The organism is Nonomuraea glycinis, from assembly GCF_014646515.1.
In the GTDB taxonomy this organism is placed as follows: Bacteria; Actinomycetota; Actinomycetes; order Streptosporangiales; family Streptosporangiaceae; genus Nonomuraea; species Nonomuraea glycinis.
Genome location: NZ_BMNK01000002.1, coordinates 207,988 through 265,658, shown reverse-complemented (window position 1 = coordinate 265,658; position 57,671 = coordinate 207,988). Strand labels below are relative to the sequence as shown.

The 57,671-nt window shown below is 68.3% G+C and carries 53 protein-coding genes and 1 tRNA gene; 25 read left to right on the top strand and 29 right to left on the bottom strand.

Translation table 11 applies throughout. The features are described from left to right. Positions 1-130: 130 nt before the first annotated feature. The 9 genes from IEY87_RS06450 to dnaA all read right to left on the bottom strand — a co-directional run bounded on the left by IEY87_RS06450 (position 131) and on the right by dnaA (position 11,907). Positions 131-204: transfer RNA gene (locus IEY87_RS06450), tRNA-Ile, on the bottom strand. A 134-nt stretch (positions 205-338) separates the two neighbouring features. Beyond that, complete coding sequence (locus tag IEY87_RS06445) at positions 339-1,043, bottom strand: DUF3566 domain-containing protein (protein WP_225277140.1); 705 nt, start codon at positions 1,041-1,043, stop codon at positions 339-341. A gap of 3 nt (positions 1,044-1,046) precedes the next feature. After that, complete coding sequence (gene gyrA / locus IEY87_RS06440; RefSeq protein WP_189137559.1) at positions 1,047-3,548, bottom strand: DNA gyrase subunit A; 2,502 nt, start codon at positions 3,546-3,548, stop codon at positions 1,047-1,049. Between the two features lie 83 nt (positions 3,549-3,631). Next, positions 3,632-5,575: a DNA topoisomerase (ATP-hydrolyzing) subunit B gene (gyrB, locus tag IEY87_RS06435; RefSeq protein ID WP_189137558.1), complete on the bottom strand. Its 1,944-nt coding sequence runs from the start codon at positions 5,573-5,575 to the stop codon at positions 3,632-3,634. Positions 5,576-5,878: 303 nt separating this feature from the next. Beyond that, positions 5,879-6,379 (bottom strand): DciA family protein, encoded by a 501-nt coding sequence (locus IEY87_RS06430; RefSeq protein ID WP_225277141.1) that lies wholly within the window; start codon positions 6,377-6,379, stop codon positions 5,879-5,881. Beyond that, positions 6,369-7,601: a DNA replication/repair protein RecF gene (recF, locus tag IEY87_RS06425; protein WP_189137557.1), complete on the bottom strand. Its 1,233-nt coding sequence runs from the start codon at positions 7,599-7,601 to the stop codon at positions 6,369-6,371. The genes IEY87_RS06430 and recF overlap by 11 nt, the downstream gene beginning before the upstream one ends. Positions 7,602-7,668: 67 nt before the next feature. After that, on the bottom strand, positions 7,669-8,619 hold the full coding sequence (gene gnd / locus IEY87_RS06420) for a phosphogluconate dehydrogenase (NAD(+)-dependent, decarboxylating) (RefSeq protein ID WP_263651751.1): 951 nt from the start codon (positions 8,617-8,619) through the stop codon (positions 7,669-7,671). Between the two features lie 37 nt (positions 8,620-8,656). After that, on the bottom strand, positions 8,657-9,796 hold the full coding sequence (gene dnaN, locus IEY87_RS06415) for a DNA polymerase III subunit beta (protein WP_189138145.1): 1,140 nt from the start codon (positions 9,794-9,796) through the stop codon (positions 8,657-8,659). 521 nt (positions 9,797-10,317) lie between these two features. Beyond that, entirely contained in the window at positions 10,318-11,907 is a 1,590-nt protein-coding gene (dnaA, locus tag IEY87_RS06410) for a chromosomal replication initiator protein DnaA (RefSeq protein WP_189137556.1), read from the bottom strand. A gap of 446 nt (positions 11,908-12,353) precedes the next feature. Here dnaA and rpmH point away from each other — a divergent pair, with 446 nt between their 5' ends. The 8 genes from rpmH (at position 12,354) to IEY87_RS06370 (ending at position 18,163) form a co-directional block, all read left to right on the top strand. After that, positions 12,354-12,491, top strand: a complete 138-nt coding sequence (rpmH, locus tag IEY87_RS06405) for a 50S ribosomal protein L34 (RefSeq protein WP_043614899.1) — start codon at positions 12,354-12,356, stop codon at positions 12,489-12,491. 62 nt (positions 12,492-12,553) lie between these two features. Continuing rightward, complete coding sequence (gene rnpA / locus IEY87_RS06400) at positions 12,554-12,919, top strand: ribonuclease P protein component (protein ID WP_225277142.1); 366 nt, start codon at positions 12,554-12,556, stop codon at positions 12,917-12,919. Next, positions 12,916-13,194: a membrane protein insertion efficiency factor YidD gene (gene yidD, locus IEY87_RS06395; protein ID WP_189137555.1), complete on the top strand. Its 279-nt coding sequence runs from the start codon at positions 12,916-12,918 to the stop codon at positions 13,192-13,194. The genes rnpA and yidD overlap by 4 nt, the downstream gene beginning before the upstream one ends. A 4-nt stretch (positions 13,195-13,198) precedes the next feature. After that, positions 13,199-14,152, top strand: coding sequence for a membrane protein insertase YidC (gene yidC / locus IEY87_RS06390; protein ID WP_189137554.1), 954 nt, complete (start codon positions 13,199-13,201; stop codon positions 14,150-14,152). A 20-nt stretch (positions 14,153-14,172) separates the two neighbouring features. After that, complete coding sequence (locus IEY87_RS06385) at positions 14,173-14,661, top strand: Jag family protein (protein ID WP_189137553.1); 489 nt, start codon at positions 14,173-14,175, stop codon at positions 14,659-14,661. Positions 14,662-15,020: 359 nt separating this feature from the next. Next, the gene (gene rsmG / locus IEY87_RS06380; protein ID WP_189137552.1) at positions 15,021-15,692 is read left to right on the top strand and encodes a 16S rRNA (guanine(527)-N(7))-methyltransferase RsmG; all 672 of its coding nucleotides are present in this window, start codon (positions 15,021-15,023) and stop codon (positions 15,690-15,692) included. Positions 15,693-15,811: 119 nt separating this feature from the next. Then, positions 15,812-16,762, top strand: a complete 951-nt coding sequence (locus IEY87_RS06375; protein WP_195826251.1) for a ParA family protein — start codon at positions 15,812-15,814, stop codon at positions 16,760-16,762. Between the two features lie 441 nt (positions 16,763-17,203). Continuing rightward, the gene (locus IEY87_RS06370) at positions 17,204-18,163 is read left to right on the top strand and encodes a ParB/RepB/Spo0J family partition protein (protein WP_189137550.1); all 960 of its coding nucleotides are present in this window, start codon (positions 17,204-17,206) and stop codon (positions 18,161-18,163) included. A 1,679-nt stretch (positions 18,164-19,842) separates the two neighbouring features. Here the strand turns inward: IEY87_RS06370 and IEY87_RS06365 are convergent. The 3 genes from IEY87_RS06365 to IEY87_RS06355 form a co-directional block, all read right to left on the bottom strand. After that, positions 19,843-20,880 (bottom strand): threonine aldolase family protein, encoded by a 1,038-nt coding sequence (locus IEY87_RS06365; RefSeq protein ID WP_189137549.1) that lies wholly within the window; start codon positions 20,878-20,880, stop codon positions 19,843-19,845. A gap of 286 nt (positions 20,881-21,166) precedes the next feature. Continuing rightward, positions 21,167-22,123, bottom strand: a complete 957-nt coding sequence (locus tag IEY87_RS06360; RefSeq protein WP_189137548.1) for a D-alanine--D-alanine ligase family protein — start codon at positions 22,121-22,123, stop codon at positions 21,167-21,169. 172 nt (positions 22,124-22,295) lie between these two features. Continuing rightward, positions 22,296-23,528 carry an aminotransferase-like domain-containing protein gene (locus IEY87_RS06355; protein ID WP_225277196.1) on the bottom strand — a complete coding sequence of 411 codons (1,233 nt, stop codon included), beginning with the start codon at positions 23,526-23,528 and terminating at the stop codon, positions 22,296-22,298. 376 nt (positions 23,529-23,904) lie between these two features. Here IEY87_RS06355 and IEY87_RS06350 point away from each other — a divergent pair, with 376 nt between their 5' ends. Further along, positions 23,905-24,414: a GNAT family N-acetyltransferase gene (locus IEY87_RS06350; protein WP_225277144.1), complete on the top strand. Its 510-nt coding sequence runs from the start codon at positions 23,905-23,907 to the stop codon at positions 24,412-24,414. Positions 24,415-24,498: 84 nt separating this feature from the next. Here IEY87_RS06350 and trxA read toward each other — a convergent pair whose 3' ends face one another. The 8 genes from trxA to IEY87_RS06310 all read right to left on the bottom strand — a co-directional run bounded on the left by trxA (position 24,499) and on the right by IEY87_RS06310 (position 33,383). Next, positions 24,499-24,813, bottom strand: a complete 315-nt coding sequence (gene trxA / locus IEY87_RS06345; RefSeq protein ID WP_189137545.1) for a thioredoxin — start codon at positions 24,811-24,813, stop codon at positions 24,499-24,501. 11 nt (positions 24,814-24,824) lie between these two features. Then, complete coding sequence (gene trxB, locus IEY87_RS06340) at positions 24,825-25,757, bottom strand: thioredoxin-disulfide reductase (RefSeq protein ID WP_189137544.1); 933 nt, start codon at positions 25,755-25,757, stop codon at positions 24,825-24,827. A gap of 123 nt (positions 25,758-25,880) precedes the next feature. After that, the gene (locus IEY87_RS06335; RefSeq protein WP_189137543.1) at positions 25,881-26,762 is read right to left on the bottom strand and encodes a zf-HC2 domain-containing protein; all 882 of its coding nucleotides are present in this window, start codon (positions 26,760-26,762) and stop codon (positions 25,881-25,883) included. Next, on the bottom strand, positions 26,759-27,385 hold the full coding sequence (gene sigM / locus IEY87_RS06330; RefSeq protein WP_189137542.1) for an RNA polymerase sigma factor SigM: 627 nt from the start codon (positions 27,383-27,385) through the stop codon (positions 26,759-26,761). The genes IEY87_RS06335 and sigM overlap by 4 nt, the downstream gene beginning before the upstream one ends. Positions 27,386-27,400: 15 nt before the next feature. After that, a complete protein-coding gene (locus tag IEY87_RS06325) occupies positions 27,401-28,924 on the bottom strand; it encodes a protein kinase family protein (protein WP_189137541.1) in 1,524 nt (507 codons plus the stop codon). A 168-nt stretch (positions 28,925-29,092) separates the two neighbouring features. Continuing rightward, positions 29,093-30,700, bottom strand: a complete 1,608-nt coding sequence (gene murJ, locus IEY87_RS06320) for a murein biosynthesis integral membrane protein MurJ (RefSeq protein WP_225277145.1) — start codon at positions 30,698-30,700, stop codon at positions 29,093-29,095. Further along, positions 30,697-32,811, bottom strand: a complete 2,115-nt coding sequence (locus tag IEY87_RS06315; RefSeq protein ID WP_189137540.1) for a DUF6049 family protein — start codon at positions 32,809-32,811, stop codon at positions 30,697-30,699. The genes murJ and IEY87_RS06315 overlap by 4 nt, the downstream gene beginning before the upstream one ends. Before the next feature lie 47 nt (positions 32,812-32,858). Next, positions 32,859-33,383: an aminoacyl-tRNA deacylase gene (locus tag IEY87_RS06310; protein WP_189137539.1), complete on the bottom strand. Its 525-nt coding sequence runs from the start codon at positions 33,381-33,383 to the stop codon at positions 32,859-32,861. Positions 33,384-33,529: 146 nt separating this feature from the next. Between IEY87_RS06310 and IEY87_RS06305 the strand changes: the two genes are divergently transcribed. After that, positions 33,530-34,936 carry a CCA tRNA nucleotidyltransferase gene (locus tag IEY87_RS06305; RefSeq protein WP_189138142.1) on the top strand — a complete coding sequence of 469 codons (1,407 nt, stop codon included), beginning with the start codon at positions 33,530-33,532 and terminating at the stop codon, positions 34,934-34,936. On the opposite strand, the gene IEY87_RS06300 is transcribed toward IEY87_RS06305, so the two are convergent. Further along, positions 34,926-36,212 (bottom strand): MFS transporter, encoded by a 1,287-nt coding sequence (locus IEY87_RS06300; RefSeq protein ID WP_189137538.1) that lies wholly within the window; start codon positions 36,210-36,212, stop codon positions 34,926-34,928. The two genes, IEY87_RS06305 and IEY87_RS06300, sit on opposite strands and share 11 nt — an antisense overlap. A 108-nt stretch (positions 36,213-36,320) precedes the next feature. Between IEY87_RS06300 and idi the strand changes: the two genes are divergently transcribed. Further along, positions 36,321-36,914 carry an isopentenyl-diphosphate Delta-isomerase gene (idi, locus tag IEY87_RS06295; RefSeq protein ID WP_225277146.1) on the top strand — a complete coding sequence of 198 codons (594 nt, stop codon included), beginning with the start codon at positions 36,321-36,323 and terminating at the stop codon, positions 36,912-36,914. A 40-nt stretch (positions 36,915-36,954) separates the two neighbouring features. Here idi and IEY87_RS06290 read toward each other — a convergent pair whose 3' ends face one another. Then, a complete protein-coding gene (locus IEY87_RS06290; RefSeq protein ID WP_189137537.1) occupies positions 36,955-38,034 on the bottom strand; it encodes an inositol-3-phosphate synthase in 1,080 nt (359 codons plus the stop codon). Between the two features lie 13 nt (positions 38,035-38,047). Continuing rightward, complete coding sequence (locus IEY87_RS06285; RefSeq protein ID WP_189137536.1) at positions 38,048-38,632, bottom strand: PadR family transcriptional regulator; 585 nt, start codon at positions 38,630-38,632, stop codon at positions 38,048-38,050. 132 nt (positions 38,633-38,764) lie between these two features. Here IEY87_RS06285 and IEY87_RS06280 point away from each other — a divergent pair, with 132 nt between their 5' ends. The 4 genes from IEY87_RS06280 to IEY87_RS06265 all read left to right on the top strand — a co-directional run bounded on the left by IEY87_RS06280 (position 38,765) and on the right by IEY87_RS06265 (position 44,343). Continuing rightward, on the top strand, positions 38,765-39,139 hold the full coding sequence (locus IEY87_RS06280; RefSeq protein WP_189137535.1) for a DUF5318 family protein: 375 nt from the start codon (positions 38,765-38,767) through the stop codon (positions 39,137-39,139). Positions 39,140-39,289: 150 nt separating this feature from the next. Continuing rightward, entirely contained in the window at positions 39,290-41,947 is a 2,658-nt protein-coding gene (locus IEY87_RS06275; RefSeq protein ID WP_189137534.1) for a transglycosylase domain-containing protein, read from the top strand. 2 nt (positions 41,948-41,949) lie between these two features. After that, on the top strand, positions 41,950-43,266 hold the full coding sequence (locus tag IEY87_RS06270) for a glycosyltransferase family 87 protein (protein WP_189137533.1): 1,317 nt from the start codon (positions 41,950-41,952) through the stop codon (positions 43,264-43,266). Between the two features lie 12 nt (positions 43,267-43,278). Beyond that, positions 43,279-44,343: a mannosyltransferase family protein gene (locus IEY87_RS06265; RefSeq protein WP_189137532.1), complete on the top strand. Its 1,065-nt coding sequence runs from the start codon at positions 43,279-43,281 to the stop codon at positions 44,341-44,343. 63 nt (positions 44,344-44,406) lie between these two features. Here IEY87_RS06265 and IEY87_RS06260 read toward each other — a convergent pair whose 3' ends face one another. Continuing rightward, positions 44,407-45,150 carry a deoxyribonuclease IV gene (locus IEY87_RS06260; protein ID WP_189137531.1) on the bottom strand — a complete coding sequence of 248 codons (744 nt, stop codon included), beginning with the start codon at positions 45,148-45,150 and terminating at the stop codon, positions 44,407-44,409. A 72-nt stretch (positions 45,151-45,222) separates the two neighbouring features. On the opposite strand from IEY87_RS06260, the gene IEY87_RS06255 reads away from it, so the two are divergent. Continuing rightward, positions 45,223-45,402, top strand: a complete 180-nt coding sequence (locus IEY87_RS06255) for a hypothetical protein (protein WP_189137530.1) — start codon at positions 45,223-45,225, stop codon at positions 45,400-45,402. A 58-nt stretch (positions 45,403-45,460) separates the two neighbouring features. On the opposite strand, the gene IEY87_RS06250 is transcribed toward IEY87_RS06255, so the two are convergent. Continuing rightward, on the bottom strand, positions 45,461-45,772 hold the full coding sequence (locus tag IEY87_RS06250; protein ID WP_225277147.1) for a hypothetical protein: 312 nt from the start codon (positions 45,770-45,772) through the stop codon (positions 45,461-45,463). A gap of 191 nt (positions 45,773-45,963) precedes the next feature. Between IEY87_RS06250 and rpsF the strand changes: the two genes are divergently transcribed. The 7 genes from rpsF (at position 45,964) to IEY87_RS06215 (ending at position 50,300) form a co-directional block, all read left to right on the top strand. Next, positions 45,964-46,254, top strand: a complete 291-nt coding sequence (gene rpsF, locus IEY87_RS06245; RefSeq protein WP_189137529.1) for a 30S ribosomal protein S6 — start codon at positions 45,964-45,966, stop codon at positions 46,252-46,254. An 88-nt stretch (positions 46,255-46,342) separates the two neighbouring features. After that, positions 46,343-46,921: a single-stranded DNA-binding protein gene (locus tag IEY87_RS06240; RefSeq protein ID WP_189137528.1), complete on the top strand. Its 579-nt coding sequence runs from the start codon at positions 46,343-46,345 to the stop codon at positions 46,919-46,921. 92 nt (positions 46,922-47,013) lie between these two features. Continuing rightward, on the top strand, positions 47,014-47,250 hold the full coding sequence (gene rpsR / locus IEY87_RS06235) for a 30S ribosomal protein S18 (protein ID WP_020543048.1): 237 nt from the start codon (positions 47,014-47,016) through the stop codon (positions 47,248-47,250). Between the two features lie 14 nt (positions 47,251-47,264). Continuing rightward, complete coding sequence (rplI, locus tag IEY87_RS06230; RefSeq protein WP_189137527.1) at positions 47,265-47,711, top strand: 50S ribosomal protein L9; 447 nt, start codon at positions 47,265-47,267, stop codon at positions 47,709-47,711. Between the two features lie 140 nt (positions 47,712-47,851). After that, on the top strand, positions 47,852-48,715 hold the full coding sequence (locus IEY87_RS06225) for an ABC transporter substrate-binding protein (RefSeq protein ID WP_189137526.1): 864 nt from the start codon (positions 47,852-47,854) through the stop codon (positions 48,713-48,715). Beyond that, the gene (locus tag IEY87_RS06220) at positions 48,712-49,560 is read left to right on the top strand and encodes an amino acid ABC transporter permease (RefSeq protein WP_225277148.1); all 849 of its coding nucleotides are present in this window, start codon (positions 48,712-48,714) and stop codon (positions 49,558-49,560) included. Before IEY87_RS06225 ends, IEY87_RS06220 begins: the two co-directional genes overlap by 4 nt. Further along, the gene (locus tag IEY87_RS06215; protein ID WP_189137524.1) at positions 49,557-50,300 is read left to right on the top strand and encodes an amino acid ABC transporter ATP-binding protein; all 744 of its coding nucleotides are present in this window, start codon (positions 49,557-49,559) and stop codon (positions 50,298-50,300) included. Before IEY87_RS06220 ends, IEY87_RS06215 begins: the two co-directional genes overlap by 4 nt. Before the next feature lie 9 nt (positions 50,301-50,309). Here IEY87_RS06215 and IEY87_RS06210 read toward each other — a convergent pair whose 3' ends face one another. After that, positions 50,310-51,803: an APC family permease gene (locus IEY87_RS06210; protein WP_189137523.1), complete on the bottom strand. Its 1,494-nt coding sequence runs from the start codon at positions 51,801-51,803 to the stop codon at positions 50,310-50,312. A 68-nt stretch (positions 51,804-51,871) separates the two neighbouring features. After that, on the bottom strand, positions 51,872-53,173 hold the full coding sequence (locus IEY87_RS06205; protein ID WP_189137522.1) for an MATE family efflux transporter: 1,302 nt from the start codon (positions 53,171-53,173) through the stop codon (positions 51,872-51,874). A gap of 283 nt (positions 53,174-53,456) precedes the next feature. On the opposite strand from IEY87_RS06205, the gene dnaB reads away from it, so the two are divergent. Next, entirely contained in the window at positions 53,457-55,895 is a 2,439-nt protein-coding gene (gene dnaB / locus IEY87_RS06200; protein ID WP_189137521.1) for a replicative DNA helicase, read from the top strand. Between the two features lie 85 nt (positions 55,896-55,980). Then, positions 55,981-56,424 (top strand): universal stress protein, encoded by a 444-nt coding sequence (locus IEY87_RS06195; RefSeq protein WP_189137520.1) that lies wholly within the window; start codon positions 55,981-55,983, stop codon positions 56,422-56,424. Here IEY87_RS06195 and soxR read toward each other — a convergent pair. Next, on the bottom strand, positions 56,421-56,903 hold the full coding sequence (gene soxR / locus IEY87_RS06190) for a redox-sensitive transcriptional activator SoxR (protein ID WP_189137519.1): 483 nt from the start codon (positions 56,901-56,903) through the stop codon (positions 56,421-56,423). The two genes, IEY87_RS06195 and soxR, sit on opposite strands and share 4 nt — an antisense overlap. A 10-nt stretch (positions 56,904-56,913) precedes the next feature. Next, positions 56,914-57,630: a metallophosphoesterase gene (locus IEY87_RS06185; protein ID WP_189137518.1), complete on the bottom strand. Its 717-nt coding sequence runs from the start codon at positions 57,628-57,630 to the stop codon at positions 56,914-56,916. Between the last annotated feature and the right edge of the window lie 41 nt (positions 57,631-57,671).

The following is a 57,671-nucleotide window of genomic DNA, read 5'->3' as shown; positions in this document are numbered from 1 at the left end:
TGCCATCGGACACCTCGCCCCCTGCCCCAGCACGTCCACAGCGCACCGCGCACGGACAAGACGGCCTCGGGAAGCAAAAGAGCCACCCTCCGAAGATCGGAAAGTGGCTATTCCTGCTGGTCAGACTAAGTGGGGCTACCAGGACTTGAACCTGGGACCTCTTCCTTATCAGGGAAGCGCTCTAACCGTCTGAGCTATAGCCCCGCACACACCGAAACGGTATCGCATCCGCAGCGCGGAGGCGAACCAGTTGTTCGGACGGGAAAAGCTTACCGCCTCCGGTGAGCCATTCGCGCCGCACCCGGGCCGACAACCCTGGGTGCGGCGCGACCCGCGAACTACTCCGCCTCGCTGAAGGTCACTTCGACGCCGCCCACGAGGTCGGAGGCGACGTTGTAGATGACCGCCCCGAGCGTCGCCAGGGCGGTGATCAGCACGACGTTCACCGCGCCGATGAGGGCGGTGTAGCCGAGGATGCGGACCGGCTCGAACCACGACGCGATGTCGATGGGGATCGAGCTCTGCCCCTGCTCACCCTTGCCGAGCTGGTTGACCAGGTCCACAAGGGAATCGAACACGCCCAGGGCCGACAGCACGCCGTACAGGACGGCGACCGCTACGAACAGCACCACGAAGCAGACCAGCGACACCACGAAGCTGAACTTCATGGCCGACCACGGCTCGACGCGGCGCAGGACCAGGTGGGCCTTGCGCGGGAGGCGGGACCCCCCGGAGTTCGACGACTTCTTCTTACGCAGCTCGATGGGGGGCGGCGGAGCCTCGGTGGTGAGCGACGAGGCCCGCATGCGTACGGTCTCGCCCCCCTCCTGCTCCGGCTGCCCGGGCGGCTGCCCAGGTGACTGCCCGAGCGGCTGCGGCCGTACGGGCGGAGGCCCGTCAGGCTGCACCGCCGGCTTGGGCGCCGCGGCTCCTCCCTCATCGACTGGCTTGGGGCCCTCGTTGCCTGAGGGCCTCTTCGGCTCCTGTTGCTGGCCGTTCTCCCGGACCGGTTTGGTCCGGGGGCCACCACCTTGGGTGCTCATGACCTACTCTCCACCCCCGTCTTCCTCACTCTCCACCGCAGCCTCCAAGGACTCGGCGTTTCGGGCGAGGGCCACCACGCTGTCGCCTTCGGCGAGGTTCATCAATCGCACTCCCATGGTCTGGCGGCCGGACTGCTTGATCTCACCCGCACTCGTCCGGATCACCCCGCCTGCGGATGTGATCGCGAAGACCTCATCCTCCGGGTTGACCATGACGGCTCCGATCAGCTTGCCACGGGCACTTACGATCTTTGCAGTCAGCACGCCCTTGCCGCCACGTCCTTGCACCGGATATTGCTCCACGGGGGTCCGTTTTGCGTACCCGGCTTCGGTGGCGATAAGCACATCATGGCCGTCGGCCAGACGATTCATGGCGAGAAGTTCGTCGCCATCGAGGAATCTCATGCCGATGACGCCGCTGGTCGCCCGGCCCATGGGGCGTAGCGCGTCGTCGGTGGCGGTGAAGCGGATGGACTGTGCGTTCCTGGACACGAGCAGCAGGTCGTCCTCTTCGGAGACCAGCCGGGCGCCGATGACCTCGTCGTCGTCGCGCAGGTTGATCGCGATGAGGCCGCCGGTCCTGGGGGAGTCGTACTCCGACAGGCGGGTCTTCTTGACCAGGCCGCTGCGGGTGGCCAGCACGAGGTAAGGGGCGACCTCGTAGTCGCGCATGGCGAGGACTTCCATGACCGTCTCGTCCGGCTGCATGGCGAGCAGGTTGGCCAGGTGCATGCCGCGCGCGTCACGCCCGGCGTCCGGCAGCTCGTACGCCTTGACCCGGTAGACGCGGCCCTTGTTGGTGAAGAACAGCAGCCAGTGGTGGGTCGTGGTGACGAAGAAGTGGTCGACGATGTCGTCCTGACGCAGCTGCGCCCCTCGCACCCCCTTGCCGCCACGCTTCTGCGCCCGGTAGAGGTCGGTCTTGGTGCGCTTGGCGTAGCCGCCCCGGGTGATGGTGACGACGACCTCTTCTTCAGCGATGAGGTCCTCGATCGACATGTCGCCGTCGTGCGCGATGATCTCCGTGCGCCGCTCGTCGCCGAACTTGGCGACGATCTCGCCGAGCTCCTCGTTGACGATCTCGCGCTGGCGGGCCTCGCTGGCGAGGATCGCGTTGTACTCGGCGATCTGCGTCATCAGGTGCTCGTACTCGTCCTGGATCGCCTGGCGCTCCAGGGCGGCGAGCTTGCGCAGCTGCATGTCGAGGATGGCCTGCGCCTGGATCTCGTCGATGGTCAGCATCGACATCAGGCCCTGCTGGGCGTGTGAGGCCGACTCCGAGCCCCGGATCAGCGCGATGACGTCGTCGAGCCGGTCGAGCGCCTTGAGCAGCGCACGCAGGATGTGCGCGCGCTCCTCGGCCTTGCGCAGCAGGTAGCGCGTCCGGCGGACGATGACCTCGATCTGGTGGGCCACGTAGTGCCGGATGAACTGGTCGAGCGGGAGCGTACGCGGCACACCGTCGACCAGCGCCAGCATGTTGGCGCCGAAGGTGTCCTGCAGCTGGGTGTGCTTGTAGAGGTTGTTGAGCACGACCTTGGCGACCGCGTCGCGCTTGAGCACGATCACCAGCCGCTGGCCGACCCGGGAGGAGCTCTCGTCGCGTACGTCGGCGATCCCCGAGAGCTTGCCCTCGCGGACCAGCTCGGCGATCTTGAGGGCGAGGTTGTCCGGGTTGACCTGGTACGGCAGCTCGGTGACGACCAGCGCCTGCCGGCCCTTGCCGTCCTCCTCGACCTCGACCACGGCGCGCATGGTGATCGAGCCACGGCCGGTGCGGTAGGCGTCCTCGATCCCCCGGCGTCCGACGATCAGCGCCTTGGTGGGGAAGTCCGGCCCTCTGACCAGCCGCATCGAGGCTTCGAGCAGCTCCTCGTCGTCGGCCTCCGGATTCTCCAGGCACCACTTGACCGCGCCGGCCACCTCGCGCAGGTTGTGCGGCGGGATGTTGGTGGCCATGCCGACCGCGATGCCGCCGGACCCGTTGACGAGCAGCTGCGGGAAGCGGGCCGGCAGCACGTCCGGCTCCTGCGACTTGCCGTCGTAGTTGGGCCGGAAGTTGACGGTGTCCTTGTCGATGTCGCGCAGCATCTCCATGGCGATGGGCGCGAGCTTGCACTCGGTGTAACGCATCGCCGCCGCCGGGTCGTTGCCCGGCGAGCCGAAGTTGCCCTGCCCGTCGACCAGCGGATAACGCAGCGACCAGTGCTGCGCCAGCCGGACGAGCGCGTCGTAGATGGAGGTGTCGCCGTGCGGGTGGTAGGAGCCCATCACGTCACCGACGACGCGGGCGCACTTGAAGTAGCCGCGGTCGGGACGGTAGCCGCCGTCGTACATCGCGTAGAGCACCCGGCGATGCACCGGCTTGAGTCCGTCGCGGACGTCGGGCAGCGCTCTGGACACGATGACCGACATCGCGTAGTCCATGTAGCTGCGCTGCATCTCGGACTGGATGTCCACAGGCTCGATGCGATCAGCCGGGGGAGTGGTGTTCACTTCCGTCACTGGTTGTGGTCCTTCTTCGTGGTACGAGGAGCCGTGTCGAGCGGTCCCCGCGGGTAGCGGAATCCGTACCGACGGCTAGGCCGCTAGACGTCGAGGAAGCGGACGTCGCGTGCGTTGCGGATGATGAAGTCGCGCCGGGCTTCCACGTCTTCGCCCATGAGCACGCTGAACAGGTCGTCGGCCTGTGCGGCGTCGTCGAGCGTGACCAGGCGCAGCAGCCGCGTCTCGGGGTTCATGGTGGTCTCCCAGAGCTGGGAGGCGTTCATCTCGCCCAGACCCTTGAAGCGCTGGATGTTGTCGCGGGCCCTGGGGTCGGGCTTCCCCGCGTCGATGCCGGCCTGGATGACCGCGTCACGCTCGGGGTCGGAGTAGGCGTAGGAGGCGTCGTCGCCCTTACGGTCCCACTTGATCTTGTAGAGGGGAGGGCAGGAGAGGTAGACGTGCCCGGCCTCGATCAGCGGCCGCATGAACCTGAACAGCAGCGTCAGCAGCAGCGTGTTGATGTGCTGGCCGTCGACGTCGGCGTCCGCCATCAGGATGACCTTGTGGTAGCGCAGCTTGGCGATGTCGAACTCGTCGTGCACGCCGGTGCCCAGCGCGGTGATCAGGGCCTGGACCTCGTTGTTCTTCAGGACCTTGTCGATCCGCGCCTTCTCCACGTTGAGGATCTTGCCGCGGATGGGGAGGATCGCCTGGAAGCGCGAGTCGCGGCCGCCCTTGGCGGAGCCGCCGGCCGAGTCACCCTCGACGATGAACAGCTCGCACTTCTCCGGGTCGTTCCACTGGCAGTCGGCCAGCTTGCCGGGCAGGCCGCTGCCCGACTCCAGCAGCGACTTGCGCCTGGTCAGGTCGCGGGCCTGGCGAGCCGCCATGCGGGCGCGGGAAGCCTGCAGCGACTTGTTGATGATGTCCTTGGCCTCGCCGGGGTTGCGCTCGAACCAGTCGCGCAGATGGTCGTTGCAGGCCTTCTGCACGAACGACTTGGCCTCGGTGTTGCCCAGCTTGGTCTTGGTCTGGCCCTCGAACTGGGGGTCCGTCAGCTTGATCGAGATGATCGCGGTCAGGCCCTCGCGGACGTCCTCACCGGAGAGGTTGTCGTCCTTGCCCTCCTTGAGGAACTTCTGCTCGCGCGCGTAGCGGTTGACGATGGTCGTCAGCGCGGCGCGGAAGCCTTCCTCGTGGGTGCCGCCCTCGGCCGTGTTGATGGTGTTGGCGAAGGTGTAGACGGACTCCGAGTAGGAGTGGTTCCACTGCATCGCGATCTCGACCGCGGCGCCCTCGCCCTCCTCCTCGAAGGAGATGATCGACGCGTGCGCCGGCTCCTTCTTGCCGTTGAGGTGCTTGACGAAGTCGGCCAGGCCGCCCTGGTAGCAGTATTCGGCCCGGTGCGCCTCACCGTTGACGTGGTCGGGACGCTCATCCGTGATGGTGATCGTCAGACCCTTGTTGAGGAAGGCCATCTCCTGGAAGCGCCGCGAGAGCGTCTCGTAGTTCCAGGTGGTGGTCTCGAAGATGTCGGGGTCCGGCCAGAAGGTGATGGTCGTGCCGGTCTCGTCGGTCTCCTCGCCCTTGGCCAGGGGGGCCGTCGGCTTGGAGTGGTCGAAGTAGACGCGCCAGTAGTGGCCCCGCTGCTTCACCTCGACGTCCATGCCGGTGGACAGCGCGTTGACGACGGCCGAGCCGACGCCGTGCAGGCCGCCGGAGACCGCGTAGGCCTGGCTGTCGAACTTGCCGCCGGCGTGCAGGGTGGTGAGCACGACCTCGACGGCCGAGCGCTTCTCGACCGGGTGGATGCCCGTCGGGATGCCTCGGCCGTTGTCGATCACGCGCACACCGTTGTCGGCCATGAGTGTGATGTCGATACGGTCGGCGAAGCCGGCGAGCGCCTCGTCCACCGCGTTGTCCACGATTTCGTAGACGAGATGATGGAGGCCGCGCTCACCGGTCGACCCGATATACATACCCGGGCGCTTGCGAACGGCTTCAAGCCCCTCGAGTACGGTGATTGAGCTAGCGTCGTAGGACAACTGCGAAATCCTCCTGCCGCGGACACGCGGCGGGGGAGGCGATTGCTTTCAAAGCTGCCCCTGCCGTGCCCGTCACCGTCGTGAATGCCCCCGATGCGCGGTCACCCAGGGGAGTCGGCTTGGTGCCGGGGTGACACGCAAGCGGACGTGTCCGGAATCCGCTTTCATTCTACCGGCTCTGGAGCCCGAAGGTAGCAATGAACGCGCCTGTGATGCTCCCTAGCTCGTTTTGCCCCCTGGCAAGCATCCCCCCTCTTGGGTCGGGGGTCAACGCGTCTGCGGCTCTCTGATCGCCTGGCGCGCCTAACCGTAGGTGTCGCCGGGGCCACGGCTTCCGGTCACCCGTAATCCACCCGCTGGTCGAGGGGCGTTCTGCGGGCCCCTGACCTTGACCTTCGTCACGGTGTTGTCGCCGAGTTCCTCGTTGAGCCTGCGCACAAGGGTGCGCGCGAGCAGCCGGACCTGGGTCGCCCACGCCGTCGAGTCGGCCACGACGAGCACCTCGCCGTCCTCGAACGACTCCGGCTTGGTGTGCGCCGCCAGATCAGGGCCGACGATGTCGATCCAGCGGCCGAACACGGCGCCGACGGCCGCCGACCGCTCCCAGCCGCGGGCGGCCAGCAGCTCGCTGATCGCCCGGCCGAAGAGCTGCGGGTCCCCGGTGTCCCGGCGCGGGCCCGCGGCCTTGCGCCTGGGCTCGCGCCGCGGCAGCTGCCCCCGCTTGGCGGCGTCGGCCTTGGCCTGGGCCAGCTTCTCCCTGGCCATGGCGGCGCCCCGGGCCGTCGGATCGTCGTCAACGGACACGCGTCACGCTCCCCTCCGCTACGTCGAATCGGGCACCGGCCAGCTCGGCCGGCACGTCGTCGTCCACAGCCGCGGTGATGAGCACCTGCTCGGCGGGGGCGACGATCTCCGCCAGCCGGCGTCGGCGCTGCGTGTCGAGCTCGGCGAAGACGTCGTCGAGGATCAGCACGGGATCGCCGCCGTCGGCGCGCAGCAGGTCGTAGGCGGCCAGCCGCAGCGCGAGCGCGAACGACCAGGACTCGCCGTGACTGGCGTAGCCCCGGGCGGGCAGCTCGCCGAGGCCGAGAACCAGGTCGTCGCGGTGCGGGCCGACGAGCGTCACGCCTCTTTCGATCTCGGCCGAGCGGACCTCCAGTAGCCGCTCGCGCAGCCGCTCTTCAAGGGTTTTCCCCAAGTCTGTGGATAACGTCTGTGCATCGGAAGATCCGCGCTCACCGGGGGATTCGTCCTCAGCACCGTCCTGGCCTGTGGACAACGTGCTGCGATAGGCCAGCGTCGCGGGGGCGCTCGTCGGGGCGAGCGAGGCATAGGCGCCCGCCACCAGCGGGCGCAGCTCGTCGATGAGCTCGAGCCTGGCGCGCAGCAACTCCGCGCCGTGCCGGGCGAGATGGGCGTCCCAGACCTCCAGAGTGCTCAGGACGTCTCCGGCGCCCGCCGCCGCGAACCCGGTGTCCCCCTCGGCCCGTCGGCCGCTCCTGGTGCCTCTGCGGGCCTGGGAGGCCGTACGCAACAGCGCGCCGCGCTGCTTGAGCACCCGGTCGTAATCGGCACGCACCCCGGCGAACCTGGGCGTCCTGGACACCAGCAGCTCGTCGAGGAAGCGGCGGCGCTCCGCCGGGTCGCCCTTGATCAGCGACAGGTCCTCGGGCGCGAACAGCACCGTGCGCAGCAGGCCGATGACGTCCCGGGGCCTGGACACCGCCGAGCGGTTGAGCCGCGCGCGGTTGGCCCGGCCGGGGTTGATCTCCAGCTCCACCAGCGCGCGCCGGTCGTCCCGCTGGACGGCGCAGCGCACGATCGCCCGCGCCGCGCCCTGACGCACCAGCGGCGCGTCGGCGGCCACCCGGTGGCTGGAGTGCGTCGCCACGTAGCCGATGGCCTCGACCAGGTTGGTCTTGCCCTGGCCATTGGGGCCCACGAAGGCCGTGACGCCCGGCTCCAGGCCGAGCTCCACGGATGCGTAGGACCGGAAGTCGGTCAGCGAGAGGTGGGCGACGTGCACCCCACGAAGGTTAGTGCGCCCCGAGCGCCACTGGGGCAACCGGCGCACACCCTGTGGAAAACCCGCGTCACTCCGCTTCGCGCGGTGGACGGACGTCCGCCCCCGGCGCGTCGGCGCCCTTTTCCACAGATCCTTCGGCGGAGGTGGTCGCGTGGCCGCCGAACTGGTTGCGCAGCGCCGCGACCACCTTCATCGCCGGCGGGTCGTCCTGCCGCGAGGCGAACCTGGCGTAGAGGGCGGCGGTGATCACGGGCAGCGGGACGGCGTGATCCACAGCCGCCTGGACCGTCCACCGGCCCTCGCCGGAGTCCTGTGCGTAACCCCGCAGCTCCGCCAGCTTCTCGTCGTCGTCCAGCGCCCGCACCAGCAGGTCGAGCAGCCAGGAGCGGATCACGGTGCCGGTGCGCCAGCTGCTGAACGAGCCCCTGACGTCCTTGACGACGTCGGAGGCCTCCAGCAGCTCCCACCCCTCGGCGAAGGCCTGCATCATGCCGTACTCGATGCCGTTGTGGACCATCTTGGCGAAGTGCCCGGCGCCGACGTCTCCCGCGTGGACGAAGCCGTCCTCGCCCTCCGGCTTGAGCGTTTCGAAGATCGGCATGAGGTGCTGGACGTCGGCCTGCTCGCCGCCGACCATGAGCGCGTAGCCGTTCTCGAGCCCCCAGACGCCGCCGCTGACCCCGCAGTCGACGAACCTGACGCCCTTGCCGGCCAGCTCGGCGGCGTGCTTCTGGTCGTCGACGTAGTGGGAGTTCCCGCCGTCGACGACCACGTCGCCTTCGGACAGCAGCTCGCCCAGCCGGTCGATCGTCTGCTGGGTGGGCTTGCCGGCGGGCACCATCACCCAGACGGCCCGGGGCGCCTGCAGCCGCTCGGCCAGCTCCTTGAGGCTGCCGACGTCGCTGACCTCGGGATCGTGGTCGTAGCCGACCACCTCATGACCGCCGCGGCGCAGCCGCTCGGCCATGTTGCCACCCATTTTGCCCAGTCCGACCATGCCGATCTGCATGTAGTCCAACCCCCTCGTCAGGCCTCCATCATCCCCGATGATGTTCTCAGCTGGACAGGCGGATGGGCATGATCAGGTAACGGTAGTCGGGAGCGCCCACGTCATCCACAGGCTTGCCACCGGTGAGGATGGCGGGCTTGGTGGACGTGGTCATCTGCAGGCGGGCGATGTCGGAGTCGATGGCACCGAGCCCTTCCAGCAGGAACTGGTGATTGAAGGCGATGTTCATCTCGTCGCCCTCGTAGTCCACAGGCAGCGCCTCGACGGCCTGGGCCTCGTCGCCGCTGCCGGCTTCGAGCACCACCTCACCGCTCTTGAACGCCAGTCGCACCGGCGTGTTGCGCTCGGCCACCAGGGCCACGCGCTTGACGGCTTCGACGAACGAGGCTGTGGACAGATCCGCCTTCGCGGAGAACTCGGTGGGCAGCAGCGAGCGGTACTTGGGGAACTCGGGGTCCAGCAGGCGCGTGGTGGTCCGGCGCCCGGCACTGGAGAAGCCGATCATGCCCTCGCCGGTGCCGCCGGCCGCGCTGAGCGCGATCTCCACCTCGGCGCCGCTCCCGCCGAGAGCCTTGGCCGTGTCGGCGAGCGTCTTGCCGGGGATCATCGCGATGGCGGAGAAGTCCGGCTGGTCCGGCTGCCACTTGAGCTCACGCACGGCCAGCCGGTAGCGGTCGGTCGCGGCGAGCGTCACCAGGTCGCCCTCGATCTCCATCCGCACGCCGGTGAGCATGGGCAGCGTGTCGTCCCGCCCGGCGGCGACGGCGACCTGGCCGACGGCGGAGGCGAAGGTGTCGCTGCCGATTCGCCCGGCGGCCGGTGGCATGACCGGGAGCGAGGGGTAGTCCTCCACAGGCATGGTGAGCAGGGTGAAGCGGGCGCTGCCACAGGTCACGACGGCCTTGGCGCCTTCGACGACGAAGTCCACAGGCTGTGCGGGAAGAGCGCGGGTGATCTCGGCGAGCAGCTTGCCCGAGACCAGGACGACCCCCTGCTCACCGGTGTGGAGCTCCAGCGTCACCTCGGCGGAGACCTCGTAGTCGAAGCCGGACAGCTTCAGCCGCTGATCCTCGGTGACCTCGAGGCGCATGCCGGCGAGAACGGGCACCGATGGCCGTGCGGGCAGACTGCGTGCCGTCCATGCCACCGCCTCAGCGAGGACGTCTCGCTCGATTCGGAACATCACGGTCATCAGCCTCCTGGATCGTCGTTGATTCAAGTGTCGCGTCTCCCGCACCCTCGATCCGGGAGAACCCCTCTATGGGTCTTGAGTTTCTTCTTAAGAGATAAGTGAAGTCATCACAGTAGGGGCGGTGGATACTGTGGACAACCCGCGTCTGCCCTGGTCAACGGCCCTGTTTTCATCCACTGCGGTTGTGGGTGACGCCTGGGGGTAACTTCGGCGGCTGGGGACGACGCTTCGTTGCACACAGGCCATCCCCAGATCAGGGGGTGTTCATCCACCGGTCATCCACTGCCTGTCCCCAGGTTGTCCACGGACAAAACGGTCCCGCGAACGGCCTCCAAAAGACTGTGCACAGGCCGTCCCCAAGTCGTCCACCGGTAGTCCCCAGGTTCTCCTCAGGATGTCCCCAGGGTTATCCCCAAGCGCTGTGCGGAATTTTTCCGGGCAATGCGGGGCGTACGGACGGGCCGTTCGCGCGTTTTCCCTGATCCACAGTGTTATCCACAGGCTGTGCATGACGGCTAGGACCCGCGGGACGTCTGTTTGATGCGCATTGTCAGCTCGTTGACCTGGTTGTACATCGACCGTCGCTCCGCGATGAGCGAGCGGATCTTGCGCTCGGCGTGCATGACGGTGGTGTGATCGCGGCCGCCGAACTGCTGGCCGATCTTGGGCAGCGACAGCTCCGTCAGCTCCCGAGCCAGGTACATCGCGATCTGCCTGGCGTTCACCAGGGCCCTGCTGCGCGAGCTGCCGCAGAGGTCGTCGATGCTGATCCCGAAGTATTCGGCGGTCTTGTGCATGATCGTGGCGATCGTTATCTCCGGCCCGGATTCGGAGGTGATCAGATCCTTCAGCACCACCTCGGCCAGCTGGAGATCCACACCCTGGCGATTGAGGCTGGCGAACGCGGTGACCCTGATCAGCGCGCCCTCGAGCTCACGGATGTTGGTGGAGATCCGGCTCGCGATGTACTCCAGCACCTCGGGCGGCGCGGCCAGGCCCTCCTGGATGGCCTTCTTCCGCAGGATGGCGATCCGCGTCTCCAGCTCGGGCGGCTGCACATCGGTGATCAGCCCCCACTCGAACCGGTTGCGCAGCCGGTCCTCCAGCGTGATCAGCTGCTTGGGCGCCCGGTCGCTGGAGATGACGATCTGCTTGTTGGCGTTGTGGAGCGTGTTGAAGGTGTGGAAGAACTCCTCCTGCGTCTGCTCCTTGCCCTCCAGGAACTGGATGTCGTCCACAAGCAGGATGTCGATGGCTCGATAGCGTCCGCGAAAGCCGTCGGCCTTGTGGTCGCGGATGCTGTTGATGAAGTCGTTGGTGAACTCCTCGGAGCTGACGTACCGCACCCGCGCGCCGTCGTACAGGCTCTGCGCGTAGTGCCCGATGGCGTGCAGCAGGTGGGTCTTGCCCAGGCCGGAGTCGCCGTAGATGAACAGCGGGTTGTACGCCTTCGCGGGGGATTCGGCGACGGCCACGGCCGCGGCGTGCGCGAAGCGGTTGCTGGCGCCGATGACGAAGGTCTCAAAGGTGTACTTCTGGTTCAGCCTGGCCGGTTCGCTGGGCTTGTTGCTCTTGGCTTCCCACCTGTTCGGCGCCGGCTCCGGCTCCTTCTGCACAGGCGGTGTGTACGGCTGAGCCTGGTCGAACGAGAACGTCGGCTGTGGATAGTCGGTGGATGACGGCCCCTGGTCAGGCTGTGGAGAATAGAACTGCGGCGGCTCCGAAGCCTGGTAGTGCTGGGGTTGCGCACCGTGTGTATAACGTGGCTGCTGGTCCTGGCTCTGGGGATAACTTTGACCCCCAGGCTGTGGATGATGTTCCTGCATCGATTGCATCGGCTGTTCGGGCGCCGTCGTATCGATCATCACGGCCAGCCGCATGGCCCGGCCGAGCTCCTGGGACAGCGCGTGCGCCACGAGCGGGCGCAGTTTGCGCTCGATGAGGTCCTTGAGGAAGTCGTTCGGCACGCCCAGCACGATCGTGTCGTCCGCCAGGGCGATCGGACGGACCATGGAGAGCCAGGTGCGCTGCTGTGCGGGCACGTTCTCGTTGAGGAAGTTGGTCAGGGCCCTCTTCCATACCGCGCCGAGGTCGACACCGTTCATGGTGTGGCTCCCCCTCCTTCCTGTCGCGGCCCCCCGCGATTGTTATCCACATACGGGGGCCGCCCGCGTAGTGATCAGTCCCCGTCGTCCACAGCATCGCGCCCGGGTCGAATACCCAGCGTCTCCACAGGAGATCCACAAGTTGTGCACAGCCTGATGGCGCGTCTGGAAGGGCCGACAGTATCTATGTGCACAGCTGTGTTCAAGACGTTGTCCACAGCCTAGTGGTACGTGAGTGCACATGCTGTGGACATGAGCCGGGCGGTGGACAAGCCCCCTGTGGATACGTGGATAACCGTTTTCGGTTTGACCTGAGACGCTCTTCACCCGTAACGTACGACGGTCGGCTTGTCACGCGACGGCTATTTCGCGTGCCCTCGCATTTCAGACAGGCCGGCCATGTGTGTTCAGCGCCTCGTGCGCACCTTCAAGCCTGGAGCCCACCCGTGAGCAAGCGTACTTTCCAGCCGAACAACCGTCGCCGCGCGAAGACCCACGGCTTCCGGCTCCGGATGCGCACCCGGGCCGGTCGCGCCATCCTCGCCGCTCGTCGCCGTAAGGGCCGCGAGAAGCTGTCGGCCTGATCGCCCCGAGTCGTCCGATAGTCCGCCCGCCGGTGCAGTCCACCGGCGGGCAATAGGCGTATATGGTGCTAGCCCGTCATTCCCGCATGCGGCGCGGGGACGAGTTCAAGGCCGCGATCAAGCGCGGAAAGCGCGCAGGTCGTCCCACCCTGGTCGTCCATCTCGGTATTTCCGGGGAAGGGACGCCTCTGGTGGGTTTCGTGGTGAGCCGGGCCGTCGGAGGCGCGGTGGTGCGTAACAAGGTCAAGCGGCGGCTCCGACACCTGATGCGGGACCGTCTCGACCGCCTTCCGAGAGGTAGCCTGCTGGTGGTACGCGCCAATCCACCGGCCGCGTCTGCGCGATGCGACCAGCTTGCTGCCGAGCTCGACCTCGCATTGGATCGATTGCTCAGGCGGCGTGAGTCCTCGATGGATGGACAGAGATGACGGAGCAGCCGCACGGGACTCCGAGCCTTGGCGCTCGGGTGCTGATCGTCCCCATCCGGTTCTACCGGGCGTTCATCAGCCCGATGCTCGGTCCGCGCTGCCGTTTCTACCCCTCGTGCAGCGCATACGGTCTTGAGGCGATCTCCGTACACGGAGCATTGCGCGGCACATGGTTGACTGTCCGGCGTATCGGGCGTTGCCACCCATTCCATCCCGGCGGTATAGACCCGGTGCCCCCACGCCCGGTTCGGTCCCACGAAATGCAAGGGAGATAGCTCGGTGGAGCTGTCCTGGCTGAGCTGGCTCTATGAAGCCGTAGCCTTCGTCATCACCTGGATCCATACGGGTTACAGCACAGTCCTTAACCCGGACAGCGGCCTGACATGGATGCTGACCATTGTCACGCTGACCGTGCTCATGCGGATCCTCATCTTCCCCCTCTTCCTCAAGCAGATGAGGTCGTCGAAGAAGATGCAGGAGCTCGCCCCCAAGGTGGCTGAGCTCCGCAAGCGTCACAAGAACGACAAGCAGCGCATGAACCAGGAGGTCATGGCGCTGTACCAGGGGGCGGGCGCCAACCCGCTCGGGGGCTGCCTCCCCGTCGTGGCGCAGTTCCCCATCTTCATCTCGATGTTCACCGTGCTCCAGGCGATGGCCAACGGCCGCGCGGTCTACGGCATGACGGAAGAGCTCGTCAGAAGCGCCCGAGCCGCGCACATCTTCGGTGCGCCGCTGCCCGCGAACTTCTTCATGTCCAGCGAGGACATCGTCGCCCTGAACGCCACGGTCATCCAGACCAAGGTCGTGCTCGGCATCTTCGTGGCGATCAGCTCGCTGACCACGTTCCTCACCGTCCGGCAGAGCGTCACGCGGTCCATCGCCCAGATGCCGGACAACCCGATGGCCCAGCAGCAGAAGATCCTGATGTGGATCTCCCCGCTGTTCGCCTTCTTCAGCCTGAACTTCCCACTCGGCCTGATCATGTACTGGGTGACCACGAACGTGTGGACGCTCGGCCAGCAGCACTGGTTCTACAGCCGCAACCCGATGCCGGAGTTCGACGCCAAGGGCAACGTCGTTCCGGTGAAGCCCAAGCCGAGCCTGCTCGCGAAGATTCGCAAGACGGATGCGGTGGTGGAGGAGGCCCCCCCGCCGCCTCCTGAGCCTAAGATCGTCAGGAACCAGCCGAGCCGCCAGCCACGTAGCAAGCGCACCGGCAGCAAGAAGTCGTGAATACGAAGGAGAGGCCGGCCATGACCGAGGCCGAGCAGGAGAAGGCTCCTGATCTCAGCGTGCTCGAGCAGGAAGGCGAGATCGCGGCGGACTACGTCGAAGGCCTTCTCGACATCGCCGACATCGACGGTGACATCGATATGGACGTCGAAGGCGACCGTGCGCTGGTCTCCGTCGTCGGGCTCAAGGGCAACGAGCTGGTCGGGCCTTCGGGCGAGGTCCTGGAGGCACTTCAGGAGCTGACCCGGCTGGCCGTTCACCGGCAGACGGGGGAGCGGTCCCGGCTGATGCTCGACGTCGCCGGCTACCGCGAGCGCCGCCGCGCGGAGCTCACCAAGCTCGGCACCGAGATCGCCGCCCAGGTCCGGGACCAGGGCGAGCCCAAGGCACTCCAGCCGATGACTCCCTTCGAACGCAAGATCGTGCACGACGCGGTGGCCGCTGCCGGGCTCACCAGCGAGTCGGAGGGCGAGGAGCCCCACCGCTACGTGGTGGTCCTGCCCGCCTGACCCGCACCTCCTCACGACCGGCCGTCAGCCCGCCCTACAGGCAGCTGACGGCCGTTTCCGTCTCAGATGCTTGTACGGCGCGAGCCGTGCATTGTGGACCGGCTTGCGTACCCGCAGTGGACCGCTTGCGTACCCGAAACCTTGTGGACCGGCTTGCGTACCCGACTTGCCCGGTCGAGTTGATGGATTGGGTCACCGTCCGGCTGATCTTCCGCTTTTCCTCATGCCGGAAAAGCGTTCCGACGGTGGTGCACGCGGAGGCTCCGTTCAGGGCGGCCCGCTAGTCTTCAACAGTGATCGCCCGCTTAGCCTTGGGTAGACACCATCACCACTCATCCCTCAGAAAGGGCCACCAAGCAGTGAGCGAAGAGCTACCGCCGCCGCCGGACATCGCGCGAGACGTCTTCGCCGGCGAAGCCTGGGACCGGGCAGAGGCGTTCGCCGAGCTGCTGGCCGGACCCGGAGTGGTGCGCGGGCTGCTGGGCCCGCGCGAGGTGCCGCGCATCTGGGACCGCCACCTGCTCAACTGCGCCGTCGTGGCCGAGGCCATCCCCGAGGGCGTGCGCCTGGTCGACATCGGCTCGGGTGCCGGTCTGCCCGGAATTGTCCTGGCGATCGTCCGGCAGGACATCACGGTCACTCTGCTGGAGCCGTTGCTGCGCCGTACCGTCTTCCTGGAGGAGTGCGTCGAAGCGCTCAAGCTGCAGAACGTCGAGGTGCTGCGCGGGCGGGCGGAGGAGCTCGCGGGCAAGCGGGTGTTCGACGTAGCCAGCGCCCGCGCGGTCGCTCCGCTCGACCGACTCCTGAAGTGGGCGATGCCGCTGCTGCGCGAAGGTGGCGAGCTGATCGCGATGAAGGGGGAGCGAGCGGCGGAAGAACTCGCCGAGGCGGAGCCCCAATTGCGAGCCAGTGGGGCGACAACGGCCGAGCTTGTGACCGTCGGGCACGGTAAGGTCGAGCCGCCTGCAACATTGGTTCGGGTGATATCGGGTCGCGCGCCAGAGCAAGGTAGGCGCCGACGAAGGAGGTGACGGTCGTGCCAGTCGCTTATAGCGGTCTTGGCTGGCCGGGCAGCCATCTGTCCGAAAGTCCCACTGGGGTTGGCTGGCCCGAAAAGGGCGTGTCGCGACAGCAAATTCCCGGCACTGAAATGCCACGGGTTGAAAGGATTACCAACGTGACCCAGACCCCCCTGAACCCAGGTGATTCGCCGTTGGTACGAGAGGCGCTCAACTCAGTGGTTTCACGTGAAACACCCGTCGCGCAGTTGCCGGCGCAGGCGGGTGACGCCCCTGACCGGGCTGACGGCTCATGGCCAAAACCCGCCAGATGCCGGGTGATCGCCGTGGCGAACCAGAAGGGCGGCGTGGGCAAGACCACGACGTCCGTCAACATCGCCGCCGCCCTCTCCATGAACGGCGAACGCGTCCTCGTGGTGGACCTCGACCCGCAGGGCAACGCCTCCACAGCGCTGGCGACCGAGCACCGCGGTGACATCCCTGACGTCTATCAGGTGCTGGTCGACGACCTGCCCTTGGCGGACATCATCAAGCAGGTCCCCGAGATGCCCAACCTCTACTGCGCCCCCGCCACCATCGACCTGGCCGGCGCCGAGATCGAGCTCGTCTCCCTGGTCGCCCGTGAGGCCCGCCTCCGCCGCGCCCTGGCCGCCTACGAGGGCATCGACTTCGACTACATCATCATCGACTGCCCGCCGTCGCTCGGCCTCCTCACGGTCAACGCCCTGGTCGCCGCGGACGAGGTCATGATCCCGATCCAGTGCGAGTACTACGCCCTGGAGGGCCTCGGCCAGCTTCTCCGCAACGTCGACCTCATCAAGGCCCACCTCAACCCCACCCTCCGCCTATCCACCATCGTCCTCACCATGTACGACGGCCGCACCCGGCTCGCTTCACAGGTGGCGGACGAGGTCCGAGCCCACTTCGGCGACACGGTCCTCAGAACGGTGATCCCCCGCAGCGTCCGCCTCTCGGAGGCCCCCAGCTACGGCCAGTCCGTCATGACCTACGACCCCGGCTCCAGCGGAGCCATGGCCTACATGGACGCGGCCCGCGAGATCGCCCACCGAGCAGCGGTCTAGCCGCCCTCACCAGCGCGCCCCTCACGGCCGCACGTTCACGTCTGCGCGTACGGCTTCCGTCCGCTGTGCATACGCTTCCGTCGTCTGCGTGTACGGCTTCCGTACAGCTCAGAGGTGTACGCGTCCACGCGCGCAGAAGAGCCGCTGCTGGTGCGGTGAGCCCCGTCCGTGAGCCCCGTCCGTGAGCCCTGTCCGTGAGCCCTGTCCGTGAGCTACGTGCGTGAGCTACGTGCGTGAGCTCCGTGCGTGAGGCCTGGTGCGCCAGCCGGTCTCCGGTGTAGGGCGTCTCTGCTTCGCCGGGAGCGAAGGCAATGAGGGTGTTCAGGGCATGGTGGTGTAAATCCGGTGGGACGGTGTGTGGCGCGAAGGCGCCGGGTCGGGTTGGCAACGGTAACCTTCCCTGGATAGACCGGAATCAGCCCGGGCGGATGAGGAGACGTAGTGAGCCAGGTGCGGCGGGGATTGGGCAAGGGGCTGGGGGCGCTCATCCCGACCGGTCCCATCGTTGACGGGACGGGGACGGTTGACCCGACCGGGTCGACGAACGAGACCGGTCCGAAGCCGATTGCCGGAGCGTACTTCCGGGAGATAGACCTAGCCGCGATCGTGCCCAACCCGCGTCAGCCGCGCGAGATCTTCGATGGCGAGCGCCTGGATGAGTTGGCGGCCTCCATTCGCGAAGTCGGACTGCTGCAGCCGATCGTCGTGCGCTCGGTCGGGGGTGGCCGCTATGAGCTCATCATGGGGGAGCGTCGCTGGCGCGCCTGCAAGCTGGTGGGCCTGGACCCGGTGCCGGCGATCGTTCGGAACACCCAGGACACCGACCTCCTACGGGATGCCCTGATTGAGAACCTTCAGCGCGAGGAGCTCAACCCGCTGGAGGAGGCGGCCGCCTACCGGCAGCTCCTGGACGACTTCCAAGCAACTCACGACCAGCTCGCCCAGAGGATCGGCCGCTCCCGCTCCCACATCACCAACACCTTGCGCCTGCTCAACTCCCCGCCTGAGGTGCAGCTGAAGGTCGCCGCGAAGACTATTTCCGCCGGCCACGCCCGTGCCCTCCTCGGCCTCGACAGCCCCGAGGAGCAGATCCATCTGGCTTCGCGCATCGTTGCCGAGCTTCTCTCGGTTCGGGCAGTGGAGGAGATCGTCGCCCTGGGCAGCGCTGGAGCCGCACCCCAGAAGCCCGCCCGAGAGCGTCAGCCCGCCAAGCCCGCAGACCCAAGCTTGACGACCCTCGCCGACCGCCTCTCAGACCACTTCGAAACCAAGGTCAAGGTCGACCTCGGCCGCCGCAAGGGCCGCATCGTCGTAGAGTTCGCAACCATCGACGACCTTGAGCGCATCATCGGCACCATGGCCCCAAACGCCGCGAGCGTCATGCGCGAAGCCGAAGATTAACCCCCTTCGTTTCACGTGAAACACCACCCCACCTCGTAGCGGCTCCCAACCCCCCCGCCCGAGGAATCCACCCAGGCCGACGGCGAACCCCTCACCCACCACCCTCACCCCAAACCGCCCCCCAGGCAGCTCCGACGCCACCCCAGCCAAGAAGCCTCCAACCCCCAAACCCCCAGGCGTCCCGAGGCCAACCCTTACCCTGGGCGCCAGCTGCCAGGCACCCAAAGATCCAGACGCGCCGCCACCCTGAAGCCACCCCCTCGTTCCGCGCACCCCGAAGTCACCCCCTCAATCCGCGCACCCTGAAGCGGACTCCTCAATCCGCGCACCCAGGCGCCGAAGCCCCTTACCCGCGTACCCAAAAGGTTCAGGCGATCAGCTGCCCGGGCGGGTTGAGGCCAACGCCTCAACCCGCGCCCACGCGACCAGGGCCATTTATCCAGGCACCGAGACTTTTCAACCGGGACCCCAGGCACCCCGTGGTTGGCCCCCATCCCGAGCCCTTAGCTGCCGGGCGCTCCGTATCGCCCAGTTCCATACGGGCATGCCTCGCTATGGCGTGAGACGTGAGAATCGGTGGCACCCCCATGAAGGCGGACAACAGAGCGAAGGCTCCTACGCGGATGCCGCTTCTCCCTACGGTGAAGCGCCTTACGGCATGGACAGCAGTCAAGGACTCAACAGAAGCGTTCCGACACCCATCGAGTAAGTAGCAACAAGGGCACAACGCGAACCCCGACGCTGGGACGCTGGGACGCTGGGACGCTGGGACGCTGGGACGCTGGGACGCTGGGACGCTGGGACGCTGGGACGCTGGGACGCCGGGACGCCGGGACGCGTTTCACGTGAAACATCGCCGACTGCACGCTGTCAGCAGCGTCGGTCGAGGCATCGACATCTATCGGGCCGGGAGTTGACGGGAGATCCCTCCGCGTCTGGGACGCGTGTACTCGATGACCGCGACGACTACGCCGACCATGGGCGTGGGCGTGGGGACATCCGGGAAGCATGCCCTCTCGGCTTGGCCGGTCGTTCCGATCACCCGACGGTCCCGGGAGGTTCATGACTGCAATTGCCATGTCCAACTCGGTCGGTCTCGGCTCTCCTCGTGGGACTGCTGTGAGGGGCGCCCCTGCTACCGGCGCTTGCGAAGAGGGGCTGGGATGGTTCCCGCGACCCTGGAAGGTTCTGGCGGAGCCGGTTTTGGTTTCACGTGAAACGCGCGTTCAGGGCTGGGGTGCCGAGGGCTGAGAGAGGTGGTCGGGCGGGGGATCAGGCACGAGAAGAGAAACGTGCCCGGCGATGCGTTGGGCGTCGCGGTCACCTCTGCCTGTCTTATGCGGGGTGCGGCAGGGCAGATGGGGCGGGGCGAGATGGAGCAGCGGGAAAGTGTCGTTGGGGCGCAGCGGTTGAGACGCGGGCGCCATCGTTGGTTATCGGGGTGATGGTTCAGGCGTCACGCCGCTCTGTTCAAGGGGAAGACGAAGCGGAGGGCGGGGGTACCCAAGGGTTGTACGTGCGTGGCCCTGTCGTGCGTACGTGTTTCTAGGTGGAAGAAGACGCCGAGCCGTCGCAGTTCCGGCCCGGCGCTCCACCGGCGCTCCACCGGCGCACGACTACCCGCTCTCCCGGCGAGTGGGGGCGAGGGGAGGTTTCACGTGGAACATGGGATCGGGGGGTTAGGGGGTGGCGGCTGTGTGGATGGCGTTGAGGAAGTCGTCTATCTGTTCTGGGGTGGTGTTGAAGGCGGTCATCCAGCGGACTATGCCGGCGGCTTCGTCCCAGTGGTGGAAGAGGTAGCGGCTGCGCAGGGTGGTCGCTACGTGGGCGGGCACGGTGGCGAATACGGCGTTGGATTGGACTGGGTAGGCGAGGGTGATGCCGGGGGCGCTCGATATGCCGTCCGCCAGGCGGGTGGCCATCGCGTTGGCGTGGGCGGCGTTCTGGTGCCACAGGTCGTCTGTCAGGAGAGCTGAGAGCTGGGCTGAGATGAAGCGCATCTTGGAGGCCAGTTGCAGGGACTGACGGCGGAGGTAGGGGATGGACCGGTTCAGGGATGGGTCCAGGACTACTACGGCCTCGGCTGCCAGAGCGCCGTTCTTGGTTCCGCCGAAGCTGAAGACGTCCACGCCGGCCGCTGTGGTGATGGCGTCCAGGCCGCAGTCCAGGTGGGCCGCGGCGTTGGCGAGTCTGGCGCCGTCCATGTGGAGACGCATGCCCACCGCGTGGGCCGCTTCCGACAGCTCGGTGATCTCGGCGGGGGTGTAGCAGGTGCCCAGTTCGGTCACCTGTGAGATGGAGACCGCTCGGGGTTGCGGCTCGTGGTGGCTGCCCAGCTTGTGCGCTTGGCCGGTGATGTCCGCCGGGCGGAGCTTGCCGTCCGGGGTCGGCACCGTGATGAGCTTCACGCCAAGAAGTCGCTCCGCCGCACCTGTTTCGTGCGTGGCGATGTGAGCGGTGTCAGCGCAGATGATGGCGTCGTACCGGCCGAGCATCAGGGGCAAGCCGACCATGTTGGCGCCGGCGCCGTTGAGGACGGCGAATCCTTCGGCCTGAGGCCCGAACGCTTCCTTGATCTGACGCTCGAACGTCGACGTCCAGGCGTCGTCGCCGTAGGCGGGCGCGTCGTCGTGGTTGGCTGCCGCCATGGCTTCGAATATGGCCGGATGCACGCCGGCGTGATTGTCGCTGGCGAAGCTCTTAGGAGAGATCATCATCTGGCCAGGTTAGCTATCGCCGCCGGATGTCGAGGTGGTCGCCACAAGCCGCCGCCCTGTGCGGGCCCTCCGGAGTGGATCATCGTTACGGCCATCGCCCGTCGTTACGGCCATCGCCCGCCGGCATACCCGGCTCTCGAGCGGCTCCCGAGCGGCTCCCGAGCGGCTCTCGAGCGGCTCCCGCGCAGTGGTGGAGCCTCCGCAGCGGTGGAGCCCAGCAGCGATCGAGCCTCGCAGCGATCGAGCCGACCAAGTGGAGCGGTGGCACGAGTGACGAAGGATTGGGTTACGAGCGAGGTCGGGCGGCGGCGATCTGGAGGAGGGTGCGGCAGAGCTCGCCGAGGTCCTGCCCCGCCGCCTCCGCCGCCATCGGCAGCAGCGACGTCTCCGTCATCCCCGGAGCCACGTTCACCTCGAGGAAGTACGGCTGGTCCGAGGCGTCCACGATGAGGTCGGTACGGGAGATGTCGCGCAACCCGAGAGCGGTGTGAGCGGTGACGGCGGCCTCGGCGCAAGCGGCGGCCGCCGCGGCAGACAGGCGGGCCGGGGCGAAGAACTCGGTATGCCCGGCCGTGTAGCGGGCGGCGTAGTCGTACACCCCTTCGTCAGGGACGATTTCCACGGCGGGCAGGGCGATGGGCCCGTCGCCGAGGTCGACGACCGACACGGCCACCTCGATGCCTTCGATGTAGCGCTCGATGAGGGCCGTGTCGCCGTAGGCGAAGCAGCCGACCATGGCGGCCGGGAGCTCCTCCGCGGTGCGGACCATGGAGGCGCCCAGGGCGGAGCCGCCTCGGGCGGGCTTGACGAAGAGGGGGAGGCCGAGTCGCTCCACGATGCGGCCGAGGACAGCTGTGGCGCCGAGGTCGTGGAAGGTCTCCTTGGGAAGCGTGACGGAGGCGGGGGTGCGCAGACCGACCGAGCGTACGACGGCCTTGGCGGTGGGCTTGTCGAAGGCGACCCGGCACGCGTCGGGGTCGGCGCCCACGTACGCGACGTTGAGCAGCTCCAGGATCGAGCGGATCGCGCCGTCCTCGCCCGCGCCTCCGTGCAGCGTGACGAAGACCGCGTCCGGCCGGTCGGCCAGGATGGACGGCACGAGGGAGGCGTCGGTGTCGCGGGCTTCGACGTCGACGCCCGCGGCCCGCAGCACCTCACTCACCCGGCGACCGGAGCGCAGGGACACCTCCCGCTCGTAGGAGAGTCCTCCTGCCAGCACGAGCACGTGGCCCAGATCGCTCATCACTTCTCCTCCGCTGATCGCACGCTGTCCCACCGTACCGGCGTCGGGGGGCGAATCGGGTGCGGCGGGTGCTTTCGCGGCTGCGAGTGGCTCGGCAGCGGGTGGGCACTTCGCCGTGACATGGAGTACGGCCGGCGCCATCCGTGACGCCGGCCGTACTTGTCGCTGAAAGTCAGGCCAGGTCCGGTCCCGGAGTGTCGACGCCGACGTGCCCGCGGGTGGAGCCGGTGCCGAAGGTGTCCCGTAGCTGGATTTCCTGTTCGATGACGCCGGCCAGCCGCCGAACTCCTTCGCGGATGCGGTCGGGCTCGGGGTAGCAGAACGACAGCCGCATGTGCCGCGCCCCGCTGCCGTCGGAGTAGAACCCGGTGCCGGGGACGAATGCGACGCGTTCCGCGACGGCCCTCGGCAGGATGGCCTTGGAGTCGAGGCCTTCGGGCAGTTGCGCCCACACGAAGAACCCGCCGCCGGGTCGCGTCCAGGTGACTTCGGGCGGCATCAGCGCTTCGAGGGCGCCGAGCAGGGCGTCGCGGCGCTCACGGTAGAGCTCCTTGAACGTCTTGATCTGCTCCTGCCATGGCTGGGAGGCCAGATACTCGCCGACGGCGAGCTGGGTGAAGGTGGAGTGCGACAGCACGGCCGATTCCATGGCGAGGACGAGCTTGTCGCGGATGGCGTGCGGGGCCAGCGCCCAGCCGACCCGGAAGCCGGGGGCCAGCGTCTTGGAGAACGATCCGAGGTAGACGACGCCGTCGGCGTTGTCGGCGCGCAGGGCGCGCATGGGCTCGGCGTCGAAGCCGAGCAGTCCGTACGGGTTGTCCTCGACGATGAGGATCCCGGCGCGCTGGCAGATGTCGAGGACCTGCTGCCGCCGGGCCATGTTGAGGGTGACGCCGCTGGGATTCTGGAAGGTGGGGATCGTGTACAGGAACTTGATGGGAGCGCCTGCGGTCTCCAGGGCGTAGATGGTCTGCGCCAGGGATTCGGGCACAATGCCCTGATCATCCATGGCAATATGCACCACTTTGGCCTGGTATGCGGCGAATGTGCCGAGGGCGCCCACGTACGAGGGGCCTTCCGCCAGAACCACGTCACCCGGGTCGATGAAGATCCGGGTGATCAGGTCCAGCGCCTGCTGGGAGCCCACGGTGACGACCACGTCGTCAGCCCCGGCATGGATGCCCTCCAGGCGCATGACGTCGCAGATCTGCTCGCGCAGGTGCGGGTCGCCCTGGCCGGAGCCGTACTGCAACGCGACAGGACCGCGCCTGGTCACCAGGTCGGAGACCAGCTGGCCGACCAGGTCCAGGGGGAGGGCGTTGACGTACGGCATGCCGCCCGCGAGCGAGACCACCTCGGGCCTCGACGCGACGGCGAAAAGAGCTCGAATCTCGGAAGCGACCATCCCGGTAGCTCGTGCGGCGTACCGATCGACGTAGGCGTCGATGCGCGACCCTTGGGTCGCGGGCGTTTGACCGTGATCCTGCTCTGCTGTCACGGCCCACCTCCTAGGTGAATATCGATCCGAGATACCAGATTACGCTAGTCGGACATGTCGCCCGTGACGGGCCTCGACCGTCGTGGTATCCGCTGGCGGCGCCATCACTGGGCTACGATGCCAGGTGGGGACGCGTTTTTCGCGGGTTTTTCCGGGTCAACGATTGGGGCCGTAGTTGTCGCGCCGGTTGGTCAACATAACCCTGGACAACGTAGGAGATCTTCCGCGCCGCTGCAGGCAGTGCGTTTTCTGGGAGCTGGATCCTGTCAGCGGAGAGCGATCGGTGGAGGCAGGGGATCCGAGCCTGGAGAAGGAGGCGTGGATCTCCGGCACACTGCTCGAATGGGGGAGCTGCGGCAAGATCCTCTATGTCGACGGCGTGCCCGCCGGGTTCGTGCTCTACAGCCCGCCTCTGTACAGCCCGCGCTCGGTCGCCTTTCCCACCTCGCCGGTCAGCGCCGACGCCGTGCTGCTGATGACGGCGCACATCATCCCGGAGTTCACCGGCGGCGGACTGGGCCGGATGCTCATTCAGGGCATGGCCAAGGACCTCACGCGCCGCGGGGTGAAAGCCATCGAAGCGTTCGGCGACCTCAAATGGGAAGAGCCCAGCTGCGTGGTTCCTGCGGATTATCTGCTTTCTGTGGGCTTTAAGACTGTACGTCCACATTTGCGCTTTCCGCGGCTCCGCTTGGAGCTCAAGACCGCCGTCTCCTGGCGCGAGGACGTGGAGGTGGCCCTGGAGCGTCTCCTGGGGTCGATGAGCCCAGAGCGTGCCCTGCGACCGGTATAGCCGTTTTCGCCCCGTACAAACCAGTACAGAGCCGCGAAAGCCCCCTGCGTAGGCGCAGGGGGCTTTGCGTTGGGCGCGGGGCGTCTAGATGATGCCCTCAAGCTCGCGCAGCAGCATGGCCTTCGGCTTGGCGCCGATGATCTGCTTGACGAGCTCTCCACCCTTGTAGACGTTCAGCGTCGGGATCTGGAGCACACCGGCGTCGCGCGGAACGTTCGGGTTCTCGTCGATGTTGAGCTTGACGATCTCCAGCTTGTCGCCGTGCTCGTTGGCGATCTCCTGCAGGATGGGAGCGACCTGACGGCACGGGCCGCACCACTCCGCCCAGAAGTCCACCAGCACGGGCTTGTCGCTCTTGAGGACGTCGGCCTCGAACGTGGCGTCGGTTACTGCCTTCACGGTTGGGCTCCTTACTTGTTGTTGCTGGCCAGCCAGCGCTCTGAGTCGAGTGACGCCGCGCAACCGGTGCCGGCCGCGGTGATCGCCTGACGGTAGGTGTGGTCGACGACGTCGCCGGCGGCGAACACACCCTCGATGTTGGTCGCCGTGGTGGGGGCGGCCACCTTGACGTATCCCTCGTCGTCGAGATCGATCTGGCCCTTGACCAGCTCGGTGCGGGGATCGTGGCCGATGGCCAGGAACAGCGCGTCGGTGGCGAGCTCGCACTCCTCGCCGCTCTTGACGTTGCGCACCTTGACGGCCTCGACGCGGCTGTCGCCCAGCACGTCGACGACCTCGCTGTCCCACATGAACCGGATCTTGTCGTTGTTGACCGCCCGATCTTGCATGATCTTGCTGGCGCGCAGCTCGTCACGGCGGTGCACGACGGTCACCATGCGGCCGAACCGGGTCAGGAACGTGGCCTCCTCCATCGCGGTGTCGCCACCGCCCACGACCACGATGTCCTTGTTGCGGAAGAAGAATCCGTCACAGGTGGCACACCAGGACACGCCGCGGCCGGACAGCCGCTTCTCGCTGGGCAGGCCGAGCTCGCGGTAGCCGGAACCCATCGCCAGGATGACCGACTTGGCGTAGTAAATCTTGTCGTGGGTCTTGATGACCTTGGGGTTGGCGTTGAGGTCGACCTCGACGACGTCGTCCGCGATCAGCTCGGCGCCGAACCGCTCGGCCTGCTTGCGGAGATTGTCCATCAGGTCCGGGCCCATGATCCCGTCGGGGAACCCCGGGAAGTTCTCCACGTCGGTGGTGTTCATGAGGGCGCCGCCCGCGGTCACGGATCCCTCGAAGACCAGCGGCTCCAGCTCGGCGCGTGCGGAGTAAACGGCCGCGGTGTAACCAGCGGGACCCGACCCAATAATGATCACGTTACGAACGTCGCTCAACGCTCCCACGCCTCCTCATCTGCTGTTGCCAGTGGCGTCAACAGATCCTAGGCCGCCGTGATTCCCCACCCGGTCCGCAACACGAAAGAGCCCGCCGAAGCGGGCTCTGACATGTGCTTTCGGCTACCAGCGACCGAGGCTGGGCTTACGCAGGTTCTTGCAGTTGAACGGGTCGACGACGTCGATCCTGAGCCTCTTGGTGGCCTTGCTCTTCCAGGACGCCATGATGATGGCCTCCTGGCCGTTGTACTGGCCCTGGTCGACGGCGAAGACGTTGAGCTTGGTGCGACTGGAGACCTTGGTCACACAGGCACCCACCTTGTCGCCCTCGGAGGGATCGCCGGCCACGATGGGAGCGACGCCGAGGAAGGTCCCCAGCGGCTTGTCCAGCTCCTGGTCGCTGTAGTTGTAACCGCTGTCGGTCAGTGCGTAGGGGCGCGTCCTCTCCTGCTGCTTGGACGGCACCTCACTCGCGGCGACCGGGGGGCCGACCGTGCTGCCACCGCCTCCGCCGCCCGCTGCCAGCAGGCCGGTGGAGAGCACCGCCGTGCCGACCACGGCGGCAGCCGCGGCGGCCGCCACGGCAGGCACCGCCCACCGCGCTCGCCGTGCGCTCCGCCGCTGGGCGGGAACGATGGTGCCGTCGGTCGCTACCACCCCAAGGCGGACCGGCTCGGGCGCCTCGACCGGTGGCCGCTGCCGCTCCCATGGGGAGTCACGCATGAGCTCGTCCCAGTCCGGCGCGTCCGCGAGACCCACTCCTCCCCGCCGAGACTCCGCCTCGGCGGCCAGCGCCTGGTCGATGCGCAGTGCGACACCCATCGGCATGGCCGGTGTGGGGGTCGCGGCGAGCACCTCTCGAACCGCCGCAAGGTCTGCCAGACGCTCCCCGCAGGGGTCGCAGATCGCGAGATGCTCGCGCACCTGGCGGGCCGTGCTGACGTCTAGGAGACCCTCGGCCAACCCGGCCAGGATGTCCAGATCGTAGTGCGTATCACCCGTCACGAAGTTCTGTCTCCCTTCGCGGATGAGACGCGACCCGAGTCCGATCGGTTCCGCAGATGCGAAAGAATTGGGGCAAGTTTGGCACGTCCCCGCGCGCACCTGCTCTTCACGGTGCCACTGGGCACACTAAGCACCTGAGCTGCGTCTTCGACGGAATACCCCATCATGTCGACGAGCACGAGAGCGGCTCGTTGGTCGGTAGGAAGCAGTTTCAACGCGGCCGAGACCTCCATCGAGGTCTCGCGTTCGATGGTCTGGTCCGGCAGCGGCGTGTCCCGCTCGGCGGCTTCGATGAGCTCGTCGTCGGCCACGGGACGCACGGACTTGCGGCGCATCCTGTCGAGGCACGCGTTGACGACGATGCGGTGCAGCCAGGTGGTGACGGCGGCCTCGCCGCGGAAGGTGCCGGCCTTGCGGTAGGCGGAGACGAAGGCGTCCTGCACGGCGTCGGCCGCCTCGTCGGGGTCGCCCAGAGTGCGCAGCGCCACCGCCCACATCCGGTCCCGGTGTCTCTTGACGATCTCACTGAAGGCGTGTGGATCCCCGTCGATGTGCGCGGTCAGCAGCTCGGCGTCGCTGACCGCCGGCCGTTCCGCTGAGGGTGTGTCGGGTGGGGAGTTCACAAGAGGGATTCCTGGTTACGCCGATCCTGGAGAGTGCACCACTACTTCATAGATGGTGCCATGAAACTTGCCCGCGTCTGCCGGGAGACGCGTAAACCAGATCAAAACGTACTGGCCACTTGCCGTCTGATCAGGCTTGAAAGTGATCTTTCCTGACGCGCTCTTCGCCTTGGCGACGGTCTTCAGTGACGAAAGATCGGCCTTGTCGCCGACCTTGAGCTCGACGCTGGCGCCGGGCGCCTCGGCCAGAGTAGCGACCACGTCGCTGATCTGCATGGACTTGCCCATATCGAGGAGCAGGCCCACTCCGTCCTTGAGATTGCCCAGGTCGGCGCTGTTGTAGTTGTCGGTCTTCCAGAACGTGCTGGGCTTGCCGTCGATGGTGAGTGCCGCGAGCTCGGCCTTCTCCTCCTTGTCGCCAAGGGGGTCGAAGCCGCTCGCCTCGTCCGGTTTGACCGCCTGGGCCTGCTGCGGCGCCGCGCTGCTGGCGTCCGGCGTGGGCTCGGCCTCGCGGGTGCCCGGGTTGCCGAGGCTGCGGCCGATCGTCCAGGCGCCGACACCGACGGCCACGATCACCAGCAGCACCACGACGGTCATCAGCACCCGGTTGAGCACGCCGCCACCGCCACCGCCGTTGCCGCCGGGCGGCATGGGCCGGTGCACCACGTGGGGGCGCTGCTGGACGGTCGTGGGCCGCTGGGGGGTGTCGAGCCCCTCGGAGTGCGAGGCCGACGTGACCGAGGGCGCCGGGTGGTAGGGCATCGGGATCGGCATCGGCCTGGCCACGCCCGCCAGCGACTCGGCGACCTCGGCGGGGCTGGTCAGCGCGCCATGCCCCTTGCGCGTCTCCGGCAGGCAGGCCCGGATCGTGACGGTGTCGAGGTAACTCGGCACGCCCGCGGTCACCTGGCGCGGCGTGCAGAAGTGCCCGTCGATCATGGGGGCGGCGGGCAGCCCGCCCTCCTCCTCGTCGCCGGGCCAGTGGCCGGTCAGTCCGGCGTAGAGCAGGCGGCCGAGCCCTTCGGCGTCGTCCAGCGCGGGCTGGTCGGTGGTCAGGCCGGACAGGGCGGCGTCGACCGCCACACCCAGCACCTTGACCGTGTTGCCGGTCGTCCACACCAGGTGCTCGGGGCGCAGGCACAGGTGGTGCAGACCGGCCTCCTGGGCGTGGGCCAGCGCCTCGGCCGCCTCGGCGACCAGCCCGGCGGCCCGCTCCGGCTCCAGCGGGCCGGCGGCGAGCAGGTCGACGAGCGTGTCACCGGTCACCCACTCGCTGACCACGTAAGAGCGCCCGTCGTCCTGTGCGGCGTCGAACACCTGGGTCAGGCGTGGGTCGGTGAGTCTGCTCGCGGCCCGGGCGGCCGTGACGACCTCCTGGACGCGGGGAAAGTCGGGGGAGAAGGTCAGTACGCCGACAGGGCGGGCCAGGATCTCGTCGATGGCCTTCCAGTGGGTGGCGCCGTCGGACTCGCTGACCCGGTCCTCCAGACGGAAACGATCGGCTAGGCGAGTGCCGGGTTCGACCGCCGATGTGCTCACTTGCTCGCTCCGCTCGGCAGATCAGTCGTGCGCATGACTCGACCGACCCGCGTGGTGATGTCCCACGAAGGCCTACTATGCCGGGAGGATCCGCCCACGCCCCTCCTGCTTCCATTCGCGCGTGTCGGTCACCATGCTAGTGCCCATCTCTGATGCGGCCCGTGCTCTTTACCGGCGTACCCGCCCGGCGACCATCCCAACGACCGAGTTGACCTCCGGGATCCGCGCCTTGTGGCCGACCCACAGGTAGAGCAGCATGCCCAATCCGCCGCCCGCGGCCAAGATGATCAGCGAGTTGAGGAACTGGAGTCCGCCGAAAGCCTCCTGAACCGCCCAGACCGCCACCAGCGCCACCACCGCGGTGGGCAGGGCCGCCAGATACATCCTGGTCAGCGCCACCCCGATCTGCCAGCCTCCCAGGCCGTTGACCCGGCGGCTGGCCAGCATCCAGGCCCCCGCCGCCCCCAGCGTGTAGGCGACGGCGTAGGCGAAGGCCAGCCCCATCACCGCGTACCGGGCGGGCAGCAGGTTGAAGAACAGCACCATCAGCAGCGCGTTGAGCGCGGTGGCGGCACCCCCCACGAACACCGGCGTACGGGTGTCGCCGAAGCTGTAGAAGACCCGCAGCAACAACTGGAAGAACGCGAACGGCAGCAGCGCCAGCCCGTAGACCTGCAGCACATTGCCGATGTAGACGGCGTCGGCGACGGAGGTGGCGCCATGGGCGTAGATCGGCACGGTGATCGCCGGGCCGAGCACCATGAGCAGCAGCGACACCGGCACCATCACCGCGCTGATGAGCAGCACGCTCGACCTGAACTCACTCCGTACGTCATCGAACCGCCCGTCGGTCACCGCCCGGCTCATCCTGGGCAGCATGGCCGTGATCACCGAGACGCCGATGACGCCGTACGGAAGCTGGAAAAGCTGGAACGCCAGGGTGTACGGCGTGATGCCGTGACCAGGCACCTCGTTGCCCGCCGAGCTGGACAGGTTGGTGGTGAGCATGAACCCGAGCTGGGTGACGACCGCGTAGCCGATCGTCCAGACGCCGGCCTTGGCCATCTCGCCCAGCCGGGCGTTGCGCAGGTCGAACCGGGCGATGAACCGGAACCCGACCCGCCGCAGCGCCAGCACCAGCACGGTCGCCTGGACGATGATGCCGGCCGTGGTGCCCAGGCCGAGCAGGGCGAGCTCGCCGTTGGTGACGGTGTTGACGTCGTCGCCGTTGTTGACCATCAGGTGGTAGGCCACCAGGACGCCGATGACCACCAGGTTGTTGGCCACCGGTGCCCACATCGGGGCGCCGAACCGGTCCCGGGTGTTGAGGATCGCGCCGGCCACCGCGCCGACCCCGAAGAAGGCGAGCTGCGGCAGGATGAACTGGGCCAACCGCACCGCCACCTCGAACTGCCGGCTGCCCCGGTCCCAGTCGGTGTAGAGGTCGATCAGCGTCGGGGCGGCGAGTACGGCCACTCCGGCGACGACGATCAGCACGGCCGTGGCCAGCGTGAGCAGCCGCTGCTCGTAGGCCTGCCCGCCGTCGGGGTCGTGCTGCTGGGCACGGACCACCATCGGCACCACGACGCTGCTCAGCACGCCGAGCAGCAGCAGGTCCAGGATGCTGTAGGGGATGGCGTAGGCGGCGTTGTAGGCGTCGCCCATGGCCGCGGTGCCGATGGCGGTGGCCAGCACCATGGTGCGCACGAACCCGGTGATCCGGGACACCATCGTGCCCGCCGCCATGATGGCGCTGGCCCGCAGCATGCGGCTCATACGGTCTCACTTTCCCGTGCCCTGGCAGCTCGCGCCGTCCGCCGCTGCGATCTGCGTCTGAGCACCCGCGTGACCACCGCCGCGAGCATGACCGTCAGTGCCGCCCCCACGATGACCAGCGCGATCCCGGTGTAGCCGGTGGTGCGCACGATCAGTTTGACGGGTGCGCCGTAGGGCGTGCGATCGGTGGTCAGCAACTGGACGGTCACCGTGGCGTCGCCGCTGGCAGGGCTGGCGGTCATGGGCACCTGCACCGTGCCGCTCTGGCCGGAGCCGATCGGCAGCGGTTCGGGCTGCTGGTAGGCGACCTGCAGCAGCTCGGGGTTGTTGGACTTGACCTCGATGTACAGGGAGATCGGGCCGTCCAGCGAGTTCTTCACGCTGATCGGCACGTCGCCGTCGCGGCCGGCGAGGGTGCGCGGGCGGTCGGGGCCGGCACCCGTGATCGAGACCTTGTTGATCCTGGCCGTGACCGCGTCGTCCACCAGCTTGGCGATGGCACGCCCGGCCCGCTGGCCGCCGCGCCAGGCGGAGGAGCTGAGCCGGAGCACCGCGGCGTCGAACTCCGGCTGGGGCCGGCCCGTGACCAGCCCGGTCAGCCGCGCCTTGGCGGCGGTCTCCTTGACGCGGGCGAGGTATTTGGCGCCGAGCTCCTGCTTGCGGTCCTGGGCGGTGTAGGTGAGTCCCGCCCGCGGCACCTGGGTCGCGCCCGGCTTGATCGAGTCGAGCGGGGTCAGTCTCAGCCACGGCAGCTTGCCGGCCGTCTTGAGCAGCGTCGTCACCAGCGTGGGGCTGGGGTTCCAGCGTCGGGAGGGGGCGATGACGAGTGATCTGGGCCGGATCTGGCCGGGCTCGGCGGAGATCATGGCGGTCTCCGCGATGAACCGCTGCCTGCTGAGCAGCGTCGAGCCGGCGGTGCCCGAGGGCTCCTCCAGCGTGCGACTCAGCTCGGCGTCGGCGGTCAGCGCGGTGATCGGCCCCATGACGGTGTCGATCGTGGTGGCGGCGTCGGGGGTGGTCGTGGCGGGGGTCTGCGGCGGCAGGTTGGCGGCGTCGAGCAGCACCTTGTCGACCTTGGCGACGTTCGGCTTGCCGACGGCGAGCAGGTCCAGCGCGTCGGCGTCGAGCCGCCCGCCCGCCGGCCAGTAGGTGGAGGTCCCCACGTCGGGCTTGACGAGCTGCCTGGCCTTCTGCGCGCCCAGCTCCAGCGCCAGTCCCGTCTGGTCGTCCAGGCCCTGGTGGGCGAGCGCGGTGACGTCAGGGTCGGCGTACGGCGTGGCCATCACGGGGTTGTCGGCCAGTGAGGTGCGCACCGACGTCAGCCACTGGGACGCGGCGTTGTCGGCGGGACGTTTCTGCTTGGCGCCCTTCGTGCTGAGGGTGTGCTCCTTGGCCATCGCGTCCGCGTCGTCGAAGACCGCGGGGTCGATGACCCAGGTGACGCTCGGCGGTGCGGCCTCGGCGATGCGCGCCAGGGTGGCCAGGCGGCCCTTGCCGGTCATGGCGGCGCTGAGCTTGGTGTCGACGAACGTGCCCTCGTCGGCGCGGTGCGGCTGGTCGATGATGGGCAGCACGAAGGCGAGCCGGTTGCGGACGGGCGGCTGCGGGGTCGGGGGGGCGTAGGTGAGGAAGGTCCGCTGTGAGGCGAGCTGCACCGCGTCCCACTGCACCACCTCGACGGCCAGCGGATAGGCGCCGAAGGCGGTGAGGCCGAACTGCGCGGGCGTCATGGTGAGCTCGAACGGCTGGGAGGCGCCCGCGCCCAGCTCGGGCAGGACCATGCTGGACTGGGTCGAGACCTGCCGCGGCTGGGTGAGCGTGGTCTGGTCGGCCTGGAAGGCGCTCATGGCGGCCCGGTCCGCGAAGCGCTGGGAGTCGTAGCGGACCCTGACCCGCAGGCCGGGCAGTGCCGCGGTGCCCGCGTTGTGCACCGTGCCGGTGACCTTGATCTCGGTCCCTCGCTCGGTGGCGTAGTCGGGCGTGATGGTGGCCAGGGTCAGGTTGACCCCCTGCCTGCTGGTGATCGCGGCAGCCTCGCCGGGCGCCGTCGCCACCGTGGGGGCGAACAGCGCGGCTGAGAGTACGGCGAGCAGCGCGGCCTTACGGATCACGCGTCTGCCCGAGCTGGAGTACGACGCACGCCCGCAATGGTACGGGTTCAGTGCCGCGGCGCGACCGCCTCCAGTGGCGCCCTGTGCCCGGGAACCCGTAGATCCACTGTCTTGCCGGTCAGGAGTGCGAGCAGGTCGAAGGCGCGTAGCGCGAGGGCGGTGTGCCGATCGCCGGTCGCGGTGAACATGGGGTCGGGGTCCGGTCTCAGCCGGTTGTCGATCAGCACGGGCAGCTCCCGGGGCAGCAGCAGCGGGCTGACCAGCCCGGCGGCGTAGTCGGTGGCCGTGTTCACCACGTGCGCGGGGGCGTGCCGTGCCTGGCGGACCCCGAACAGGCCGCCGACGACCCCGGGCTGCGGAGGTCTGTCGAGGGTCGAGACCACCGCCACGACGAGCTCGCGTCCCACCCGCGGGGCCACTTCGAACACCGTGACCGTCACGCACCGGGCGGGCGCGGTGGGGATCGTCTCCGGTAATTCGTCCGCACCGGTCATGGGGCGCGGAAGGCGTACGATCTCATGGTGGATCTGGTGTGCGAGGAGCCAGCGGTGGATCGCGAGGGCATCCTTCATCAGACCTCCTTGCCTCATACGATGGCGTCGTCGGTCCCCTGACCGAAGGTAACCCGGACCCGGTGTGGCTCGGGGGATATGTTCCGGAATCGAAGGACCTACCCAGCTTGTCCGACTCAAATCTGACCGAAATCCAGCAGCGCGCCATGGGCGATCTGTTCCGCAAGGTCGCTCCGGTGGCCGACGAGCTCGGCCGGCTGTTCGCCGCCCAGGGCCATGAGCTCGCGCTCGTCGGCGGCCCGGTGCGCGACCTCCTGCTCGGCCGGGTCGGCAACGACCTCGACCTGACCACCGATGCCCGCCCCGAGCGGGTGCTGGAGATCGTGCGCGACTGGGCCGACTCCGTCTGGACCATCGGCATCGACTTCGGCACCGTGGGCCTGCGCAAGGGCGGCTGGCTGATCGAGATCACCACCTACCGCAGCGAGGCGTACGACCCGAAGTCCCGCAAACCCGAGGTGATGTACGGCGAGACGCTGGAGGCCGACCTGGAGCGGCGCGACTTCGCGGTCAACGCGATGGCGGTACGCCTGCCGTCGCACGAGTTCGTCGACCCCTACGGCGGGCTGGCCGACGCGGCGGCCAAGCTGCTGCGCACCCCCGGCACCCCCGAGCGGTCCTTCGACGACGACCCGCTGCGCATGCTGCGCGCCGCCAGATTCGCCTCCCAGCTCGGGTTCCGGGTGGACGAGGCGGCCCTCGCGGCGATGACCGCGATGGCCGAGCGGATCGAGATCGTCTCGGCCGAGCGGATCCGCGACGAGCTCGACAAGCTGATCTGCGGCCGTTACCCGCGCGAGGGCCTGCGCCTCCTCGTGGAGACCGGGCTGGCCGCGCACGTCCTGCCCGAGCTGCCCAAGCTCCGCCTGGAGATCGACGAGCACCACCGGCACAAGGACGTCTACGACCACACGCTGACCGTCCTCGACCAGGCCATCGCCCAGGAGGAGGACGGCAAGCCGGACCGGATCCTGCGCTGGGCCGCGCTCATGCACGACATCGGCAAGCCCAAGACGCGCCGGCACGAGCAGGGCGGCCGGGTCTCCTTCCACCACCACGAGGTGGTGGGCGCCCAGCTGACCAAGAAGCGGATGACCGAGCTCAGGTTCCCCAAGGACGTGGTGGCCGACGTCTCCCGCCTGGTGGAGCTCCACCTGCGTTTCCACGGCTACGGCACCGGCGAGTGGACCGACAGCGCCGTGCGCCGCTATGTCCGCGACGGCAGCCACCTGCTCGACCGGCTGCACAAGCTGACCAGGGCCGACTGCACCACCCGCAACAAACGCAAGGCGGCGGCCCTGTCGCGCACCTACGACCAGCTCGAGGAGCGCATCGCCCGCCTGGCCGAGGAGGAGGAGCTGGCCAAGATCCGGCCCGAGCTCGACGGCAACGAGATCCAGCGGGTGCTGGGCATCGGCCCGGGGCCGATCGTGGGTCAGGCGTACAAGTTCCTGCTGGAGCTGCGGCTGGACAAGGGCATGATCGGCAAGGAGGCGGCCACCGAGGCGCTGCGCGAGTGGGCGCGCGCCGACGGCGGTGTGGTCACGACGTGACCGGCACCCGCTGCTGGGTGATCGCCCGGTAGGCCAGCCCGCTCGCCACATAGCCGGCCGCGATGATCGCGACGGCCAGATAGGACTTGCCGTTCGGCGGCAGGATGGCCGCCGACAGCGCCGCGGCCAGCACGTACATGCCGTTGAACAGCATGTCGTAGAGGGAGAAGGCGCGGCCGAGGTAGGCGTCCTGGACGTCACGCTGCACGGTGGTGTCGGCGCAGATCTTGACGCTCTGCCCGGCGATGCCGAGCACGAAGCCGGCGATCGGCAGCCCCCACGGCTGGAAAGGCAGGACGAGCACCGCCGAGAGCAACCCCGCCACGGTCATCGCGATGGGCACCCAGCGCACGATGGTGAAACGCTCGGTGGCGTACGGGGTGATGATCACGGCGAGGAAGTAGCCGACGCCGGAGGCGGCCACGACCAGGCCGATGCCCTCCAGCGCCGCGTCGGGATCGCCGTCGGTGAAGTAGTAGCGGTAGAGGATGATGCCGAGCGCCGTGGCCATGCCGTAGAAGAAGCGATGGGCCGCCATCGCGCCCATGGTGGCGGCGGCGACGCGGTGGTGGACGAGGTGTCGGGCGCCGTCGGCCAGGCCGGCCACCACGTTGCGCAGGGCCTCGCGCGTCTGCGGCCGGTTGGGGTCGTAGGTCGGGCCGAGCAGTGAGCGCTCCATCGTGCGGGCGATCAGCGCGCTGAGCCCGAACATCAGGCCGGAGATGGCCAGCAGCAGCGCGACGCCGAGATCTCCGCTGCCGACCAGCTCGCGCAGCAGGAAGCCGAACCCCACGCCGACGAAGGTGAGCACGGTGCCGGAGGTCGGCGTGACCGCGTTGGCCGCCATCAGCCGGTCCTGCGGCACCACGTGCGGCAGCGACGCGCCGAGCGCGGCCAGGAAGAACCTGTTGACGCCCAGCACGCCGAGCGCGGCGGCGTAGAAGAACGGGTCGGGCACGTCGGCCGCCACCACGCCCGCGGTCACGAACAGCAGCCCGCCGCGCACGATCGGCGCGACCATCAGGATCTGCCGCCGCGACCAGCGGTCGATGAACACCCCGACGAAGGGGCCGAGGATGGAGTAGGGCAGCAGCAGGACGGCCAGCCCGGTGGCGACGCCCAGGGCGGTGGTCTGGTTCTCGGGGCTGAAGAAGGCGAATCCGAGGACGCCGAACTGGAAGATCCCGTCGGAGAACTGGGAGACCAGCCGGGTGCTGAACAGCCGTCTGAAGTCCCGCCCCTGGAGAACCACGCGTAGATCGGCGACGAAAGACACGTGGTCAGCCTAGCCCCGGGGGCGTGGTGATCGGGTGCGCACAGAGGTTGGCGCAACAGGTGGGTATCGGGGTTCTGGCGGAGCTCCTGACCACGTACGCTTCATAGCGTGACGATCGTGGAACACGTGGTACTCGTTGACGGCACCGGCCACGCGCTCGGCACCGCGCCCAAGCTGTCGGTGCACGGCCGGGAGACGCCGCTCCACCTGGCGTTCTCGAGCTACGTATTCGACCGGGCGGGGCGGGTGCTGCTCACCAGGCGGGCCACCCACAAGCTCACCTGGCCGGGCGTGTGGACCAACAGTTGCTGTGGCCATCCGATGCTCGGCGAGCCGCTGGACCGCGCGGTCCTGCGCAGGCTCTCCTACGAGCTCGGCCTGCCCGCCAAGCGCGCCGACCTGGTGCTGCCGCGTTTCTCCTACCGGGCGGTCATGGGCAACGGGATCGTCGAGCACGAGCTCTGCCCCGTCTACCGCGTCACGGTCGACCTCGCCGAGGCGCCCAACCCGGACGAGGTGGACGACACGCGCTGGATGCCGTGGAGCGACTTCGCCAAGGGTGTGCTCAGCGGCCTGCTGGAGATCTCCCCTTGGTGCAGGGAGCAGGTGCCGTTGCTGACCGCGCTCGGCCCCGATCCACTCCGCTGGCCTACGGCCCCGGACGACGAGCTGCCACCCGCGGCTCGCGTACGGCTGGACTGATCCCTGCGGCGCGCTGCGGCGCCGCAGGGATCAGCGGGGCTCAGCGCTCGACCTCGCCCCGGATGAACTTCTCGACGTAGTCGCGCGCCTCGTCGTCGGAGTACTGCTCCGGCGGGGACTTCATGAAGTACGACGAAGCACTCAGGATCGGGCCCCCGATGCCGCGGTCGAGCGCGATCTTGGCGGCGCGGACGGCGTCGATGATGATGCCGGCCGAGTTGGGGGAGTCCCAGACCTCCAGCTTGTACTCCAGGTTGAGCGGGGTGTCGCCGAATGAGCGTCCTTCGAGGCGCACATAGGCCCACTTGCGGTCGTCGAGCCACGGCACGTGGTCCGACGGGCCGATGTGCACGTCGGCCCTGGCCATCTCGTGCGGGATCTGCGAGGTGACCGACTGTGTCTTGGAGATCTTCTTCGACTGGAGGCGCTTGCGCTCCAGCATGTTCATGAAGTCCATGTTGCCGCCGAAGTTGAGCTGGTAGGTGCGCAGCAGCTCCACTCCGCGGTCCTCGAACAGCTTGGCCATGACGCGGTGCGTGATGGTGGCGCCGACCTGGGACTTGATGTCGTCGCCGACGATCGGCACGCCGGCCTCGGTGAACTTCTCGGCCCACTCGGGGTCGGAGGCGATGAAGACCGGCAGGGCGTTGACAAAGGCCACCTTGGCGTCGATCGCGCACTGCGCGTAGAAGCGGTCGGCGTCCTCCGAGCCCACGGGCAGGTAGGAGACGAGCACGTCCACCTGGTTGTCGCGCAGCACCTGGACCACGTCCACCGGAGCCTCGTCGGACTCCTCGATGATGTCGCTGTAGAACTCGCCCAGGCCGTCGTAGGTGTGGCCGCGCTGGACGGTCACTCCCGTCGGCGGCACATCGGTGATCTTGATGGTGTTGTTCTCGCTGGCGACGATCGCCTCGGACAGGTCCCGGCCGACCTTCTTGGCGTCCACGTCGAAGGCGGCGACGAACTCGACGTCGCCGACGTGGTAGTCGCCGAACTTCACGTGCATCAGGCCCGGCACCCGGACGTCCGGGTCGGCGTCCTTGTAATAGTGAACGCCCTGGACCAGCGACGACGCGCAGTTGCCGACACCGACAATGGCCACGCGAACCGAACCCATCGCACTCGCTCCCTTACTCATCACTTGACGTGGTATCTCTTTCAGGCCCTTGTGAGGCCTTTCTCTCCGTTGCGATCAACTCGTTCAGCCACCGGACCTCGCGCTCGACGGATTCGAGCCCGTGACGTTGCAGCTCGAGCGTGTAGCTGTCGAGCCGCTCCCTGGTGCGGGCCAGGGCGGTGCGGACGCTGTCGAGGCGCTCTTCCAGCCGGCTACGGCGGCCTTCGAGGATGCGCAGGCGGACTTCGGCCTCGGTGTGCCGGAAGAACGCGAAGTGGACGCCGAAGCTCTCGTCCTCCCAGGCTGAGGGACCGGCCTGGGTGAGCATGTCCTGAAGGCGCTCCTTGCCCTCCGCGGTGAGCTTGTAGACGATCTTCGATCTGCCGCCCACGATCGTGGTGGGAGCGGGTTGCTCCTCCGCGATGAGCCCCTGCTCCAGCAGTGATCGCAGGCAGGGGTAGAGCGAGCCGTAGGAGAACGCACGGAACATGCCCAGCAGCGCGTTGAGCCGTTTGCGCAGCTCGTAGCCGTGTAGCGGCGTCTCGTGCAGCGACCCGAGCACGGCCAGCTCCAGCACTCTGCCCTGTCCGCTGGCCAATGGAACCGCCCCCTCTCGCGTCGATGTATCGAGCCGATACATCTTGAGGATACGTCGAGCCGCTATATGCCGCAATCAGCGACTTCCCCAAGTCGTTGGGATGAATCAGGAAAAAGCCGTAGTCTGACGCTCATGTGGTCACAGGGAAGGGTGGTGGATGGCGGCCTGGCGAGGCAGGCGGTGGTTCGATCCACGCGTTCACCTGGTGATCCCCGCGACGCACAACCCCGCCTCCTCCGGACCGCCCGCCGGTTCGGCGAGCCGGCCGAACGCCTCTGCCCGGTGTGCCAGGGGGAGAACGTCACTTACGTGACACATGTCGACGACCGTTCGCCCTACGACCATGCCGACCAGGCAGAGCTCGTCGCGAAGTCGGGCGACATGGCACAGGATTACGAAGAGTTCCGGGTGAACGTGGTCGAGGTCTGCCAAGGTTGTTCCTGGAATCGCTTGACGGTCCGGTTCCTCCTCGGTAACGGGCCGCCACCTGTTGTCAGCCTTCTGTAGGCGCGACACAGCAGTTACCGAGGACGGCGAGGAGTCACGCCCCAGAACCGCCGTGCTATTCCGACGACGATGCGAGGACGTGTGAGTTACAGCAGCAATGAGGGGGCGGCCCGCCCGGGAAGGCGCCGCCGCTCCGACTCATCCCGTTCCATGCCCCAGGCACCGCAGTCCGGCGAGTCCGGCTGGGGCGAGGCACCGCCCTCCCGTCGTCCTGAGGCCGCCTACGAGCAGACCGGCGCGATGTCCGCCCAGCCGTACAACGAGCCGGACCCGCGCGGGAACCCGCGTGGAAACCCGCGTGGAAACCCGCACCAGCCGGGCCCGGCACCGTCTCACGGGCCGTCGCACGCGCCGCAGCCGGGGCCATCGCCGCAGCCCGGGCCCCCGCCGGAGCACGAGCCCCGCAGGCGCGCCCCGGGCTCCCGCCGGCGCGGCAGCGGCGGTGAGCAGGACGCGACCCGCTCGCGGAGCAACCAGGAGACCATGGTCAGCGACGGCCCCCGGCGCGCGCGCAGGAGCGGAGGCGGCCCCGGCGGGCCCGCCGGGCCGCCCGGGCCGCCTCCTCCCGGCGATGACCGACCCAAGTGGCGGCGGTTCATCCCCAGCTGGAAGATCGTCGTGGCCAGCTTCGTCGTGCTCGCCGCCGGCATCTTCGGCATGATCGCGGTCGCCTACGCCAACACGCCCGTGCCGACGCAGAGCCAGGTCCAGGAAGGCGTCAAGGACCAAGAGAGCATCATCTACGACGTGCACGGCAAGGAGCTGGCCAGGCTCGGCACCAAGCGCGTCCTCCTCGAGCTCAAGCAGGTGCCGCGCGCGGTCCAGGACGCCGTCATCGCCGCCGAGAACGACACCTTCCGCGAGGACGCCGGCATCTCCTTCAGCGGCATGGTGCGCTCGCTCTACAGCACCGTCTCCGGCGAGCAGGTGCAGGGCGCCTCCACCATCACCCAGCAGATGGCGCGCGCCTACTACGACGGCCTCTCTCAGGAGCGCACCATCCAGCGCAAGGTCAAGGAGATCTTCGTCGCGGTCAAGCTGAACAAGCAGCTGGACAAAGAGACGATCCTGGAGCAGTACCTCAACACCATCTACTTCGGCCGGGGCGCTTACGGCATCGGCGCGGCGGCCGACGCCTTCTTCAACAAGAAGGTGGAGAAACTCACCCCGGAGCAGGGCGCCTACCTCGCGGGCCGCATCCAGAACCCCGACGCCTTCGACCAGGCCGAGAAGGCGGGCAAGCTCGGGTCGACCGAGTTCCGCTACGACTACGTGATCGGGCAGATGGCCAAGCTCGACCCGCAGGCCTACGGCGGCCTGGCCGCGAAGACGCCCACGGCGCCCAAACGGATCAAGTACAAGCCGAAGGACTACTTCCAGGGCCTCAGGGGCTACATGGTCGAGGCGGTCCTCAACGAGCTCGAATCGCGCCGCATCTCCAGGGAAGACGTCGACAAGGGCGGCTTCAAGATCTACTCGACGCTGGACCCGAAGCTCATGCGGGCCGCCAAGGCCGCCGTGCACCAGCACACGGGCAGCCTCAACCCGGAGATCAACGCCATGCTGGCGGCCGTCAACCCGACCAACGGCCGGATCCTGGCCTTCTACGGCGGCGACGACTACTCCAAGGACGCGTGGAACGACGCCTTCCTGTCGCAGAAGCAGGCGGCCTCGGCGTTCAAGCCGTACGTGCTCGCCGCGTGGCTGGACGTCGGCTACAGCCTGCGCAGCTGGGTGCCCACCAAGGGCCCGGTCAAGCTGCCCGGCACCACGCCCATCGACAACGACCACTCCATGAAGGCCTCGGCCGTGGACGTCGTCGCCGCCACGGCCAACTCCATCAACACCGCCTACGCGAAGATGGGGGAGAAGGTCGGGCTGGACAAGGTGATCGACATCGCCTCCAAGGCCGGGCTCAGCGAGGCCAGGCTCAAGGACGCCGAGTCCCGCCACCATTTCCTGATCACCATCGGCAGTAGCCAGGTGACGGCCGTGGAGCAGGCGGGCGGCTACTCGATCTTCGCCAACGGCGGCAAGCACTTCGACAACCACGTCATCATCCAGGTCAAGGACCGGTCCGGCAAGGTGATGCTCACCGAGGACAAGACGGCCACCCAGGTCATCTCGCCCGAGGCCGCCGCCGACGCCGCCACCGCGCTCCAGGCGGTGGTCAAGTCCGGCACCGGCCGCAGCGCCGCCCTCTACGACCGGCCGACGGGCGGCAAGACCGGCACCAACAACGAGAACAAGGAAGCCTGGTACGTCGGGTTCACCCCGCAGATCTCCACCGCGGTCGGCATGTTCCGCCAGGAGTGCCGGACCAAGGGCGGCAAGGTCGTCAAGCCGGTGAACGACACCTGCCCGTGGGCCAGGGGCAAGAGCAAGAAGTACACCCCGCAGAACCCGTACAGCTCGGCGTTCGAGGTCACGCTGGGCGAAGGATTCCAGGGCGCCACCTACCCGGCGGCCATCTGGAGGACCTTCATGACCGAGGCCACCAAGGGCCAGAAGGTCATTCCGCTGCCGACCCGCGCCGACACCGGCATCTCCGAGGACCTGGTCCCCAAGCCTGAGCCCACCTCGACGCCGACCCCGACGGCCGACCCGGAGAACCCCGACCAGGGCCCCGACGAGTCGTGTGGCTTCGTCGACCCGTGTGACGAGGACAGCAACGTCTCCGTCGACCCGAACGAGAACGACTTCTCCGACGACTCCGACGAGGACAACGGCTTCCTGGGCGACCGGGACGGCGCCGGTCAGGCGACCTTGCCCGAATCGTCGAGGCCAGGCAGGCGCGAGCAGCAGTGACCATGACGACGCGGGCGCGCCTGCCCTTCATCGCGCGCGCCGTGCCGTACCTCCCCCTGGGGCTGTTCGCGGCCCTGGGGGCGACGCTCGCCTACTTGGTACGGTTGCCCTGCCGTGGCGGCGGTTGGAACGACCAGGTCTCCACCTACACCAACTTCTGCTACTCCGACATCTACCCACTCTTCTTCGACAGGCGGCTCGCCACCCAGAGCCCGTACTTCGCCGACGTCCCGTTCGACAAGCACGTCGAGTATCCGGTGGTGCTCGGCGAGGTCATGCAGGCGGTCAGCTGGCTGGTCCGCCTGCTGGAGCCGGAGGTGCCGGCGCAGGGAGCCCTGTTCTACGACCTCACGGTCATCCTGATGGGCGTCAGTCTCGTGGCCGGCGTGCTGCTGATGGCCGCGGTGGCCGGCCCGACCCGGCGCTGGGACGCCGCGTGGTACGCCCTCGCGCCCGCCGTGATCCTGGCCGCCTACATCAACTGGGACCTGGTCGCGGGCGCGCTGAGCATGGGCATGCTGCTGGCCTGGGCCAGGAAGCGCCAGGTGCTGGCCGGAGTGCTGCTCGGCCTGGCGATCGCCACCAAGTTCTATCCGCTGATGTTCGTCGGCGCGCTGTTCCTGCTCACGCTGCGCACCGCGCGCTGGCGGCCGTTCCTCGTCACGACGGGCTCGGCCGTGGCGGCGTGGCTCGTGGTCAACGTGCCGTTCATGATCCTCGCTTGGGACGGCTGGCGGCGTTTCTACGTCTTCTCCCAGGAGCGCGGCGTGGACTGGGGCTCGCCCTGGCTGTTCTTCCAGACCAAGGGCTGGCCGGTGCTCGGCACCACCGACGTCAGCCTGCTGGGCATCGTCTCGCTGGGGCTGCTCTGCCTCGGCATCGCGGTCCTCACCCTGTCGGCGCCCCGCCGGCCGCGCCTGGCGCAGATCTGCTTCCTCGCGCTGGCCGCCTTCATGATGACGAACAAGGTGTGGTCGCCGCAGTTCGTGCTCTGGCTGGTGCCCTTCGCCGTGCTGGCCAGGCCCAACTGGAAGCCGCTGGCGCTGTGGCAGGTGGCCGAGGTGTGGTACTTCTTCGCCATCTGGCTCTACCTGCTGTCCCAGCCGCCGGTCAGCCGGGAGGACCTCGGCATCGGCGACGACACCTACTTCACCGCCGTCTGGGGGCGCATCATCACGATCGCCATCATGATGGCCTTCGTGGTGCGCGACATCCTGCGGCCGGACAAGGACGTGGTGCGGCAGGCCGGCGTGGACGACCAGGTCGGGGGTGTCTTCGACGAGGCGCCCGACCGGTTCACGCTGAGAGCCGCCACCTAGGCGCCGTCACCCGTGCTCACCCGCTCCTCGGCGAGGGACGCCCTGGTGGTCTGGCTCGGCTCCCGTGCCGGACTGCTGGTGATGACGTTGCTCGGGGTGGCCGCCGGTGAGTATGTGGACAAGTGGCGGCTCTGGGACGCCGAGCTGTTCGTCACGATCGCGGAGCACGGCTATGACGGTGAGCCGGGCACGCGGCCGGACGTGGGACTGCCCGCCTTCTTCCCGGGCATGCCGCTGGCGCTGCGCGCGGTCCACCTCGTGGTGCCGGACTGGTCGGCCGCCGGGCTGATCATCTCGCTGGTCGCCGGGGCGGTGGCCATGGTGGCACTGGCCAAGCTGGCGGAGCTGGAGGGCGCGCGCGGCTGGGCCGCGGTGCTGGCGCTGGTGCTCTTCCCGACGGCCGTGTTCCTCACCGCGGGCTACAGCGAGTCGCTCTTCCTGGCGTTCGCGATCCCCGCCTGGCTGGCCGCACGCCAGCAGCGCTGGCCGGCGGCGGCCGTGCTGGCGGCGGGCGCGTCATGCGTGCGCATCACGGGGTTGTTCCTGGCGGTGGCCCTGGTCGTGGAGTTCTGGCAGCGCCGGCAGCCGGTGCGCCGGGCGCCCTGGCTGGTGGTGCCGTTCCTGCCGCTGGTGGCGTACTCCTACTATCACTTCACCCGCACCGGGGACTGGCTGGCGTGGAAGCGCGCGCAGGAGGCGGGCTGGGGGCGGGAGCTGGTGTGGCCGTGGGACGCCTGGACGGTCACCTGGCAGGCGGCCATGGGCGAGGGCGAGGCGGCGGTGCCCTTCCGCATGGAGATCGCCGGGGCGGTGGTCGCGGTGGCGGCCCTGGTCTGGCTGCTGGTCCTACGCCGGTGGAGCGAGGCGGTCTACGTGGGGCTGCAGGCGGCGGCGTTGATGGTGTCGGCCTACTATCTGGGGCTGCCGCGCTCGCTGCTGCTGTGGTTTCCGCTCTGGGTGGTGGTCGCCGGCGTCGCCACCAGGCGGCCGTGGCTGCTCGTCGCCTACGGTCTGGTGTCGGGGCCGCTCATGGTGCTCAACACCATTCGCTTCCTGTCGGGCGCCTGGGTGGGCTGAGCCCTATACCCACTTCCGAGCATCGGTAATCCAGGGAAGTTATCCACAGGCTGTGTGTAATGGCTAGAGATTCTTCCTCAGGAAGGCGATGTCGTCCGCCTGGCCCTCGGCCGGGGTCTCCACCACGATCGGCGCGCCCGCCGTCCGGCACACCTCCAGGATCAGCTCCGGATCGATCCGGCCCTTGCCCAGGTTGGCGTGGCGGTCGGCGCCGGTCCCGAAGTCGTCGCGCGAGTCGTTGCAGTGCACCAGGTCGATCCGGCCGGTGATGGCCTTGATCCGGTCGACGATGCCGGACAGGTCCTCGCCGCCGGCGTGCGCGTGGCAGGTGTCGAGGCAGAAGCCCACGTCGAAGCCGTCGAGGGCGTCCCAGAGCCGGGCGAGCCGCTCCAGGGTGCGGGCCATCGCGTTGTCGCCGCCCGCGGTGTTCTCGATCAGCACCGGGATGGGGCACTCCAGGCGCTCGAAGACCTTGCGCCAGTTGTCGAAACCGGCCTGCGGGTCGTCGCCGGCGTTGAGGTGGCCGCCGTGCACGATCAGGCCCTTGGCGCCGATGCTCGCCGCCGCCTCCAGGTGCTGGGCGAGCAGCTTGCGGCTGGGGATCCTGATGCGGTTGTTGGTCGAGGCCACGTTCACCAGGTAGGGGGCGTGGATGAAGATGTCGACGCCCTCGACCGGCTCGGCGGGCAACTCCGGCTTCTTGTAGCCCTGTGGGTTGCCGAGGAAGAACTGCACCACCTCGGCGCCGATCGCCGCGGCGTGGGCGGCGGGGTCGTCCTGGCCGACGTGAGCTCCGATGCGCACCATGCCAGGAGCCTATCCGTTTGCCGGACCCGCTCCCGGGAAGTCGCCTTGCACCCCCTACACGAGGAGAACGATATGAGCCGCTGGCGCCTGCGCTCCTTAATCATTCTGATCTACGTGGTCATCGGCCTGTACGTGGCCTGGGTGTACGACTACATCACGCCGGCGCTTCTCAAGGACGTGGCCGAGGCGCTGATCGCGGTCTTCCTCTGGTTCCTGATCCTGCTCGGTGTGGACCTGCACATCGGCGGTTGACCGACGAGCCGGACGGCCCCGGGACGGCCGGGGCCGTCAGTGTGACGGCAAGCCGGTGTCACGGCAGGAAGCCGCCCCTGGCGATGCCGAGGGCGACACCCACGAACGACGCGACGATGCCTATGATGTTGAGTGAGCGCTGTGGTGTGGTGGCCGAGATGTACTGGGAGTAAAGCCCGAGGCCGAAGCCGAGCGTGCCGAACCAGGACGAGACCACGTGACCGCCGGGGAAGAAGGTCCCTACGAAGGAGACCAGTCCGCAGATCAGCGTGCTGACCGCGAGGATGTTCTCGACCGGATGAGTTCGGCCGTCGGTGTTGAGTGTGAGCCTGAACCGCTCGTTCTGTGCGGGCTGGAGCAGGTGCGGCACAGCGGATGCACCCCCTTGGTTTCCTAGATGCCTTCCCACCTTTGCGCGACTGGTAACCTGGACATGCTGCGTTGTGATGGGTGACCCGTCACCCCGAGGGGCCGAAATGGGCGCCCCGGGATCTGCGCAGCGTCCTCCTGTTACGGCAGAGTGTCGTGACCGCAAAAGTCCAGAGGAGGTTGGAGTCCCGCATGCGTCGTTACGAAGTAATGGTCATTTTGGACCCTTCGCTCGATGAGCGCACCGTGTCCCCGTCCCTCGACCAGTTCCTCACCGTCGTCCGCAATGACGGCGGCACCGTGGAGAAGGTCGACGTCTGGGGCCGTCGTCGTCTTGCCTACGACATCGACAAGAAGTCCGAAGGCATCTACGCCGTCATCGACCTGTCCGCGGAGCCCGCGACGGTCAAGGAGCTCGACCGGCAGATGAACCTCAACGAGGGCATCCTGCGCACCAAGGTCCTGCGTCCCGACGTGCACTAAGCAGCTCGTTGCCCGGCTTTTTGTCGGGCGGCGGCCGTACTCTGAGCCGTAACCGAAGACGAAGCGTGCAGGAAGGCGAGCGCTAGCCATGGCAGCAGGCGACACCGTAATCACCATCGTCGGCAACCTTGTCGACGACCCGGAGCTGCGTTTCACCCCGACGGGGCAAGCGGTGGCTCGATTCCGCATCGCGTCCACTCCGCGGTTCATGGATCGTCAGACCAACGAGTGGAAGGACGGCGAAAGCCTCTTCCTGACCTGCAACGTGTGGCGGCAGGCGGCCGAGAACGCCGCCGAGAGCCTCCAGCGCGGCATGCGGGTCATCGTTCAGGGGCGGCTCAAGCAGCGGTCTTACGAGACCAAGGAAGGCGAGAAGCGCACCGTCTACGAGGTCGAGGTCGACGAGGTCGGCCCGTCTCTGCGCAACGCCACGGCCAAGGTCAACCGCACCTCCCGTCAGGGTGGTGGCGGTGGCGGCGGCGGTTTCGGTGGCGGCCCGGCCGACGACCCGTGGGCCTCTGCCACGCCTGCCTCGCCCCAGGGGGGCGGCGGCTTCGGCGGTGGCGGTGGCGGTTTCCAGGGCGGCGGCGGCCAGCAGCAGCAGCAGGGCGGATCCTCGTCCGGCGGCTTCGGCGGCGGCGATTTCAGCGACGAACCGCCTTTCTAACCGGAAAGATCCGCGAAGCGGCACTTTTCGATCCAGCCTGTCCACCTCGGCCCATTCCCGCTTGACGGCGGGGCTCTGAAAGGAGCACCACGATGGCAAAGCCGGCACTGCGCAAGCCGAAGAAAAAGGTTTGCCTGTTCTGCCACGACAAGATCTCCTACGTCGACTACAAGGACACCGCGCTGCTGCGGAAGTTCATCTCCGACCGCGGAAAGATCCGTGCGCGTCGGGTGACGGGCAACTGCACCCAGCACCAGCGCGACGTGGCGACCGCGATCAAGAATGCCCGTGAGGTGGCGCTGCTGCCCTACACGAGCACCGCGCGCTAAGGAGGCCTGTCGATATGAAGCTCATCCTCACCAACGAGGTCTCCGGCCTCGGCACCCCTGGCGACGTCGTGGAGGTCAAGGACGGCTTCGGCCGTAACTACCTCATCCCGCGCGGCTACGCCATGCGCTGGACGCGTGGCGCCGAGAAGCAGATCGAGTCCATCAAGAAGGCTCGTGACGCCCGCGAGATCCGCGACCTGGGCACGGCCAAGGAGGTCGCCGGCCAGATCGGCGCGCTCCGCGTCCGGCTGACCACCCGCGCGGGCGACTCCGGCCGCCTGTTCGGCTCGATCACCACGGGCGACATCGCCGAGGCCGTCAAGGCCGCCGGCGGTCCGATCCTCGACCGCCGCCGCATCGAGATCGTCAACCCGATCAAGAGCGTCGGCTCGCACAAGGTGACCGTCAAGCTGCACCCCGAGGTCTCGGCGTCCGTGGACGTCGAGGTCGTCGCCGGCTGACGATTTCCCGGCTTCGCCGCGGCCCTTCTCCCCGCTGACGGGAGGAGGGCCGCTGCTTGTTACCCGCAGGTCGCACCACATGTCGGGAAGCGTAGAATCTCGACAGTTCTTCCCCACTTTTCCCCCCTGGAGGCTCAGCCATGGCCCGTCCCTCGATGCTGCTCGCGCTCGGCGCGCTCGCGGCGGCGGCCGTCGCGTGTGCGCCCGCCGACAACACGGCGAGCACGTCGCCCGCCCCGACGACGTCCACCGCCTGCACCAAGGAGCAGCTCAAGCTGATCACCCCGGGGAAGCTGACGATCGGCACGGACAAGCCGGCCTTCGAGCCGTGGTTCAAGAACGACGACCCGGCCAGCGGCCAGGGCTTCGAGAGCGCGGTGGCCTACGCGGTGGCGGGGGAGCTCGGCTTCGACCGCACCGAGGTGCAGTGGAACACGGTCAAGTTCGACGCGGCCTACGCGCCCGGCCCCAAGCAGTTCGACTTCGACATCAACCAGGTCTCCATCACCCCTGACCGGGCCAAGGCCGTCGACTTCAGCCACGGCTACTACACCGCCAAGCAGGCCGTCGTGGCTCTGGACGGCAGCAAGGTCGCCTCCGCCACGTCGCTGGCCGAGCTCAAGGGCGCCAAGATCGGCGTGCAGGTCGGCACCACCGCGCTCAACGCCGTACGCGAGGTGATCAAGCCCGACAAGGACCCGAACGTCTACAACGAGCAGATCGACAGCATCAGCGCGCTGAAGAACAAGCAGATCGACGTGCTGGTCCTGGACCTGCCGACGGCGTTCTACGTCACGGCCGCGCAGGTCGACGACTCCAAGATCGTCGGTCAGTTCAGCGCGACCGGTGGCACGCCCGAGGAGTTCGGCCTGGTCATGGAGCGGGCCAGCGCGCTCAAGCCGTGCGTCGACAAGGCCGTCGACGCCCTCAAGTCCAAGGGCGAGCTGGCCAAGATCGAGCAGGAGTGGCTGAGCGAGGCGGCGGGCGCGCCGGAGCTGAAGTGACCGCCGGGCCCACCCGGGTCAAGAGTGAGCGGCAGCACGAGCGCGAGCGGATCCGCAGGTCCCAGGGCCGCCGCACGGGCTCGATCGCCACCGCCTCGACGTTCGTCTTCGTCGTCCTGGTCGTGTGGATCGTCACCAACGCGCCCGGCTGGCCCCGGGTGCGGGAGAAGTTCTTCGACGGGGAGATGTTCGTCAGGGCGCTGCCGGACGTGCTGGACGGCTTCCTGCTCAACATCAAGATGTTCCTGATCGCCGAGCCGCTGATCCTGCTGGTCGGTCTGCTGGTCGCGCTGGCGCGCAGCATCCGTACGCCCGCGTTCTTCCCGATCCGGGCGCTGGCCACGCTGTACGTCGACATCTTCCGCGGCGTGCCGACGCTCCTGGTCATCTACCTGATCGGTTTCGGGCTGCCCGCGCTCAACCTCCAGGGCGTCCCCACCGACCTGGCGACCCTGGGCATCATCGCGCTCACCCTGTCGTACGGCGCGTACGTGGCGGAGGTGTTCCGCTCCGGCATCGAGTCCATCCACCCGAGCCAGGTGGCCGCGGCCCGCTCGCTCGGCCTGAGCCACATCAAGACGATGCGCTTCGTGGTGCTGCCGCAGGCCACCCGCCGGGTGGTCCCGCCGCTGCTGAACGACTTCATCTCGCTGCAGAAGGACACCGCGCTGGTGGCCACCATCGGGCCGTTGGAGGCGCTCCGGCAGGCGCAGATTCACGCCGCGAACACCTTCAACTACACCCCCTACCTGGTCACGTCGTTGCTGTTCATCCTGCTGACGATCCCGATGGCCCGGTTCACCGATCACCTGGCCGCACGCACACGAAGGAGGCGGGGGGCATGAGCCTGCTGACCATCGAGGGGGTGTGGAAGGACTTCGGCGACCACAGCGTGCTGCGCGGCATCGATCTGGAGGTCCGCCCGCACGAGGTGGTGAGCCTGATCGGCGCGTCCGGGTCGGGCAAGTCGACGCTGCTGCGCTGCGTGAACCTGCTGGAGACGGTCGACGACGGCGCCATCCACCTCGACGGCCAGGAGATCACCGACCCGCGGGTGAACGTGGACGGCGTGCGCAAGCGGCTCGGCATGGTCTTCCAGGCGTTCAACCTGTTCCCGCACATGAGCGTGCTGGACAACATCACCCTGGCCCCCCGGCAGGTGCACAAGGTCGCCAGGGAGCGGGCCGAGGAGCACGCCATGGAGCTGCTCGGCAGGTTCGGGCTGGCGGACAAGGCCCGTGCCTATCCCGACCAGCTCTCCGGCGGGCAGCAGCAGCGGGTGGCCATCATCCGGGCCCTGGCCACCGGCCCCAGGCTGATGCTGCTGGACGAGGTCACCTCGGCACTCGACCCCGAGCTGGTCACCGAGGTGATCGCGCTGATCAAGGAGCTCAAGGAGTCGGGCATGACGATGATCGTGACGACCCACGAGATGTCCATCTGCCGCGACATCTCCGACACGGTGTGCTTTCTCGACGACGGGGTCCTGCTGGAGAAGGGGCCGCCGGAGCAGATCTTCACCGAGCCGGAGCATGACCGCACCAGGAGCTTCCTGCGCAGCGTGCTCGGCTCGGGCCGCCTTTGACGCGTCGGACTAACGCCGGTGCCGGCCCCGGCCACCGGCCTCCGGCGGGGGCCGTTCGTCCAGGGTGAGCAGGCTGTGCCGCCTGCCGTACACGAGATAGACCACCAGGCCGAAGCCCATCCACAGGGCGAACCACGCCCAGGTGAGCAGTTGCAGGTTCACCATGAGCCAGAGGGTCGCCACGAGCGAGGCGATGGGCAGCAGCGGCGAGAGCGGGACCCGGAAGCCCCGCTCCAGGCCCGGCATCGTCCGGCGCATCGCGATCACCCCGGCCGCCACGAACAGGAACGCGAACAGCGTCCCCATCACCACGAGCTCCTGCATCGTGAGCACCGGCACGAACACCGCCAGCAGGATCGCGACCGCGCCGATCACCAGCGTCGCCCGCTGCGGCGTGTGGTAGGCGCGGCTGATCGCGCCCAGCCGCCGGGGGAGCAGCCCGTCGCGGGCCATCGAGAACACCACGCGCGTCTGGCCCACGATCAGCACCAGGATCACGGTGGTCAGGCCCAGCACCGCGCCGATGTCGATGACATGCCCCATCCAGTCCACGCCGACGTCCTGGAAGGCGCTGGACAGCGGCGCGTCCAGGGAGATGCTGGTGTACGGGATCATGCCGACCATGACCACGGCCACCGCGATGTAGATCACCGTGGCCACGACCAGGCTGCGGATCATGCCCTTCGGCACCACGGCCCGCGGGTTGACGGTCTCCTCGGCGGCGGTGGCGACGATGTCGAAGCCGATGTAGGCGAAGGCGATCACCGGCGCCGCCGCGAACACGCCGGTCCAGCCGAACGCCTGCCCCTGGCCGACGAAGAAGTCGAGCACGGTCGCCTTCGCGCCGGTGGCCGGCTGCGGCTCGGCGTAGAGGTCGCCGAAGTTGGCCACGTCGATGTGCATGGCGCCGACGACGATGACGGCGCCGATGGCCAGCAGCTTGGCCGAGACCATGACCCACAGGGCGCGCAGGCCGATCCGCGCGCCGACCGCCACGACCCCGGTCAGCAGCACCAGGATCACCACCACGAGGACGGTGGCGACCACGTCGGGGTACGGCACCCGTACCCCGAAGTTGCTGATGGCGCCGACGGTGATCTGCGACCAGGCGCGGGCCACCACGGCGGCGGCGAGCTGGAGCTCCAGAATGAGCGCCCAGCCGATGATCCACGCCCACACCTCGCCGAAGATGACGTAGGCGAAGGTGTAGGCGCTGCCGGACCTCGGCATCGTGGACGACAGCTCGGCGTAACACAGGCAGGCGAGCAGGCAGGCGATGCCCGCGATCATGAACGACAGGATCACGCCCGGCCCGGCCGTGGTCTTGGCCTGCTGACCGGCGATGCTGAAGATGCCGGCGCCGATCATGACGCCGAGGCCGAGCACCACAAGGTCACCCGTGCGGTAGACCTGGGCCAGCGCGTGGCGGGCACCGGTGCGTAACTCTGTCGCCTCAGCAGGTGGCAGGCGTCGGGTGATGGAGGATCGCGTGCTAGTGGACAAGGACACACCCCGCTCATGGGACTCGCCCACACTGCCTCACCACTACGACAACGGCAAGCACGAGACGATTACGCCCCTGTTACCAGCCAGGCGGTGCCCGTGGCCCGTCGGCCCAGCGTGATGAGACGGGCGATCATCCACACCCCGAGCGCGCACCACAGCGCGACGATGCCGTGATCGGCGGCGAGGAAGGCGGCGGGCAGGTAGGCCAGCGTCGTCCACACGCCCGCCCACGCCAGATAGCGCTGGTCACCCGCGCCGATGAGCACGCCGTCGAGCACGAACACCACGCCGCAGATCGGCTGGAACAGCGCCACCGGCCAGAGCACCGCCAGCAGCTGCTCGGTGACCTGTGGATCGGCGTCGAACAGGCCGGGCAGCAGCGGCCGCACCGCCAGCACGACCAGGGTCAGCACCGCCCCCGACCACACCCCCCAGACGACCATCCGCCTGGTGGCCGCCCTGGCCGCGACGGTGTCCCCGGCGCCCAGCGCCCGCCCGGTGATGGCCTGCCCGGCGATGGCGATGGCGTCCAGGGTGAAGGCCAGCATGGTCCAGATCTGGGTGGCGATGGCGTAGGCGGCCAGCTCCGCCTGCCCCATCCTGGTGGCGATCGTGATCGCGACCAGGAGCACGATCCGCAGGCAGACGGTCCGGATGAGCAGGGCGAAGCCGGCCGTGCTCGCCTGCTTGACCCCGGCCGGATCGGGTCTGAGCGGGGTACGCAGCCGCGCCGCCGCCCGCACCACCACGCCCACGTACACGGCGGCGCCGAGCGTCTGCGCGAGCACCGTCCCCCAGGCCGACCCCGCGATGCCCCAGCCGAGGCCGAGGACGAACCAGGCGTTCAGCGCCGCGTTGAGCGCGAAGGAGCCCACCGCCACCAGCAGCGGCGTGGCGGTGTCCTGCAGCCCGCGCAGCACCCCGGTGCCCGCCAGCACGACCAGCATCCCGGGCGCGCCCAGCAGGCTGATCCGCAGGTACGTCACCGCCTGCGCGGCCTGGTCGGGCGAGGCTCCGAACAGGTCCACGACGACCGGGGCGAGCGGCCAGCAGACCGCGATCAGCGCCGCGCCGATGGCCAGCGCCAGCCAGATGCCGTCCACGCCGCTGCGCATGGCCCGGTCGTGGTTGCCGGCCCCCGTCTGCCGGGCCACGGAGGCGGTCGTACCGTAGGCGAGGAACACGCACAGATTCACCAGGGTCGCCAGGACCGCCCCGGCGACGCCCAGCGCGCCCACGGCGGTGGTGCCCAGCCCGTGGCCGACGATGGCGTAGTCGGTGAGCAGGAAGAGCGGCTCGGCGACCAGCGCCCCGAACGCGGGCACGGCCAGCCGGAGTATCTCCCGGTCCTGGGTGGTAATGGGCATCGGTCCATTATGCCCCTTACCCGGCGTGGCGGTCCAACTTTCTTCCCTCCACAGCCGGTGGACGCCGTTGTGCCAGGTCAGAGCGGTTTCGGTGGATGTCTTTCATAGTTATCCCCAGGCTGGTCCACAGGCCTTTCACATCTTGGGCCCGTTCGTCCACAGGTTGGCCACAGAGTTATCCACAGGCTGCGTTGCCGTTGGCGCGGTGAGCCGAGAAACTGTCTCACCGGTCGACTACAAGTGGGGGTGGTGCGACCGCCTGCAAGCTGTTTGAGGGGGCGCGGTGAGCATTGACGACGAAGAGGTGGGCGCAGGCCCGGGTTTCGAGCGCACACCTCCCAACAACATCGACGCGGAGCAGTCCGTGCTGGGCGGCATGCTGCTGTCCAAGGACGCGATCGCCGACGTGGTCGAGGTCCTGCGTTCCGACGACTTCTACCGGCCCGCCCATCAGATGATCTACGACGTCGTCACGGACCTCTACGGCCGGGGCGAGCCGGCCGACGCGGTCACGGTCTTCGACGAGCTGCAGAAGCGCGGCGAGATGGCCAGGGTCGGCGGCGCCGCCTACCTGCACACCCTGACGGCCGTGGTCCCGACGGCCGCCAACGCGGGCTACTACGCCAAGATCGTCCGGGAGCAGGCGATCCTCCGCCGCCTCATCGAGGCCGGCACCCGCATCGTCTCCTTCGGCTACGGCGGCCAGAACGAAGAGGTCGACGACCTGGTCGACCGAGCCCAGGCGGAGATCTACAAGGTCACCGAGCGCCGCACCTCCGAGGACTACGCGGCGCTGGCCGACATCATGCCCGGCGCCCTGGACGAGCTGGAGGCCATCGGCAGCCGCAGCGGCCAGATGGTCGGCGTCCCCACCGGCTTCCAGGACCTCGACCAGCTCACCAACGGCCTCCACCCGGGCCAGATGATCGTCGTGGCCGCCCGCCCCGCCATCGGCAAGGCACTGGCACTGGACACGCCACTTCCGACGCCGGCCGGGTGGACGACGATGGGCGAGGTGCAGGTCGGCGACCACCTCATCGGCGCCGACGGCAAGCCGACCCGCGTCGTCGCGGCCACCGAGGTCATGCACGGCAGGCCCTGCTACGAGGTCGAGTTCAGCGACGGCACGGTCATCGTGGCCGACGCCCAGCACCAGTGGCGCACCACCACCCGAGCCGCCAGGAGGGCCGCTGGCAGCCTGCGGTCAGCCCACCGGCCCGCCGACTCCATCCGGCGCGTCAAGGACGCGCACCACGGCTCGCGCACCGCTCCCGGCCGGCGGATCGTCCACCGAGAGACCGTGGCCGCCGTCGGGCCGGAGTCCCTCCCTACGGTGGCGAAGACGGTGGGGACGGTCGGCGTAGGTGGCCCGGTCCGCAGCCACGCAGCGCACCTGCCCACCTGTCCCGCAGGAGCCCTGGACGCCGCTATGACGGCTCGGCACGGCGGTGTGGTGACCACGGAGGAGATCGCCGCCACGTTGCGATGCTCGGATCGGCGGCCCAATCATGCCGTCGCGGTCGCGGCTGCTTTCCAGCTCGATGACCAGGATCTCCCCCTCTCCGCTTACACGCTGGGGAGTCGGCTGGGCGACGGTGACAGTGCGCATGCGCGCACCGGGCAGATTCCCGCCCGTTATCTGCGCGGCTCGGAGCGCCAGCGGCGCGAGCTGCTGGCAGGTCTGCTCGACTCCGATGGGTGCATCCACGCGGACGGGCAGATCCAGTTCGCGGTGGCGAATCGGCGGCTCGCTCATGACGTGCAGGAGCTGGTTCTCAGCCTCGGTTGCAGAGCGACGATTCGCACCGAGTCGGTGCAGGGAGCCGCTACCCGCTACCTGATCGACTTCACTACGCCGGACAAGGTCTTCCGACTGCCCCGTAAGACGGCCGGGCAGGTGGACAGGGCGCATCCGTCGACGCTGGTCCGCTACATCGTGGACGTGCGTCCGGTTCCGTCGCGGCCGGTCCGGTGTGTCGAGGTGGACAACGCCGATCACATGTACCTGGCAGGCCGGACCTGCATCCCCACACACAACAGCACCCTCGGGCTGGATTTTGCCCGGTCCGCGGCGATCAAGCATGGGATGAGCACCGTCATCTTCTCCCTGGAAATGTCCCGTAACGAGATCACGATGCGTCTGCTGTCGGCTGAGGCCCGGGTGTCGCTGCAGTCGATGCGCTCGGGCATGATGAGCGACGACGACTGGACCCGGCTGGCGCGGCGGATGAGCGAGGTGGCCGAGGCGCCGCTGTTCATCGACGACTCGCCCAACATGTCGATGATGGAGATCAGGGCCAAGTGCCGGCGGCTCAAGCAGCGTAACGATCTGCGGTTCGTGATCATTGACTACCTCCAGCTGATGAGCTCGCCGAAGAAGACCGAGAGCCGCCAGAACGAGGTCTCGGAGATCTCCCGTGCGATCAAGCTGCTGGCCAAGGAGCTGGAGGTCCCGGTCATCGCGATCTCCCAGCTCAACCGTGGCCCCGAGCAGCGCACGGACAAACGCCCCATGGTGAGCGACCTGCGCGAATCCGGATCTATTGAGCAGGATGCGGACATGGTCATCCTTTTGCACCGGGAGGATGCGTACGAGCGCGAGTCCCCGCGTGCGGGTGAGGCGGACCTGATCGTGGCCAAGCACCGTAACGGCCCCACCGCGACGGTCACCGTGGCGTTCCAAGGTCACTACAGCCGCTTCGTCGACATGGCGCAGCACTAGGCGGGGGCCTACCGGCAGGCCTTGGCGCCTCGTTAAGACTTCCGGGAGTGCTCTACTGGTGAGTAGGAGCGAAGGGAAGCACGCCATGACCGTTCTCATCGCCTACGACGGCTCACCGGACGCTCGGGCCGCGGTCGAGGTCGCGGGGCGGATTCTCACCGGTCGGCCCGCCGTCGTCATCACCGTGTGGGAGCCGCTGCTCGTGCGGATGCGCAGGTTTCCGCTGGGAGCCATCACCGTCGCGGAGGACACGGGGGAGGCGCGGGCTCAGGCGGAGCAGGTGGCCAAGGAGGGGGCCGAGCTGGCCGTCGCGGCGGGGCTCGCCGAGGTGACGGCCAGGGCCGTCGCGGACACCGAGTCGATCTGGCGGACGATCGTCGAGGTGGCGGACGAGCTCGACGTCACGCTGGTCGTGATGGGGTCACGTGGTCTGGCCGGGCTGCGCTCGATGCTCCTGGGCAGCGTCTCCGACCACGTGCTGCACCACATCCACCGGCCGATCCTGATCGTCCCGCCGGTCAAGGGCTAACGGCACTGGGGCGCGGGCGGGCGGACGTGGGTGTCGATGCGCCGGGCGCCCGGCCCTTCTTCGCCCAGCCGGTCATAGGGGTTGGCCAGCGCGCACCGGTCCAGCGACAGGCAGCCGCAGCCGATGCAGTCGGTGAGATCGTCCCGCAGGCGCTGGAGCTGCTCGATGCGGTCGTCGAGCTCCCGGCGCCAGGCGCCGGACAGCCGCGCCCAGTCGTCGCGGGTGGGGGTGCGCTCCTCCGGCAGCTCGGCGAGGGCGTCCTTGATGGTCTTGAGCGGGATGCCGAGCCGCTGCGACAGCCGCACGAACGCCACCCTGCGCAGGGTGTCCCGGCTGTAGCGGCGCTGGTTGCCGGCCGTGCGCCGGCTGGAGATCAGGCCCTTGGTCTCGTAGAAGTGCAGGGCGGACACGGCGACCCCGCTGCGCTCGGCGAGCTGGCCGACGGTCAGTTCCCGGGAGTTCCACGCCACGTTCGTCACATCCTCAAGGTTACTTGAGGATCACCGGCCGGAAATGGGTCAGCAGCCGCTCGCCGTCGAAGAAGTGCAGGGCGAAGGCGGGCGGCAGGTCGTAGTCGAGGGGAAAGCCGTCGGTCTCCACGTGGGTCAGACAGGTGGAGATGACGCCGGGAGCGATGACGAGCGGCACCCCGGCGAACGTGCTCGACACCGCGGTGTGCGCGTGGCCCGCGAACACCCCGGCCACGTGCGGGTGCCTGCGCACGACCGCCTCCAGCCGTTCCGGGGCGGTGAGCCTGATCCGGTCCACGTACGGAATGCCGAGGTCGATCGGCTGGTGGTGCATGCCCACGAAGGCGGGCACCTCGGGCCGCTCGGCGAGCACCCCGTCGAGCCAGACCAGCGTCTCGTCAGCGAGATGGCCGTGCGGCTCGCCGGGCACGCTGGAGTCGGCCAGCGCGATCGTGACCTCGTCGAGCCTGAGCACCTGGTTCGCGGGCCCGATCAGTTTCTCGAACGGCGGCACCGCGTCATGGTTGCCCGGGCAGACGATCAACGGCACCTCGGCGCGCAGGAGGTCGGCGGCGATCTCGTACTCCTCCACCAGCGCGTGGTCGGCGATGTCGCCGGTGACCACCACGGCGTCGAGCCGGAGCGTCGCGAGATGGCGCATGACCCCCCGAGCCCGCTCCACACTCGCCTCGGAACCGCCGATGTGGATGTCGCTGATGTGCGCGATAACCGTCATGTCGGCACCTTACGCCGTCGAACACCCGCAGGCTGCCCCTG

Coding starts and splice junctions, on each gene's coding strand:
- IEY87_RS06445 (WP_225277140.1), bottom strand. CDS start 1,043: ATGAGCACCCAAGGTGGTGGCCCCCGGACCAAACCGGTCCGGGAGAAC.
- dnaA (WP_189137556.1), bottom strand. CDS start 11,907: ATGAACGGTGTCGACCTCGGCGCGGTATGGAAGAGGGCCCTGACCAAC.
- rnpA (WP_225277142.1), top strand. CDS start 12,554: ATGGTGCTAGCCCGTCATTCCCGCATGCGGCGCGGGGACGAGTTCAAG.
- yidD (WP_189137555.1), top strand. CDS start 12,916: ATGACGGAGCAGCCGCACGGGACTCCGAGCCTTGGCGCTCGGGTGCTG.
- IEY87_RS06385 (WP_189137553.1), top strand. CDS start 14,173: ATGACCGAGGCCGAGCAGGAGAAGGCTCCTGATCTCAGCGTGCTCGAG.
- IEY87_RS06375 (WP_195826251.1), top strand. CDS start 15,812: ATGCCACGGGTTGAAAGGATTACCAACGTGACCCAGACCCCCCTGAAC.
- IEY87_RS06365 (WP_189137549.1), bottom strand. CDS start 20,880: ATGATGATCTCTCCTAAGAGCTTCGCCAGCGACAATCACGCCGGCGTG.
- IEY87_RS06360 (WP_189137548.1), bottom strand. CDS start 22,123: ATGAGCGATCTGGGCCACGTGCTCGTGCTGGCAGGAGGACTCTCCTAC.
- IEY87_RS06355 (WP_225277196.1), bottom strand. CDS start 23,528: ATGGTCGCTTCCGAGATTCGAGCTCTTTTCGCCGTCGCGTCGAGGCCC.
- murJ (WP_225277145.1), bottom strand. CDS start 30,700: ATGAGCCGCATGCTGCGGGCCAGCGCCATCATGGCGGCGGGCACGATG.
- IEY87_RS06310 (WP_189137539.1), bottom strand. CDS start 33,383: ATGAAGGATGCCCTCGCGATCCACCGCTGGCTCCTCGCACACCAGATC.
- IEY87_RS06305 (WP_189138142.1), top strand. CDS start 33,530: ATGGGCGATCTGTTCCGCAAGGTCGCTCCGGTGGCCGACGAGCTCGGC.
- IEY87_RS06290 (WP_189137537.1), bottom strand. CDS start 38,034: ATGGGTTCGGTTCGCGTGGCCATTGTCGGTGTCGGCAACTGCGCGTCG.
- IEY87_RS06280 (WP_189137535.1), top strand. CDS start 38,765: ATGTGGTCACAGGGAAGGGTGGTGGATGGCGGCCTGGCGAGGCAGGCG.
- IEY87_RS06275 (WP_189137534.1), top strand. CDS start 39,290: ATGCCCCAGGCACCGCAGTCCGGCGAGTCCGGCTGGGGCGAGGCACCG.
- IEY87_RS06270 (WP_189137533.1), top strand. CDS start 41,950: ATGACGACGCGGGCGCGCCTGCCCTTCATCGCGCGCGCCGTGCCGTAC.
- IEY87_RS06260 (WP_189137531.1), bottom strand. CDS start 45,150: ATGGTGCGCATCGGAGCTCACGTCGGCCAGGACGACCCCGCCGCCCAC.
- IEY87_RS06255 (WP_189137530.1), top strand. CDS start 45,223: ATGAGCCGCTGGCGCCTGCGCTCCTTAATCATTCTGATCTACGTGGTC.
- rpsF (WP_189137529.1), top strand. CDS start 45,964: ATGCGTCGTTACGAAGTAATGGTCATTTTGGACCCTTCGCTCGATGAG.
- IEY87_RS06240 (WP_189137528.1), top strand. CDS start 46,343: ATGGCAGCAGGCGACACCGTAATCACCATCGTCGGCAACCTTGTCGAC.
- rpsR (WP_020543048.1), top strand. CDS start 47,014: ATGGCAAAGCCGGCACTGCGCAAGCCGAAGAAAAAGGTTTGCCTGTTC.
- rplI (WP_189137527.1), top strand. CDS start 47,265: ATGAAGCTCATCCTCACCAACGAGGTCTCCGGCCTCGGCACCCCTGGC.
- IEY87_RS06225 (WP_189137526.1), top strand. CDS start 47,852: ATGGCCCGTCCCTCGATGCTGCTCGCGCTCGGCGCGCTCGCGGCGGCG.
- IEY87_RS06215 (WP_189137524.1), top strand. CDS start 49,557: ATGAGCCTGCTGACCATCGAGGGGGTGTGGAAGGACTTCGGCGACCAC.
- IEY87_RS06205 (WP_189137522.1), bottom strand. CDS start 53,173: ATGCCCATTACCACCCAGGACCGGGAGATACTCCGGCTGGCCGTGCCC.
- IEY87_RS06195 (WP_189137520.1), top strand. CDS start 55,981: ATGACCGTTCTCATCGCCTACGACGGCTCACCGGACGCTCGGGCCGCG.
- IEY87_RS06185 (WP_189137518.1), bottom strand. CDS start 57,630: ATGACGGTTATCGCGCACATCAGCGACATCCACATCGGCGGTTCCGAG.